At 70.7% G+C, this 57,399-nt stretch carries 49 protein-coding genes (2 of these 49 cut by a window edge); 29 read left to right on the top strand and 20 right to left on the bottom strand.

The features are described from left to right. Window positions 1–374 carry the start of a LysR family transcriptional regulator gene (locus tag ACSQ18_RS13675; protein ID WP_436038449.1) on the bottom strand. 505 nt of this gene lie to the left of the window's left edge, so 374 of the gene's 879 nt are visible here — the first part of the coding sequence; it begins with the start codon at window positions 372–374; its stop codon lies off the left edge, out of view. A gap of 171 nt (window positions 375–545) precedes the next feature. Here ACSQ18_RS13675 and ACSQ18_RS13670 point away from each other — a divergent pair, with 171 nt between their 5' ends. Beyond that, on the top strand, window positions 546–4,199 hold the full coding sequence (locus ACSQ18_RS13670) for a proline dehydrogenase family protein (protein WP_436038448.1): 3,654 nt from the start codon (window positions 546–548) through the stop codon (window positions 4,197–4,199). Window positions 4,200–4,291: 92 nt separating this feature from the next. Further along, window positions 4,292–5,296: a LacI family DNA-binding transcriptional regulator gene (locus ACSQ18_RS13665; RefSeq protein ID WP_301038300.1), complete on the top strand. Its 1,005-nt coding sequence runs from the start codon at window positions 4,292–4,294 to the stop codon at window positions 5,294–5,296. Between the two features lie 10 nt (window positions 5,297–5,306). Here the strand turns inward: ACSQ18_RS13665 and ACSQ18_RS13660 are convergent, their stop codons facing one another. Then, entirely contained in the window at window positions 5,307–6,557 is a 1,251-nt protein-coding gene (locus tag ACSQ18_RS13660; protein ID WP_436037966.1) for a family 1 glycosylhydrolase, read from the bottom strand. A gap of 67 nt (window positions 6,558–6,624) precedes the next feature. Further along, window positions 6,625–7,890: an ABC transporter substrate-binding protein gene (locus ACSQ18_RS13655; protein ID WP_436037964.1), complete on the bottom strand. Its 1,266-nt coding sequence runs from the start codon at window positions 7,888–7,890 to the stop codon at window positions 6,625–6,627. A gap of 178 nt (window positions 7,891–8,068) precedes the next feature. On the opposite strand from ACSQ18_RS13655, the gene ACSQ18_RS13650 reads away from it, so the two are divergent. The 4 genes from ACSQ18_RS13650 to ACSQ18_RS13635 are packed head-to-tail and all read left to right on the top strand — an operon-like array spanning window position 8,069 to window position 12,669. Beyond that, the gene (locus ACSQ18_RS13650) at window positions 8,069–9,019 is read left to right on the top strand and encodes a carbohydrate ABC transporter permease (RefSeq protein WP_436037963.1); all 951 of its coding nucleotides are present in this window, start codon (window positions 8,069–8,071) and stop codon (window positions 9,017–9,019) included. Then, entirely contained in the window at window positions 9,016–9,858 is an 843-nt protein-coding gene (locus ACSQ18_RS13645) for a carbohydrate ABC transporter permease (protein ID WP_144806406.1), read from the top strand. Before ACSQ18_RS13650 ends, ACSQ18_RS13645 begins: the two co-directional genes overlap by 4 nt. A 29-nt stretch (window positions 9,859–9,887) precedes the next feature. Then, a complete protein-coding gene (gene arfA, locus ACSQ18_RS13640) occupies window positions 9,888–11,399 on the top strand; it encodes an arabinosylfuranosidase ArfA (protein WP_436037961.1) in 1,512 nt (503 codons plus the stop codon). A 28-nt stretch (window positions 11,400–11,427) separates the two neighbouring features. Further along, entirely contained in the window at window positions 11,428–12,669 is a 1,242-nt protein-coding gene (locus ACSQ18_RS13635; protein WP_436037960.1) for an FAD-binding protein, read from the top strand. Between the two features lie 181 nt (window positions 12,670–12,850). Here the strand turns inward: ACSQ18_RS13635 and ACSQ18_RS13630 are convergent, their stop codons facing one another. After that, complete coding sequence (locus ACSQ18_RS13630) at window positions 12,851–13,594, bottom strand: hypothetical protein (protein ID WP_436037959.1); 744 nt, start codon at window positions 13,592–13,594, stop codon at window positions 12,851–12,853. 116 nt (window positions 13,595–13,710) lie between these two features. On the opposite strand from ACSQ18_RS13630, the gene ACSQ18_RS13625 reads away from it, so the two are divergent. The 8 genes from ACSQ18_RS13625 to ACSQ18_RS13590 all read left to right on the top strand — a co-directional run bounded on the left by ACSQ18_RS13625 (window position 13,711) and on the right by ACSQ18_RS13590 (window position 21,883). Then, window positions 13,711–14,145, top strand: coding sequence for a hypothetical protein (locus tag ACSQ18_RS13625; RefSeq protein WP_436037958.1), 435 nt, complete (start codon window positions 13,711–13,713; stop codon window positions 14,143–14,145). Further along, entirely contained in the window at window positions 14,145–14,372 is a 228-nt protein-coding gene (locus ACSQ18_RS13620; RefSeq protein WP_436037957.1) for a helix-turn-helix transcriptional regulator, read from the top strand. Before ACSQ18_RS13625 ends, ACSQ18_RS13620 begins: the two co-directional genes overlap by 1 nt. Then, window positions 14,369–15,394: an NAD(P)-dependent alcohol dehydrogenase gene (locus tag ACSQ18_RS13615; RefSeq protein ID WP_436037956.1), complete on the top strand. Its 1,026-nt coding sequence runs from the start codon at window positions 14,369–14,371 to the stop codon at window positions 15,392–15,394. The genes ACSQ18_RS13620 and ACSQ18_RS13615 overlap by 4 nt, the downstream gene beginning before the upstream one ends. Before the next feature lie 142 nt (window positions 15,395–15,536). Beyond that, window positions 15,537–16,418, top strand: coding sequence for a dimethylargininase (ddaH, locus tag ACSQ18_RS13610; protein WP_436037955.1), 882 nt, complete (start codon window positions 15,537–15,539; stop codon window positions 16,416–16,418). Continuing rightward, window positions 16,415–17,635 carry an ornithine--oxo-acid transaminase gene (gene rocD / locus ACSQ18_RS13605; protein WP_436037954.1) on the top strand — a complete coding sequence of 407 codons (1,221 nt, stop codon included), beginning with the start codon at window positions 16,415–16,417 and terminating at the stop codon, window positions 17,633–17,635. The genes ddaH and rocD overlap by 4 nt, the downstream gene beginning before the upstream one ends. A 638-nt stretch (window positions 17,636–18,273) precedes the next feature. Beyond that, on the top strand, window positions 18,274–20,115 hold the full coding sequence (locus tag ACSQ18_RS13600; protein WP_436037953.1) for a circularly permuted type 2 ATP-grasp protein: 1,842 nt from the start codon (window positions 18,274–18,276) through the stop codon (window positions 20,113–20,115). Beyond that, window positions 20,109–21,041 (top strand): alpha-E domain-containing protein, encoded by a 933-nt coding sequence (locus tag ACSQ18_RS13595; protein WP_144806397.1) that lies wholly within the window; start codon window positions 20,109–20,111, stop codon window positions 21,039–21,041. Before ACSQ18_RS13600 ends, ACSQ18_RS13595 begins: the two co-directional genes overlap by 7 nt. Further along, the gene (locus tag ACSQ18_RS13590) at window positions 21,038–21,883 is read left to right on the top strand and encodes a transglutaminase-like domain-containing protein (RefSeq protein WP_144806396.1); all 846 of its coding nucleotides are present in this window, start codon (window positions 21,038–21,040) and stop codon (window positions 21,881–21,883) included. The genes ACSQ18_RS13595 and ACSQ18_RS13590 overlap by 4 nt, the downstream gene beginning before the upstream one ends. 298 nt (window positions 21,884–22,181) lie before the next feature. Here ACSQ18_RS13590 and ACSQ18_RS13585 read toward each other — a convergent pair whose 3' ends face one another. From ACSQ18_RS13585 to ACSQ18_RS13570, 4 genes are all read right to left on the bottom strand, one after another. Then, entirely contained in the window at window positions 22,182–22,340 is a 159-nt protein-coding gene (locus ACSQ18_RS13585) for a hypothetical protein (protein WP_436037952.1), read from the bottom strand. 62 nt (window positions 22,341–22,402) lie between these two features. Beyond that, window positions 22,403–22,909 carry a MaoC family dehydratase gene (locus tag ACSQ18_RS13580; protein WP_436037951.1) on the bottom strand — a complete coding sequence of 169 codons (507 nt, stop codon included), beginning with the start codon at window positions 22,907–22,909 and terminating at the stop codon, window positions 22,403–22,405. After that, on the bottom strand, window positions 22,906–24,903 hold the full coding sequence (locus tag ACSQ18_RS13575; protein WP_436037950.1) for an acetyl/propionyl/methylcrotonyl-CoA carboxylase subunit alpha: 1,998 nt from the start codon (window positions 24,901–24,903) through the stop codon (window positions 22,906–22,908). The genes ACSQ18_RS13580 and ACSQ18_RS13575 overlap by 4 nt, the downstream gene beginning before the upstream one ends. Window positions 24,904–24,907: 4 nt before the next feature. Further along, window positions 24,908–26,470, bottom strand: a complete 1,563-nt coding sequence (locus tag ACSQ18_RS13570; RefSeq protein ID WP_436037949.1) for a carboxyl transferase domain-containing protein — start codon at window positions 26,468–26,470, stop codon at window positions 24,908–24,910. A 765-nt stretch (window positions 26,471–27,235) separates the two neighbouring features. On the opposite strand from ACSQ18_RS13570, the gene ACSQ18_RS13565 reads away from it, so the two are divergent. From ACSQ18_RS13565 to ACSQ18_RS13550, 4 genes are all read left to right on the top strand, one after another. Then, on the top strand, window positions 27,236–27,700 hold the full coding sequence (locus ACSQ18_RS13565; RefSeq protein WP_436037948.1) for a hypothetical protein: 465 nt from the start codon (window positions 27,236–27,238) through the stop codon (window positions 27,698–27,700). Window positions 27,701–27,945: 245 nt separating this feature from the next. Continuing rightward, window positions 27,946–28,797: a peptidoglycan-binding domain-containing protein gene (locus ACSQ18_RS13560; RefSeq protein WP_436037947.1), complete on the top strand. Its 852-nt coding sequence runs from the start codon at window positions 27,946–27,948 to the stop codon at window positions 28,795–28,797. Then, window positions 28,788–29,420 (top strand): ABC transporter ATP-binding protein, encoded by a 633-nt coding sequence (locus tag ACSQ18_RS13555; RefSeq protein WP_436037946.1) that lies wholly within the window; start codon window positions 28,788–28,790, stop codon window positions 29,418–29,420. The genes ACSQ18_RS13560 and ACSQ18_RS13555 overlap by 10 nt, the downstream gene beginning before the upstream one ends. Before the next feature lie 23 nt (window positions 29,421–29,443). Then, a complete protein-coding gene (locus ACSQ18_RS13550) occupies window positions 29,444–30,433 on the top strand; it encodes a hypothetical protein (protein WP_436037945.1) in 990 nt (329 codons plus the stop codon). A 22-nt stretch (window positions 30,434–30,455) separates the two neighbouring features. On the opposite strand, the gene ACSQ18_RS13545 is transcribed toward ACSQ18_RS13550, so the two are convergent. The 4 genes from ACSQ18_RS13545 to ACSQ18_RS13530 all read right to left on the bottom strand — a co-directional run bounded on the left by ACSQ18_RS13545 (window position 30,456) and on the right by ACSQ18_RS13530 (window position 35,196). Further along, window positions 30,456–31,502, bottom strand: a complete 1,047-nt coding sequence (locus tag ACSQ18_RS13545; RefSeq protein ID WP_436037944.1) for an NAD(P)H-dependent flavin oxidoreductase — start codon at window positions 31,500–31,502, stop codon at window positions 30,456–30,458. Between the two features lie 234 nt (window positions 31,503–31,736). Further along, window positions 31,737–33,086 (bottom strand): MFS transporter, encoded by a 1,350-nt coding sequence (locus tag ACSQ18_RS13540; protein ID WP_436037943.1) that lies wholly within the window; start codon window positions 33,084–33,086, stop codon window positions 31,737–31,739. Next, entirely contained in the window at window positions 33,083–33,520 is a 438-nt protein-coding gene (locus ACSQ18_RS13535) for a MarR family winged helix-turn-helix transcriptional regulator (protein ID WP_436037942.1), read from the bottom strand. Before ACSQ18_RS13535 ends, ACSQ18_RS13540 begins: the two co-directional genes overlap by 4 nt. Window positions 33,521–33,609: 89 nt before the next feature. Then, window positions 33,610–35,196 (bottom strand): DHA2 family efflux MFS transporter permease subunit, encoded by a 1,587-nt coding sequence (locus ACSQ18_RS13530; protein ID WP_436037941.1) that lies wholly within the window; start codon window positions 35,194–35,196, stop codon window positions 33,610–33,612. Between the two features lie 68 nt (window positions 35,197–35,264). Here ACSQ18_RS13530 and ACSQ18_RS13525 point away from each other — a divergent pair, with 68 nt between their 5' ends. Genes ACSQ18_RS13525 through ACSQ18_RS13515 form a run of 3 tightly spaced genes read left to right on the top strand, consistent with a single transcriptional unit; the run spans window position 35,265 to window position 38,180 of the window. Next, entirely contained in the window at window positions 35,265–36,131 is an 867-nt protein-coding gene (locus ACSQ18_RS13525) for an alpha/beta hydrolase (RefSeq protein ID WP_436037940.1), read from the top strand. Between the two features lie 16 nt (window positions 36,132–36,147). Then, a complete protein-coding gene (locus tag ACSQ18_RS13520; protein ID WP_436037939.1) occupies window positions 36,148–37,197 on the top strand; it encodes a lipoyl protein ligase domain-containing protein in 1,050 nt (349 codons plus the stop codon). Continuing rightward, entirely contained in the window at window positions 37,176–38,180 is a 1,005-nt protein-coding gene (locus tag ACSQ18_RS13515; protein ID WP_436037938.1) for a DNA-methyltransferase, read from the top strand. The genes ACSQ18_RS13520 and ACSQ18_RS13515 overlap by 22 nt, the downstream gene beginning before the upstream one ends. A 29-nt stretch (window positions 38,181–38,209) precedes the next feature. On the opposite strand, the gene ACSQ18_RS13510 is transcribed toward ACSQ18_RS13515, so the two are convergent. From ACSQ18_RS13510 to galT, 3 genes are all read right to left on the bottom strand, one after another. Further along, window positions 38,210–39,046: an alpha/beta fold hydrolase gene (locus ACSQ18_RS13510; RefSeq protein ID WP_436037937.1), complete on the bottom strand. Its 837-nt coding sequence runs from the start codon at window positions 39,044–39,046 to the stop codon at window positions 38,210–38,212. Window positions 39,047–39,291: 245 nt separating this feature from the next. Then, window positions 39,292–40,455, bottom strand: coding sequence for a galactokinase (galK, locus tag ACSQ18_RS13505; protein ID WP_436037936.1), 1,164 nt, complete (start codon window positions 40,453–40,455; stop codon window positions 39,292–39,294). Beyond that, on the bottom strand, window positions 40,452–41,627 hold the full coding sequence (galT, locus tag ACSQ18_RS13500; RefSeq protein WP_436038447.1) for a galactose-1-phosphate uridylyltransferase: 1,176 nt from the start codon (window positions 41,625–41,627) through the stop codon (window positions 40,452–40,454). The genes galK and galT overlap by 4 nt, the downstream gene beginning before the upstream one ends. A 181-nt stretch (window positions 41,628–41,808) precedes the next feature. On the opposite strand from galT, the gene ACSQ18_RS13495 reads away from it, so the two are divergent. After that, window positions 41,809–42,786 carry a LacI family DNA-binding transcriptional regulator gene (locus ACSQ18_RS13495; RefSeq protein WP_436038446.1) on the top strand — a complete coding sequence of 326 codons (978 nt, stop codon included), beginning with the start codon at window positions 41,809–41,811 and terminating at the stop codon, window positions 42,784–42,786. A 55-nt stretch (window positions 42,787–42,841) separates the two neighbouring features. Here the strand turns inward: ACSQ18_RS13495 and galE are convergent, their stop codons facing one another. After that, window positions 42,842–43,819: a UDP-glucose 4-epimerase GalE gene (galE, locus tag ACSQ18_RS13490; protein WP_436037935.1), complete on the bottom strand. Its 978-nt coding sequence runs from the start codon at window positions 43,817–43,819 to the stop codon at window positions 42,842–42,844. After that, window positions 43,816–44,892 carry a LacI family DNA-binding transcriptional regulator gene (locus tag ACSQ18_RS13485; RefSeq protein WP_436037934.1) on the bottom strand — a complete coding sequence of 359 codons (1,077 nt, stop codon included), beginning with the start codon at window positions 44,890–44,892 and terminating at the stop codon, window positions 43,816–43,818. Before ACSQ18_RS13485 ends, galE begins: the two co-directional genes overlap by 4 nt. Before the next feature lie 145 nt (window positions 44,893–45,037). On the opposite strand from ACSQ18_RS13485, the gene ACSQ18_RS13480 reads away from it, so the two are divergent. The 5 genes from ACSQ18_RS13480 to arfA (ACSQ18_RS13460) all read left to right on the top strand — a co-directional run bounded on the left by ACSQ18_RS13480 (window position 45,038) and on the right by arfA (ACSQ18_RS13460) (window position 51,784). Continuing rightward, window positions 45,038–45,982: a carbohydrate ABC transporter permease gene (locus ACSQ18_RS13480; RefSeq protein WP_144806383.1), complete on the top strand. Its 945-nt coding sequence runs from the start codon at window positions 45,038–45,040 to the stop codon at window positions 45,980–45,982. Beyond that, window positions 45,979–46,947, top strand: a complete 969-nt coding sequence (locus ACSQ18_RS13475) for a carbohydrate ABC transporter permease (RefSeq protein WP_436037933.1) — start codon at window positions 45,979–45,981, stop codon at window positions 46,945–46,947. The genes ACSQ18_RS13480 and ACSQ18_RS13475 overlap by 4 nt, the downstream gene beginning before the upstream one ends. Before the next feature lie 67 nt (window positions 46,948–47,014). Beyond that, window positions 47,015–48,367 carry an ABC transporter substrate-binding protein gene (locus tag ACSQ18_RS13470; protein WP_436037932.1) on the top strand — a complete coding sequence of 451 codons (1,353 nt, stop codon included), beginning with the start codon at window positions 47,015–47,017 and terminating at the stop codon, window positions 48,365–48,367. Between the two features lie 86 nt (window positions 48,368–48,453). Further along, complete coding sequence (locus ACSQ18_RS13465; protein ID WP_436037931.1) at window positions 48,454–50,217, top strand: glycoside hydrolase family 35 protein; 1,764 nt, start codon at window positions 48,454–48,456, stop codon at window positions 50,215–50,217. A gap of 1 nt (window position 50,218) precedes the next feature. Beyond that, window positions 50,219–51,784: an arabinosylfuranosidase ArfA gene (arfA, locus tag ACSQ18_RS13460; RefSeq protein ID WP_436037930.1), complete on the top strand. Its 1,566-nt coding sequence runs from the start codon at window positions 50,219–50,221 to the stop codon at window positions 51,782–51,784. Between the two features lie 7 nt (window positions 51,785–51,791). Here the strand turns inward: arfA (ACSQ18_RS13460) and pgm are convergent, their stop codons facing one another. Together pgm and ACSQ18_RS13450 are read right to left on the bottom strand one after the other, a co-directional pair. Next, entirely contained in the window at window positions 51,792–53,432 is a 1,641-nt protein-coding gene (gene pgm, locus ACSQ18_RS13455; RefSeq protein ID WP_436037929.1) for a phosphoglucomutase (alpha-D-glucose-1,6-bisphosphate-dependent), read from the bottom strand. Between the two features lie 177 nt (window positions 53,433–53,609). Next, entirely contained in the window at window positions 53,610–54,530 is a 921-nt protein-coding gene (locus ACSQ18_RS13450; protein ID WP_436037928.1) for a LysR family transcriptional regulator, read from the bottom strand. 73 nt (window positions 54,531–54,603) lie between these two features. Here ACSQ18_RS13450 and ACSQ18_RS13445 point away from each other — a divergent pair, with 73 nt between their 5' ends. Together ACSQ18_RS13445 and pheA are read left to right on the top strand one after the other, a co-directional pair. After that, window positions 54,604–55,539 carry an EamA family transporter gene (locus ACSQ18_RS13445; RefSeq protein WP_436037927.1) on the top strand — a complete coding sequence of 312 codons (936 nt, stop codon included), beginning with the start codon at window positions 54,604–54,606 and terminating at the stop codon, window positions 55,537–55,539. Window positions 55,540–55,656: 117 nt separating this feature from the next. After that, window positions 55,657–56,610: a prephenate dehydratase gene (gene pheA, locus ACSQ18_RS13440; RefSeq protein WP_436037926.1), complete on the top strand. Its 954-nt coding sequence runs from the start codon at window positions 55,657–55,659 to the stop codon at window positions 56,608–56,610. Between the two features lie 28 nt (window positions 56,611–56,638). On the opposite strand, the gene ACSQ18_RS13435 is transcribed toward pheA, so the two are convergent. Beyond that, window positions 56,639–57,399: the 3' portion of an LLM class flavin-dependent oxidoreductase gene (locus ACSQ18_RS13435; protein ID WP_436037925.1), read on the bottom strand. The gene runs 304 nt beyond the window's last position; 761 of the gene's 1,065 nt are visible here — the last part of the coding sequence; its start codon lies beyond the right edge, outside the window; the stop codon is at window positions 56,639–56,641.

The following is a 57,399-nucleotide window of genomic DNA, read 5'->3' as shown; positions in this document are numbered from 1 at the left end:
GCGACCTCGACGCGCAGCTCCGGCGCGCGGTCGGCCAGCAGGGTGAGCGCGGTGGGGACGAGGGCGCGCGCGGCGGTCTGCAGCACGGCGATGCGCACGGGCGCAACGCCGGGACGCAGGGTCTCCAGTTCGCCGCGGATCTGCTCGTCTAGCGCGAGCGCGCGCGCCGCGTGGGCGGCGAGGGCCGCTCCCTGCTCGGTGAGGCGCACGCGCCGACCGTCAGGGACGAGGAGGGTGACGCCCGCGTCGCGCTCCAACTGGCTGAGCTGCTGCGAGACGGTGGACGGACTGTAGGCGAGCGCTTCGGCGACGGCGGCGAGGGTGCCGCGCAGTGCGAGTTCGTGGAGGAGTCGCAGGCGACGGAGCTCGAAGATCGCTCGCCCCTTTCATCGGTCTCATCGATCGGTATTGATCATAGATCATCGCTTTTCGTGAACGAAAGGATGCCGCACAGTGGAGCAATACGCCCATGAGGCTCGATTCGGGGGCACGCTGGACACATGGCGGAAGGAACGGGAATGCCGCACGACTCGACGCACGATGCGATGGCCGACACGACGGATGCCGTAGCCGGCGATCTCGTCGAGCGATCCATCACCCTCGCCCAGCGGTGGGTGACCGAATCGGCCGCCGCCGATGTCGATCCCGCGGCCGAACGCCTCGCCGGTGTGCTGAAAGACCCGAACGGGCTGCCGTTCACGATCGGCTTCGTCGACGGCGTCATGCGTCCCGAGAGCCTGACGGCCGCCGCGGCGAACCTCAGCCGCGTCGCCCCGCTCGTGCCGGGATTCCTCCCGTGGTACCTGCGCGGTGCGGTGCGCACGGGCGGGGCCGTGGCCCCCGTGCTGCCGACTCCCACCGTCCCGCTCGCGCGGAAGGCCCTGCGCGAGATGGTCGGGCACCTCGTGGTCGACGCACGTCCGGAGAAGCTCGGCCCGGCGATCGCGCGGCTCCGCGCATCCGGTGCGCGCCTCAATCTGAACCTCCTGGGCGAAGCCGTGCTCGGGGAGGACGAGGCGCGTCGGCGGCTCGACGGCATCCACGATCTCATCCGCCGCGACGACGTGGACTACGTGTCGGTCAAGGTGTCCGCGATCGCGAGCCACATCTCGATGTGGGCGTTCGACGAGGTGGTCGACGCGGTCGTCGACCGTCTCCTCCCGCTCTATCACACGGCGGCCGAGCAGCCCACCTTCATCAACCTCGACATGGAGGAGTACCGCGATCTCGACCTCACGATCGCCGTCTTCACCCGCATCCTCGACGACCCCCGGCTGACCGGACTCGAGGCGGGCATCGTGCTGCAGGCGTACCTGCCCGACGCCCTCCCCGCACTCGACCGGCTCACCGAGTGGGCCCAGGGGCGGGTCGCCGCGGGTGGTGCGCGCATCAAGGTGCGCCTCGTCAAGGGCGCCAACCTGGCGATGGAGCGGGTGGATGCCGTCATGCACGGCTGGCCCCTCGCGACCCACGCGTCGAAGCTCGACTCCGACGCGAGCTACCTCCGCTGCCTCGACGCAGCGCTGCGTCCCGAACGCACGGATGCCGTCCGCCTCGGCGTCGCCGGCCACAACCTCTTCGACATCGCCTACGCGTGGCTGCTCGCGGGCGAGCGGGGTGTGCGCGACGACATCGAGATGGAGATGCTCCTCGGGATGGCGCAGGGCCAGGTGCAGGCCGTGTCGCGCGAGGTGGGTCACGTCCTCCTCTACGTGCCGGTCGTGCGGCCCGACGAGTTCGACGTCGCCATCAGCTATCTCGTGCGGCGCCTGGAGGAGAACGCGTCGAGCGACAACTTCCTGTCGGCCGCGTTCGACCTCGCCGACGACCCCGAGATGTTCGCCCGCGAGCGCGACCGCTTCGTCGCCTCGGTGGAGCGCGCATCCGATCGGGCGCTGCCCGTCGGGCCGAATCGCACGCAGGATCGCGGCGCAGCAGATCGCGCGCGCGGGTCGGGCGCGGACTCTCCGGATGCCACGGGCGTCGACGCGGCGACCGTGCCTCTCTCCCGCCCCGCCGCCGATCCGGCCCTGACGCGCGCCGTGCTGTCGATCGGCGCCGACGACGACGCGTTCGTCGAGACCGCCGTTTTCTCGTCGCACGAGTCCGACGCGCGCATCGCCGGAGCGCCCGGGTTCCGAAACGCCCCCGACAGCGACCCGGCCCTTCCCGCCAACCGCGTGTGGGCGCGGGCGATCGTGGGCCGCGTGGCGGCGTCGACCACAGGTGAGGCGACCGTCGCCGCGGCCCGGATCGACGACGAGGTCGCCCTGGAGGCGGCTGTCGCGCGCGTGCGGGAGGTCGCCGCCGCGTGGGGTTCGACTCCCGCCGCCGAGCGCGGCGCCGTGCTGCAGGCGGCAGCCCGGGCACTGGAGGCGCGACGGGGCGATCTCATCGAGGTCGCCGGCGCCGAGACCGGGAAGGTGTTCGCCGAAGCCGACGTCGAGGTGAGCGAAGCGGTCGACTTCGCCGCGTACTACGCCGCGACGGCCCGCGAGCTCGACCGCGTAGCGGGAGCCGTCTTCGTGCCCGCAAGGCTGACCGTCGTCACGCCGCCGTGGAACTTCCCCGTGGCGATCCCCGCCGGGGGTGTGCTCGCCGCGCTCGCCGCCGGATCAGGTGTCGTCTTCAAGCCGGCCCCGCAAGCGCGCCGGTGCGCGGCGGTCGTCGCGGAGGCCCTGTGGGAGGCGCTGGAGGAATCCGGGATGCCGCGTGAGCTCGTGACGCTCGTCGACATCGACGAGGGCGCGCTCGGTCAGCGTCTCGTGTCGCACCCGGACGTCGACCGCGTCATCCTCACCGGGTCGTGGGACACTGCGGCGCTCTTCCGTTCGTGGCGGCCGGACCTCCCGCTCCTGGCCGAGACGAGCGGCAAGAACGCGATGATCGTGATGCCCTCGGCCGATCTCGACCTCGCCGCCGCCGACCTCGTCAAGAGCGCGTTCGGGCACGCGGGGCAGAAGTGCTCGGCGGCCTCGCTCGCGATCCTCGCCGGACCCGTCGCGCGCTCGCGCCGGTTCGCGCGTCAGCTGGTGGACGCGACGCGGTCGCTGCGGGTCGGGATGCCGACCGATCCGCTCAGCGAGGTGGGCCCCGTCGTGGAGAAGCCGCAGGGCAAGCTCGCCTGGGCGCTCACGGAACTGGAGGAGGGCGAGCGGTGGCTCGTCGCACCCGAGCAGGTCGACGAACCGTCGGCTGACGGGCGGCTGTGGCGCCCCGGCATCCGTGTGGGCGTGCAGCCGGGATCGCGCACGCACCTCGAGGAGTTTTTCGGGCCGATGCTGGGGGTCATGCACGCGCGGTCGCTCACGGAGGCGATCGAACTGCAGAACGCCGTCGCCTACGGCCTCACGGCGGGCCTCTACACGCAGGACCCCGACGACCTCGCGCTGTGGCTCGACGAGGTCGAGGCCGGCAATCTCTACGTCAACCGCGGCATCACGGGAGCGATCGTTCAGCGGCAGCCGTTCGGCGGCTGGAAGCGGTCGTCGGTGGGAGCGGGGGCCAAGGCCGGCGGGCCCAACTATCTCGTCGGTCTCGGCTCGTGGCGCGCATCGGCGGGGGCGGCGCAGTCGTCGACCCTGCACCTGCGGGGGCTCGACAGCCGCATCACGGCCGTCATCGAGGCCGCGCAGCCGACGCTCGACTACGACGCGTTCGAGTGGCTGCGGCGCGGCGCGCTGTCCGACGCCGTCGCGTGGGATCGCGAGTTCGGCCGCGTGAAAGACGTCTCGGGCCTGAAGGTGGAACGCAACCTCTTCCGGTACCGGCCGGTGCCGGTGTCGATCCGCGCGACCGGCGATGCCGCCTGGGAGGCGGTGCTGCGGGTCGTGGTCGCCGGTGTGCGCGCGGGCGCCGCCTTCACGCTGAGCGCCCCCGTCGGCATCCCGGCGCCTGTGCGTCACGCTCTCGGCGAGGTCGACGTGCCGGTGTTCGTGGAGACGGATGCCGAATGGATCGCGCGGCTGCGTGCCGGCGATGCGCAGCGCGTGCGGATCGTCGGCGGCGAGGACGCGGTCGCCGCGGCGCGCGCAGCCCTGGCGGCGGCGACCGAGGGCGATCCCGACGTGGCCGTCTACGGCGACGAGGTGACCACCGCGGGGCGCATCGAACTGCTGCCGTTCCTGCACGAGCAGGCGATCGCGATCACGGCGCACCGCTTCGGCAACCCCGACCGGTGGAGCGAAGCGGTCATCTGACGCGAGCAATTCGCGTGCACCTCGACGGCACAACGTTGTAATGTGAGGGCCAGCGCTCCATGACAGAGCTCGGCACGCGAGGAAGAGGTGTGATGGCGGCGACCCTGCACGACGTCGCCCGCCTGGCGGGCGTGTCGATCAAGACCGTATCCAACGTCGTCAACGAGCTTCCCAACGTGCGGCCCCAGACGCGGCAGCGCGTGCAGGAGGCCATCGAGCAGCTCGACTATCAGCCCAACCTCTCGGCGCGGAACCTCCGCTCCGGTCGGAGCGGCGTCATCGGCCTCGTCGTGCCCGAGCTCAGTCTCAGCTACTTCGCCCAGCTCGCCGACGCCGTCATCGCGCGCGCGGAGCATCACGGCGTCATCGTCCAGATCGAGCAGACCGGCGGCGATCGCGACCGCGAGCTCGCCGTGCTCACGAGCCCTCGCACCCGCAACGCCGACGGGCTCATCTTCAGTCCGCTCGGCATGGGGCAGGACGATGCCGAGCGGCTGGCCGTCCCGTACCCGCTCGTGCTCCTGGGCGAGCGGATCTTCGGTGGGCCCGTCGATCACGTGACGATGCGCAACGTCGAGGCCGCGCACGCCGCCACCCGCACGCTCTTGGAGGCGGGCCGCCGGCGCATCGCGCTCGTCGGTGCGCACCCGGGTGAGGTCATGGGTTCCGCAGCGCTCCGCCTCGACGGATACCGCACGGCGCTCGAGGAGGCCGGCGTTGCCTACGACCCGTCGCTGGTCGAGACCGCGGGGCTCTGGCACCAGGCCGAAGGCGCGGAAGCCGTGCGGCGGCTCCTGGCATCGGGCGCCGACTTCGACGCGGTGTTCGCCATGAACGACGCCCTCGCCCTCGGCGTGCTGCGGGTGCTCCAGCAGGAGCGGGTCCGCATCCCCGAGGAGGTCGCCGTCGTCGGCTTCGACAACATCGACGAGGGGCAGTACGCGATGCCCAGCCTGACGACCGTCGACCCGGGGCGGAAGGAGATCGCCCGTCAGGCGGTCGACCTGCTCGTCGAGCGGATCGCGCGGCGCGGTGACGCGATCCCGCCCCGCGAGGTGCTGGTCGACTTCGAGGTGCTCCGGCGCGAGTCCGCCTAGCGCGCGTCGCCTAGCCCGCGTCCGGTGCGGCGAGCCGGCGGAAGGCGTCGGCGACGGGGGTGTGCACACGGTGCAGGATGCCGTCGGCATCCTCCTCCAGTGCCCACAGCCCCATGCGGAGCAGGTGATCGCGGCGGGGACCGTCCGAGTGGCGGTAGGTCCACTCGTACATGTCGGTGATGCACCACCACGTGTAGCCGACCACGTCGACGCCCTCGCGGCGGAGGTCCTCGACGGCGGCGACCGAGTCGTGGAGCCAGTCGATGCGCTCCTGGACGGTACCGGTGTAGCCCGTCTCGGTGAGGAAGACCGGGCGGCCGTAGCGCGCCGCGAAGGTCGACAGCACCTCCTTGAGTCCCTCGGTGCCGGCGTTGCGCCTCGGACGCAGCTCGCCCGGTCCGCCGCCGAGCACGACGCCGTCCTCGAACAGCTCCGTCGAGTGCTGCGGGTAGTAGTTGACGCCGACGACGTCGGGTTGGGCGGTGTGCGTGCGCGCCCACTCCAGGTCGTCGTCGGAGAATCCGTGCGCCCGCAGGTACGGGGTGAGCGGGTGCGCGTCGTCGACGCGTCCCATCACGAGGTCCTGCACGATGTACGCGCGGTGGCGGAGGTGCTCGACGGTCTCGGGGTGCGCGGACAGTGCGCCGTCGAACCGGAAGGATGCCTCGACGTGCACGAAGTCGGCATCCGGGTCGGCCTCGGCGATGGCGTGCTGCGTGAGCACGATGCCGCGGCTGATCGCCTTCAGCACCGTCACGAACCCGTCGTCGCCCGACAGGTACGGGGGCCAGTGGGCGAACTCGCCGCAGTACATGACGTTCAGCAGCGGTTCGTTCGCCGGCGTGTAGTGGCGGATGCGGCCGCGGTAACGCTCCGCGACGGCGCGCGCGTACTTGGCCACCCGCTCCGGGTAATCGGCGGCGGCGAACTCGCCCTCCAGCCAGAGGGGCGTGCCGTAGTGGATGAGGTCGGCGACCAGATCGATGCGGTGCGCGTCGAACCAGTCGATGACCTGGTCCAGCCACTCCCAGTCCCACTCGCCGGGGGCGGGATTGACCCGGTACCACGGGATGCCCCAGCGCAGCAGCGTGGCACCCGACTCCTCGCACAGTTCGAGGTCGCGCTCCCAGAAGGTGTAGTGCTGCATGAGCTCGTACTCGTCGAGCGCTCGGCGTCCCGGCTCCTGCTGGGGCACGAACGTGTCCTCGACGCCGAGGGCGAAGTGCAGGCGACCGTCGCGGTACCAGGGCTGTGCGGGCATGGTGGTCCTTCTTCTCATGCGACGTGGCGGCCCCCGTGCGGGCGCCGCCACGTCGTTTCGGATGATGTTATTCGGCGAGGGTGGCCGTCATCGCCGTCTGCGCGGCGGTGAGCAGCTCCGAGGGGTCGCCGCCCGCGAGCGCCTTCTGCGTCGCGGTGTCGAGCTCGGTGAGCACGTCGGTGGAGGGGATGACGCCCGGGAGGAGCGCGACGCCCAGCGACGACTGCTCGGTGAGCGCCGACACCACGGCGTTCTCGGACACGTCGGATGCCGCGACGTCGGTGGTGAGCGGAGGCCACCCCGACCCGAGCGACCACGTGACCATGTTCTCCTTCTGGTAGAACCACGTGAGGAACGTGCCGATGGCGGCCTTCTCGGCATCCGATGCCTGCGACGTGACGGTCAGGTCGACCGCGAGGGCGGAGGCCTTCGCGCCGGCCGGTCCGGCGGGGATCGGAGCGATCCCGTACTCGATGCCGGCGCCCTCCGAGACGCTCGCCATCCAGGGGCCGGCGAGGGTCATCGCCGCCTTACCCGAGCTGAACAGGCCGTCGGTGTCGACGCCCGAGAGCCCGGCGGGGGAGATCTTGTCGTTGCGGACCGCGTCGGCCCAGTACGACAGGGTCGCGACGTTCTCGGGGGAGTCGACCACGACCTCTCCGTCGGCGGTGACGACATCGCCGCCGCCACTCTTGAACAGCGACATCCAGACGCCGTTTCCGACGGTGGCGTGATCGGCGAGGGCGAGTCCGTACTGTTCGGGGGTACCGTCGCCGTCGTCGTCGACCGTCAGCTCCTTGGCCGCGGCGACCCACTCGTCCCACGTCGTCGGCACCGCGACGCCGGCGGCATCGAACAGCGCCTTGTTGTAGAACATCGCGAGGGGCGTGAAGCTCAGCGGGGCACCGTAGCGCTCGCCGTCGACGATGCCGGTGGCGACGGCCTGCTCGTTGAGGGTGGAGGCGCCGCTGTCGGCGGCGTCGTACCAGTCGTCGAGGGGGAGCAGCGCACCCTGCGAGGCATAGACGGGGATGTTCTCGGGGGGAAGGGCGAGCAGCTGCGGCCCTGTCTTCGACGTGAGCGCCGGGAGAACGGTGTCGAGGATCGTCGCCCACGGCTTGGTCGAGGGGGTGATGACCACGCCGTCCTGCGACGCGTTGAACTCGGCGACCAGGTCGTCGAGCACTTTGCCGTCGGCCTCGGTGTACCCGTGCCAGAAGTCGATCTCGACGGGCTGTCCGTCGGCGGGGGCAGGGTCGGACGTGCCGCTGCACCCGGCGAGTGCGACGACGGACGCCACGCCCAGTGCGGTGATTGCGAGGAACTTTCTCATCAGCGGGAGCTTCCTTTCGACATCGATGTCGACTGTAGGTTCGGGTCTCGATACAACGATGTAGGTAAACGTTGCAATCACATGGTGCGCGACGACCGCGCCGGTGTCAAGTACCGACTTGACAGCCGTGGGCTCGCCTTCCTACCTTGTGACTACAACGTTGTACTTTGGAGGACTGATGGCAACGAGCGCCACGCCGGCCGTCGCACGATACGTGCCCCCTTCGCCGCTCGGCGGTCGAGGCCCGCTGTCGGCCCGAATGCGCCGACGGCTCACGATCCTGGTGTTCCTGATCCCGGCGGTCACGATCCTGTCCGCCTTCGTGTTCTGGCCGATGATCAGCGCGCTGCTGATGTCGTTCACCAACGCCAACGGGTTCCGGACGCCGGAGTTCATCGGGCTGGCGAACTACCTCGCCGTCTTCACCGACGAACAGGTGCTCCGCTCCATGGGCAACACCGTGCTCTACGCCGCGCTGTTCACGCCGACCGTCGTGATCACCGCCCTGCTGCTCGCGCTCGCCCTCAACCACCCGCGGCTGCCGCTGCGGGGGATGTTCCGCACGCTGCTGTTCGTCCCCTTCATCGTCTCGCTCGCCGTCGCCGCCTTCGCGTGGCAGTACCTGCTCGACCCGCAGATCGGCCTCGCCAACTACTGGCTGCGCGGTCTCGGGCTACAGATCGGCAATGTGTTCCAGGACCCGGCGCTCGCGATGCCCGCCGTCGCCCTCATCGCGGTGTGGAAGACCTTCCCCTTCTACATGATCGTCTTCCTCGCCGGCCTCCAGGACATCCCGCCGTCGCTCTACGAAGCGGCACGCGTCGACGGGGCGACCGCCTGGGCGCGCTTCCGGCACATCACCGTGCCGCTGCTGGGCAACACGACGGGGTTCGTCGTCGTGATCGCGACGATCGCGGCCCTCCAGGCGTTCGACCAGATCTACGTGCTCACCGGGGGAGGCCCGTACCGCAGCACGCAGACGGTCGTGATGCAGATCTATCAGTCCGGCTTCAAGGACCTCGACCTCGGCTTCGCCGCCGCGCTGTCCTACGTACTGCTGGTGGCGACCCTCATCCTCGGCCTCGTGCAGTTCTGGTTGAGCAGCCGCCGGGCGGAGGCCGCCGTATGAGCGCCCTGTCGCCCGTGCTGAGTCGACGCGTCGGCCCCGCCGTCCTGTTCGTCATCGTCGTCGTCGCGACCCTCGTCACGCTCCTGCCGATCGCGATCGTGGTCTTCACCGCGTTCAAGCCCGTGGCGGAGGTGAACGCGTTCCCGCCGACGCTCCTGCCCGACGCCTGGACGTTCGACAACTTCACCCGGATCTTCCGCGACCTCCCGTTCGCTCAGCTGATCGTCAACAGCTTCGTGTTCGCCGGCGGGGTGACGCTGTTCTCCCTGACCTTCGACGCGCTCGCGGCGTACGTGCTGGCCCGCATGGACTTCCGCGGCAGTCGGGTGCTCCTGTTCGCACTGATCGGGAGCCTGATGATCCCGTTCCAGGCGACACTCATCCCCGTCTACCAGCTCGTCGCCGACCTCGGCTGGATCAACTCCTACGCGGGCCTCATCGCGCCGCGCGCGGCCGACGCCTTCGGCATCTTCTTCCTGCGCCAATTCTTCCTCTCGCTGCCGAGGGATCTCGACAGCGCGGCGCGCGTGGACGGGGCGTCGGAACTGCGGATCTTCCGCAGCATCGTCCTGCCCAACGCCGTGCCCGCGCTCGTGACCCTCGGCGTCTACAACTTCGTCAACAACTGGAACGACCTGCTGTGGCCGCTCGTGATGACCACCGACCCCGCGATGGGGACGATCACCTCCGGACTGACGGCTCTCACCGGCCCCGGCGGCATCATCCCGTTCGGGGTCATGATGGCCGGCTCCCTCATCGCGCTGCTGCCGCTGGCGATCCTCTTCCTCTTCCTCCAGCGCCGGTTCGTCGCGAGCGTCGCGACCTCCGGGCTGAAGTAGCACCGACCCCCTCGATCAGAAAGTCCGCCATGCCCTCCGCACGACTCCTCCTCGACCCGCGGTTCACCGTCGGGCCCGTCCGCCGCAAGCTGTTCGGCGGGTTCGTCGAGCACCTCGGACGCCACATCTACGACGGCATCTACGAACCGGGTCACCCGGCAGCGGATGCCGAGGGGTTCCGCACCGACGTCATCGCCCTCGTGCGCGAACTCGGGGTCGACACCATCCGCTATCCGGGCGGCAACTTCGTGTCGGGATTCCGGTGGGAGGACTCGGTAGGGCCGCGGGAGGAGCGGCCGCGCCGCGTCGACCTCGCGTGGCACTCGACGGAGACGAACGAGATCGGGCTGCACGAGTTCGCGTCGTGGCTCGACAAGGTGGGCAGCGATCTCATGCTCGCCGTCAACCTCGGCACACGTGGCACGCAGGAGGCGATCGACCTCCTCGAGTACGCGAACCTGCGCGCCGGGACGGCGCTCAGCGACCAGCGGGCCACGCACGGTCGCGCGGAGCCGTTCGACGTGCGCATGTGGTGTCTGGGTAACGAGATGGACGGTTCGTGGCAGATCGGCCACCGGTCGGCCGACGACTACGGAAAGCTGGCGTCTCGCACCGCGAAGGCCATGCGCCAGCTCGATCCCGGCATCCAGCTCGTCGTGTGCGGGTCATCGAGCGCTCACATGCCGACCTTCGGGGAGTGGGAACGGGTCGTGCTCACCCACACCTACGACGACGTCGACCTCATCTCCTGCCACGCGTACTACGAGGAGCGCGGCGGCGACCTGGCGAGCTTTCTCGCGTCGTCGGTCGACATGGATGCCTTCATCGACGCCGTCGTCGCGACCGCCGACCACGTGGGCGCCGTCCGCGGGTCGAAGAAGCGCATCGACCTCTCGTTCGACGAGTGGAACGTCTGGTACATCGACCGGTTCGAGGGCGTCGACAAGATCGAGGGCATCGACAACTGGCCGGTTGCGCCGCGGCTCCTCGAGGACGTCTACTCGGTCGCGGATGCCGTCGTCTTCGGCAGCTTGCTCATCTCGCTCCTCAAGCACGCCGACCGCGTGGCATCCGCGTCGCTCGCGCAGCTCGTCAACGTGATCGCCCCGATCATGACGGAGCCGGGCGGCCCCGCCTGGCGTCAGACGACCTTCTTCCCGTTCTCCCTCACGTCCCGCCTCGCCCGCGGCAACGCGCTGCGGGTCGGCGTGGAGGTTCCGACCTACGAGACGACGGCGTACGGCGAGGTGCCCCTCGTGGATGCCGTCGCGACCCACGACGCCGACAGCGGCCGCAGCGCCGTGTTCCTCGTGAATCGGAGCCAGACGGAGGAGGTCACCGTGACCGTCGACGTGTCGGCGCTCGGCGAGGTGGGCGTTCTCGAATCGCACACGCTCCACGACGACGACACCGGTGCGGCGAACACGCTGAGCGATCCCGAGCGGGTGCGACCGCGGGAGAACGCGTCGGCATCCGTCGCGGCCGGCACGCTCACGGTGACCCTTCCTCCCGTATCGTGGACGGCGCTCGCCCTGGGATGATCCGGGGGCCGGGCCCGAGGAGGACACGGTGAGCGATCCGGGAACGAACTGGGCGGGCAACGTCGCCTACCGCGCAGAGCGCCTCGTGCGGCCGACGACCGTCGAGGAGATCGCCGGGATCGTCACGGCCAGCGCGAGCGTGCGAGTCGTCGGGAGTCGCCACTCCTTCTCGGACATCGCCGACACGACGGGCACGATGATCTCGCTCGCCGACCTCGGCGGCGAACCGGAGCTCGACGCGGCACGCGGCGTCGTGCGCGTGCCGGGAGGCTGGCGTTACGGCGACCTCGCGCCCTGGCTGCAGGAGCGCGGGCGGGCGCTGTCGAACCTCGCGTCGCTGCCGCACATCTCCATCGCGGGCGCTGTCGCGACAGGGACGCACGGCAGCGGCGAGCGGCTCGGATCGCTGGCCACGCAGGTGCGGGCGGTCGAGTCGATCGACGGCACCGGCGCGCCCGTGCGCGTCGAGCGCGGCGACCCCGACTTCGCCGGGTCGGTCGTCTCCCTCGGCGCCCTCGGTGTCGTGACCGCCGTCGAGCTCGACACGGAACCGGCGTACGAGCTGTCGCAGACGGTCTACGAGGGGGCTCACTGGGACGACGTGCTGGCCCGATTCGACGAGGTGCAGCGCGGCGGCGACAGCGTCAGCCTGTTCACGACGTGGCGCGACCGCGACCTCGTCGATCAGATCTGGGTGAAGTGCCGCCGCGATGCTCCCGACCTCTCGGTCGTCGGCGCGCGCCCGGCCGACGGCCCGCGGCATCCGCTGCCGGGGATCGATCCCGCCCCGTGCACGCCGCAGCAGGGGAGCCGCGGCCCGTGGTTCGAGCGCGTGCCGCATTTCCGCATGGCGTTCACACCGTCGGCCGGCGAGGAGCTGCAGACGGAGTACCTCGTTCCCCGCTCGGACGCCGTCGCGGCGATCGACGCGGTGCGCGCGCTGACGCCCGTGATCGCCCCGCTCCTGCAGGTGTGCGAGGTGCGGACGATGGCCGGCGACGACCTGTGGCTGAGCCCCGCTTCCGGAACGGATGCCGTCGGCATCCACTTCACGTGGCGGCTCGACGTCGCGGGGGTGTCCGCGCTCCTCCCGACGATCGAGGCGGCGCTGCCCGCCACGATGCGACCGCACTGGGGCAAGCTCTTCGCGTTGTCGGGGGCCGACCTCGCTGCGCGCTACCCGCACTGGGACGATGCCGTCGCGCTCCGCGAGCGCCGCGACCCCGACCGCCGCTTCCACAACGCGGCGATGGCGCGGTTCGGGCTCTGACGAAGGAGAAACAACTTTTCTTTCTGGTGCCTCTTCGAGGTGCCGCGTCACGATGAAAAGGACGCTTCTGGGGAGCGTCCAGCGGAGGCCTGTTCCAGCTCGGCGGAGCCGAAGGCCGACGTGACACCCACGGGGGGAGTGTCGCTCTGGGGTCGAGCCCGTCGACCCCAGAGCTCTCACATCACGGGATCGCCCGGTCGCGGCCGTCCGGCTCGACAGGCACCATGAACTCGTTCACGAGCGCCCGCACCGACAGGGCGAACAGCGTCCAGCGCCCGTCACCGACCTCCGGCATCTCGTCGTCCGCGGTCGGCGCATAGGTCCGATGAGGGATGCCTTCCAGCGATCGCACCGCGAAGCCCTCACCGAGTGCGGCCACCGCCTCGGTGAAGTCCTCGATCGTGAGCGGCGACTTCATCCGGAGGCCATAGGCGGCCATCACCGACGCGTAGAACTCCGCGAAGGCGGCGATCGACTCCCGGTGCCGCTCGCGACTGGCATCCGTCAGTTCCGGCCAGCTCTGCGCCGTCGTGCGCAAGGCGAGCGCGATGAGGAACGACTGGGCGTCGCGGGCGTCGTCGGGGTCGTTCGCGTCGCGGGAGATGCTCCGCAGGTGCGCTTCGGCGGCCGCCCGGATGACGTCGTCGCCCGGAGCGCCGGAGGCGACGAGAGCCTCGACGGCTCCGCTGGCGTAGTCGGCGGGTGAGCTCAGCCGCAGCCGCACCATCGCCACGGCCAGATCGCGCTGATAGTCGGTCTGGTCGGCCCACAGCCGGTAGGCGGCGCCGGTCGTCAGGCCCGCGCGACGCAGCACGTCCTGGATGCGGATGTGCTGCACGCCCGCGGTGACGCCGCGCTCGAGCAGCATCTGCATCCCCACGCGCAGCAATAGCGCACGGGTCTCCTCGCCAGTACGACGCCCCATGGGGAAAGCATTCCAGATCCGGTGCGGCCCGCGGGTGAAGTAAAGAATTCTTGACATCGCTTCGCCGCCGTGTCTACACTCCGTGTAAAGAATCTTTGACAACCTCGGAGGGCATCATGGGCTACGGAGAACGCAACGTCTGGAGCGGGCTCGTGCTCAGCGTCATCGTCGTCTCGATCTATCTCGCGCTCGTCCTCCCGCAGCTGGCGGAGCGGCCCGTCGCCGACGTCGCCTGGCAGTGGCCGATGGTGTGGTGCATCGTCGGCGGGATCCTGGCGACGATCGCCGCCAGCATCCTGTGGGGAATCGTCGCAGGCATCCGCGATCCGGGCGAGGAGCACCGCTCCGACGTGCGCGACCGCGACATCGAGCGCATGGGCGACCGCGTCGGTCAGGCGTTCGGCGCGATCGGCGGCATCGCCGGAATCGCGCTCGCGATGGTCGACGCGGAGCCCTTCTGGATCGGCAACGCGATCTTCGCCGGCTTCTTCCTCTCCGCCACACTCGGCAGCATCGCCCGACTCGTCGCCTACCGTCGGGGGCTCGTCTGATGGTCCGCCCCACGCGCGTCACCAACGTCATCCGGCCGCTGCGCGAGGGCGCCGGGCTCACGCAGGCCGACCTCGCCGGGCGCATCGGCGTCACCCGGCAGACCCTCATCGCGATCGAACAGGGTCGCTACTCGCCCACCCTCGAACTCGCCTTCCAGATCGCGCACGTGCTCGGCGTGCGCCTCGACGACGTCTTCCACTACCCCGACTCCACGGAGGAATCATGAACACGGATGCCGTGCGCTCCACACCCACCCCGTCCACCCCGTCGCCGACGACGATGACCGTCTGGCGTCAGTCCCGCTACGGCGGTCCCGATGTGCTCGCGGAGACGCTCGTCGACCGGCCCGTCCCCTCGCCGGATGAGGTGGTGGTCGAGGTGGCAGCGAGCTCGCTCAACTCCGCCGACATCCGCATCCTCCGCGGCGACCCCCTGCTCGTCCGGCTCGCGTTCGGCCTGCGCCGCCCGCGCACACCGGTTCCCGGTCGCGACGTGGCCGGCACGGTCGTCGCGATCGGTGACGCCGTCACCTCCCGTCGCGTCGGTGACCGCGTCGTCGGGGAGATCTCCGGCGGCGGACTGGGGGAGTGCGTCGCGGCATCCGCCGACCGTTTCGCGTCCGTGCCCGACGGGCTCGACCTCGCGACCGCCGCGACACTGCCGCTCGCCGGCGGCACGGCCTGGCAGGCGCTCGACCTCGGCGGCGTCGGCGAGGGGTCGCGGGTGCTCGTGGTCGGCGCCGGTGGCGGTGTGGGCACCTTCGCCGTCCGGCTCGCGGTGCTCCGCGGGGCTGACGTCGACGCCCTGTGCAGCGCTGCCGCTCTCGATGTCGTCGCCGAACTCGGTGCCACGCGCGTGCGGGACCGTCGGGCCACCGATCTCGCCGACGAGACACCCGACTCCTACGACGCCGTCATCGACATCGCCGGCTCCGCGCCGCTGCGGGTGCTCCGGCGGCTCGTGCGTCCGGGTGGCGCCGTCGTGCTCGTCTCCGGGGGCACCAACCGGGTGTTCGGCCCGCTCGGCCGCATCCTCCGCGCCGCCGTGCTCTCGATCGGCGCGCGACGGCGGCTGCGGTCGCTCGTGGCGGTGGCCAAGCCCGAGATCACCGCACAGCTCGTCGCACTCGCCGCGAGCGGCGACCTGCAGCCTCCCGTCGAGCGCACCTTCCGCCGCGCCGACGCGCGGGCCGCGCTGGCGCACGTCGACACGGGCCGCACGGTGGGGAAGATCGTCGTCACCGCCTGACCCGGAGGGCCGTCTGGCAGAATGGGCCACGGCGTGCCCGCCACGACCTTTCCCCGCGCTCCGGGTGCTCGATCCGGAGGTGCGGGTCGAAGGGCCGCCGGGCCTCTGGACAGCGTCCGCCGCGATCGTCCCGAGGAGAGAGATGTCCCCGACGCCCCCGCTGCCTGAGACGGCCACGGCCGCTCCCGCCCGCATCGCCCAGCACCGCCGCTACCTCATGTGCCGGCCCGAGTACTTCACCGTCAGCTACCGGATCAATCCGTGGATGGAGCCGGCGAACCCCACCGACACGGCGAAGGCCGTCGAGCAGTGGCAGGCGCTGTACGACACGTACGTCTCGCTCGGGCACGAGGTCGAACTCATCGACCCGGTGCCGGGCCTGCCCGACATGGTCTACACCGCCAACGGCGGCTTCCTCATCGACGGTCGCGCGCTCGGCGTGAAGTTCCGCGTGGACGAGCGCCGTGGCGAGGAACGCCCCTTCATGGACTGGTTCGCCGCGCACGGCTTCGAGGTGATCGAGCCCGTCGAGGTGCAGGAGGGCGAGGGGGACTTCCTCCTCGTCGGCGACACGATCCTCGCCGGCACCGGCTTCCGCTCCGTCGGCGACAGCCACCGCGAGCTCGGAGAGGTCTTCGGGCGCGAGGTCGTCTCGCTCCGCCTCACCGACCCGCGGTTCTACCACCTCGACACGGCGATCACGGTGCTCGACCCCGTCGAGGGCCCCGGCGGCGTCGACCGCGCCAATATCGCCTACCTGCCGTCGGCGTTCGACGAGGCATCCCGTGCCGTGCTGGAGGAGCGCTACCCGGATGCCATCCGCGTCTCGGAAGCGGACGGCGCGGTCTTCGGGCTCAACGCGGCATCCGACGGCCTCCACGTCTTCGTCTCGCCGCGCGCCACGGGCTTCGCCGAACAGCTGCGCGAACGCGGCTACGTCCCGGTCGCCGTCGACCTCTCCGAGCTGCTGCTCGGCGGCGGCGGCATCAAGTGCTGCACGCTCGAACTGCGAGGAAACCGATGACCAGCCCCCTGCTCGACGCGACCACCGCTCACCTCATCGAGTCGGAGGAGCAGCACGTCGCCCACAACTACCACCCGCTCCCCGTCGTCGTCGCCCGCGGCGAAGGCGCGTGGGTCACCGACGTCGAGGGCAAGCGCTACCTCGACCTCCTCTCGGCGTACTCGGCCCTGAACTTCGGCCACCGGCATCCGGCGCTCGTCGCTGCCGCGACCGAGCAGCTCGGCCGGATCACCCTCACCAGTCGCGCGTTCCACAACGACCAGCTCGCCGGGTTCGCCGACGCCCTGGCGTCGCTGTGCGGCAAAGACCTCGTGCTCCCGATGAACACCGGTGCCGAAGCCGTCGAGACCGGAATCAAGGTGGCGCGGGCGTGGGCGTACCGCGTGAAGGGCGTGCCCGCGGATGCCGCGACCGTCGTCGTCGCCGACGGCAACTTCCACGGTCGCACGACCACGATCGTCGGCTTCAGCGACGACCCGCAGGCCAGGAACGACTTCGGCCCGTTCGCTCCCGGTTTCGTCTCGGTGGCCTACGGCGACGCCGCCGCGATCGAAGCCGCGATCACGCCGCATACCGCCGCGGTGCTCATCGAGCCCATTCAGGGCGAGGGCGGCGTCATCATCCCGCCCGACGGGTACCTCCGCGCGGTGCGCGAGATCTGCGACCGGCACAACGTGCTGTTCATCGCCGACGAGATCCAGTCCGGCCTCGCCCGCGTCGGCACGACGTTCGCGTGCGACCGGGAGGGTGTCGTCCCCGACATGTACCTGCTCGGCAAAGCGCTCGGCGGCGGCATCGTGCCGCTGTCGGCGGTCGTCGCCGACGCCGACGTGCTCGGTGTCATCCGGCCGGGCGAGCACGGCTCCACGTTCGGCGGTAACCCGCTCGCGTGCGCCGTGGGCCGCCAGGTCGTCGACATGCTGGCATCCGGCGAGTTCCAGACCCGCGCGCAGGCGCTCGGCGAGCACCTCGAGCAGAAGCTCGCGGGCCTCGTCGGACACGGCGTGACGGCCGTCCGCGTCGCGGGGCTGTGGGCCGGCGTCGACATCGACCCGGCGGTGGGCACGGGGCGCGAGGTCGCCGAACGGCTTCTCGCGCGTGGCGTGCTCGTGAAGGACACCCACGGTCAGACGGTGCGCATCGCGCCGCCGCTGGTCATCCGCGCCACCGAGATCGACTGGGCCGTCGAGCAGCTGAGGTTCGTTCTCGCCGCCTGACGGCATCCTGTGCATGTCCCACTTTTGGTGATGCATGTCCCACTCTTGGTCGGTTTGGGGGTGCCTGAACAGCCGATTTTGGGACATGCGCTGCCCGATCTGGGACATGCGCCGACCGAACTGGGGCATGGCCGACCCGGACTGGGGCAGAGTCGGCACATCCGCCACTTTCGGTGTCCGCGTCGCCCCTTTTGGTGGGTTCAGGGACCGGGGTGGCGATGCATGTCCCACTTTTGGTCGGTTCAGGGATGCCGGAACAGCCGAATCTGGGACATGCGCTGCCCGATCTGGGACATGCGCCGACCGAACTGGGACATGGCCGACCCGGACTGGGGCAGAGTCGCCACATCCGCCGCTTTCGGTGTCCGTGTCGCCCTTTCGGTGGGTTCAGGGACCAGGGTGGCGATGCATGTCCCACTTTTGGTCGGTTCAGGGATGCCGGAACAGCCGAATCTGGGACATGCGCTGCCCAATGTGGGACATGCGCTGCCCGGTTTGGGACATGGCCCGCCCGAACTGGGACATGCGCTGCCCAAATTGGGACATGGCCCGCCCGAACCGGGACATGGCCCCCGCCCGCTCCGGCCCACTCCGGCTGTGACACACCTCCGAAACACGGGCCGGGCTAGGCTCGTGACATGGGTGACCTGTTCGACGGATACGGCTCCACGCTGGCGCCTCGAAAGACCGCGTCGGGGGTGCCCGCGTTCGACGAGATGTTCGGGCAGCCGACGCATCCCGGCGCCGCCGCGGAATCGCGCACGGCCTATCGGGAGCTCTACCAGGCGCTCGCGCAGATGACCCAGGAGGAGTTGCGCGGGCGCACCGATTCGCTCGCCAGCTCCTATCTCGCACAGGGCGTCACGTTCGACTTCGCCGGTGAAGAGCGTCCGTTCCCGCTGGATGCCGTGCCTCGCGTCATCGAGTTCGACGAGTGGTCGCGCATCGAGAAGGGTGTCCAGCAGCGGGTGCGAGCGCTCGAAGCGTTCCTCGACGACGCCTACGGCCACCAGCACTGCGTGCGCGACGGGGTACTCCCCGCCGCCCTCATCGCATCGTCGCAGTACTTCTACCGCCAGGCCGCCGGCATCCATTCCGCCAACGGCGTGCGCATCCAGGTGTCGGGCATCGATCTCATCCGCGACGAGCACGGCGAGATGCGGGTGCTCGAGGACAACGTGCGGGTGCCCTCCGGCGTCAGCTACGTCATCTCCAACCGACGCGTTATGGCGCAGACGCTCCCGGAGCTGTTCGTGTCGATGCGGGTGCGTCCCGTCGGGGAGTACCCCAACAAGCTGCTCCAGGCGCTGCAGGCATCGGCGCCTCCCGGCATCGACGACCCCAACGTCGTCGTGCTGACACCGGGTGTCTACAACTCCGCCTACTTCGAGCACACGCTCCTCGCGCGGCTCATGGGCGTCGAACTGGTCGAGGGCCGTGACCTGCAGTGCATGGGCGGCAAGGTGTTCATGCGCACGACGCGCGGACCCAAGCGTGTCGACGTCATCTACCGCCGTGTCGACGACGACTTCCTCGACCCGCTGCAGTTCCGTGCCGACTCGATGCTCGGCGCCCCGGGGCTCATGCTCGCCGCGCGGCTCGGGAACGTCACGATCGCCAACGCCGTCGGCAACGGCGTCGCCGACGACAAGCTCCTGTACACCTACGTCCCCGACCTCATCCGGTACTACCTCGCCGAGGAGCCCATCCTCAAGAACGTCGACACGTGGCGGCTGGAGGACAAGGGCGCGCTCGAGGAGGTGCTCGACCGGCTCGACGAACTCGTCGTGAAGCCCGTCGACGGCTCCGGCGGCAAGGGGCTCGTCGTCGGACCCGACGCGAGCCCGGCGGAGCTCGAGAAGCTGCGCAAGAAGCTCCTGAAAGACCCGCGCGGCTGGATCGCACAGCCGGTCGTCATGCTCTCGACCATCCCGACGCTCGTCGAAGACGGGATGCGCCCCCGGCACGCCGACCTCCGCCCCTTCGCGGTCAACAACGGCGACGAGGTGTGGGTGCTGCCGGGCGGCCTCACCCGCGTCGCGCTCCCCGAGGGGCAGCTGGTCGTCAACTCGAGCCAGGGCGGCGGCTCGAAGGACACGTGGATCGTCGGCGGCGACGCCCCGCGCAGCTCGGAGTACGGCGCAGGCCAGAACCTCGCCAGTCTCGTCGCCGAGCAGGCATCCGTGACCGAGGCGATCTCGATCATCTACGACCCGCAGGTCGAGCCCGACCATTCGCCGCAGGACCGCCCCGCTACCACCGGCGAGCAGCAGGAACAGCAGCAGCAACAACAGCAAGGCCGGGATGCCGGCGTTTCGTCTCCTCGCTCCGCTCGTCGCTCAACGACCGGCGCGACCGGGGATGCCGGCGTTTCGTCTCCTCGCTCCGCTCGTCGCTCAACGACCGAGGCGACTGAACGAGCGGATTCCCCGGTCGTTGAGCGAGCGCAGCGAGACGAAACGGAGGTGGCGCCGTGCTGAGCCGCATCGCCGAGTCGCTGTTCTGGATCGGGCGCTACATCGAGCGCTCCGACGGGACTGCCCGCATTCTCGACGTGCACCTGCAGCTGCTGCTCGAGGACCCGTGGATCGACGAGGACACCGCCTGCCGTTCCCTCATGGGCGTCATGGGCTCCGTCCCGCCCGTCGACCTCGACCGGGTCACCCGCAGCGACGTGCTCACCCGCCTCGCCGTCGACCGGCAGAACCCGTCGAGCATCGCCTACGCGCTCCAGGCCGCCCGCGAGAACGCGCGGCGGGCGCGCGAGATCGTCTCGACCGAACTGTGGGAGACCCTCAACACCACCTACTCGCGGATGCCGCGACGCCTCAACGACGAGAAGGTGCACGAGTTCTTCCAGTGGGTGAGGGAACGCGCGGCGCTCGCCGTCGGCATCTCCGATTCCTCGACGAGCCGTGACGAGGCGTGGCAGTTCTTCACGCTGGGCCGCTCCATCGAGCGCACCGACATGACCGCACGGCTGCTCGCCACGCGGTCGCTCACCGAGGCATCCGGTCCGTCGTGGACGACGATCCTGCGCTCCTGCGGGGCGTACGAGGCGTACCTGCGCACGTATCGAGGGATGCCGAGTGCCCGCAACGCCGCGGAGTTCCTCCTGCTCGACCGCCTGTTCCCGCGCTCGATCATCCACTCGATCCAGCGGGCGGAGGACTGCATGCGCGCGATCGACCCGGTCGCCGATCGCGTCGGCCACTCCAACACGGTGCTGCGTGCGCTCGGTCGCATCCGCAACGACCTGGAGTACCGGCCGATCGCCGAGATCATCGACGAGCTGCCGGCGCACATGGAGCAGGTGCAGAAGGTGACGCGCGAGGCATCCGAAGCCATCCGCGGCCGGTTCTTCCCGACGCACGCCGAGCCGAGCTGGATCGGAGAGACCTCATGAAGCGCCTGCGGATCGAACACGCCACCGGGTTCACCTATCAGGGCGACGTCGGGGCGTCGTACAACGAGGCCCGGATGCTGCCCAGTTCCACCGACAGCCAGTTCGTGTTGAGTTCGCAGCTCGACATCGAGCCGTCGACGAGCATCAACCAGTACGTCGACTACTTCGGAACGCGCGTGGCGGCGTTCGACGTGCTCGCCGGTCACGCCGCGCTCGGCATCACGGCGCGCTCGCTCGTGGAAGTGCGTCCGCGGCCCCTGGAGCCCAGCGACATGACCTGGGACCAGCTGGGCCGAGAGGCCGAGCGCCAGATCGCGACGGTCGAGATGCTCGGGCAGACTGCTCGCACGACGCCACATCCCGAGGTGGCCGACATCGCCCGTTCGATCGCCGACCAGCACGAGCGCCCCGCGGAGGCGGCACTGGCGATCGCGCAGGCCATCGGCGACGCCGTGGAGTACATGCAGGGGATCACGGGTGTGCACTCGACTGCCGCCGACGCCTGGGTGGAGCGCAAGGGCGTGTGTCAGGACATCACGCACATCACCCTCGGCGCGCTGCGGCACGTCGGCATCCCCGCTCGATACGTGTCCGGCTACCTGCACCCGCAGGCGAACCCCGAGATCGGCGTGCCGGTCGCGGGCGAGTCGCACGCGTGGGTGGAGTGGTTCGCCGGTGAATGGCAGGGCTTCGACCCGACGAACGGCGTCGAGATCGGCGACCGGCACGTGCTCGTCGGACGAGGCCGCGACTACAACGACGTCCCGCCGCTGCGGGGTGTGTACGCGGGGCCGTTCAAGAGCGACCTCCACGTGAAGGTCACGATCACCCGCGAGGCCTGACGCGTCGGCGTTTCGTCTCGCTGCGCTCGCTCAACGACCGGTGGGTGCGTTTCCCGGTCGTTGAGCGAGGGAGCGGAGCGACCGAGACGAAACGGCGTTCCCTTCCGGTGGGTGCGCTTTCCCGGGCGTTGAGCGAGGGAGCGGAGCGACCGAGACGAAACGGTCTTCCTTTCCGGTCCGGGTCGGCGTTTCGTCTCGCTGCGCTCGCTCAACGACCGGGTCCGGCGTTTCGTCTCGCTGCGCTCGCTCAACGACCGGGTCGGCGTTTCGTCTCGCTGCGCTCGCTCGACGACCGCGGTCAGGCGGGCGCGTCGTTGGGGTCGAGGGCTTTGAGGGTGTCCTGCTCGACGGGGTTGTCGGCCTCCAGCTCGTCCTCGGTCGTCTCGTCGCCGCCCACCGGGGCATCCGGCTCGGGCTGCTCGTTGTCGGTGGGGGTGTCGTGCGTGTCGTTGCTCATCCCGCCACGGTAGGCGCGGAGCGGCCGGACGGCACGGCCCTTGACAGGGATGCCGGGGCGGGTCAGGCGGTGGGTGACATCCGCATGAGTGTCGACCGCGTCGCCTCGGCCACGATCTCACCGCGCTGATTGCGGGCCGTGTGGGCGAACTCCACGATCCCCTGCCCGGGACGCGACGACGACGCCCGGCGCGACAGCACCCGCGTCTCCGCGTAGAGCGTGTCGCCCACGCGGACGGGCGCGGGGAAGCGGACGTCGCGGAACCCGAGGTTCGCGACGATCGTCCCCTGCGTGAGCTGTGCGACCGACAGGCCGACGAGCGTCGAGAGCGTGAACATGCTGTTGACGAGCCGCTCGCCGAACTCCGTGCCCTCGGCCCAGGCGGCGTCGAGGTGCAGCGCCTGGGTGTTCATCGTCAGCGTGGTGAACAGCACGTTGTCGGCCTCGGTGACGGTGCGGCCGGGCCGGTGCGCATAGACGACGCCCTCCTCGAGCTCGTCGAAGTACAGCCCGCGCTGCTCGACTCGCCGTTCCTCGTGGTGCTCGTGCGCCTCGCCGGTGCCGGTCATGTGTCGCCTCCTGTGGACTCGTCCGCGTCGACCGTCGCCACGACCGCCCCGCGGGTCACCTGATCGCCGACGGCGACCGAGATCCTCACGATGCCCGCGACGGTCGACCGGAGCACGTGCTCCATCTTCATCGCCTCGATCGAGACGACGGGGTCGCCGGGTTCCACCCGGTCGCCGTCGGCGGCGCTCACGAGCACGACCGTGCCCGGCATGGGCGACACGAGCTGCGGGGAGCGACTCTCGTCGGCGCCGCCGCGCGTCACGGTCGCCTCCGCGACGCGGAAGGTCGCCCCGTCGACGTGCAGCCACCCGGGGACCGAGCGCACGCGCCGCCCGGCGTCGTCGATCACGACGGATGCCGTCCCGTCGGCGTGTGCGGACACCGACGCCGGGTGCACGTCGCCGCCGTCGACCTGCACCCGCGCGGCGGACAGCTCGCCCCACACGGCGATGTCGGCCGTGCGCGATCCGGCGGTGAGCCGGTAGCGGCGCGGAGCGGGTGCGCCCAGACGCCAGCCGTCGCGCCGCTGCCACGGGGTGCCGTCGGCGTCGCCGGCCTCTGCCGCCGCCAGCACCAACGCCGCCTCGGCGCACACCCGGTCGTCGGCCGCGGCGAACGGCATCCCGTCGAACGTCCGGGCGATGAGGTCGGTGTCGAGGTCGCCCGCGACCACCCGCGGCTCCTCCAACAGCAGACGCAGATACTCCAGGTTCGTCTCGAAGCCGAGCACGGCGGTGTCGGCGAGGGCGCGCACGAGCCGCCGCCGGGCGGTCTCGCGGTCGGGTGCCCACGCGATGACCTTCGCGATCATGGGGTCGTAGTCGACGGCGACATCCAGGCCGTCGGCGAGACCGGAGTCCACGCGGATGCCGTCGCCGGCGGGGTGGACGACCCGCTCCACCCGCCCGCCGGTGGGGAGGAAGCCCTCGCGCGGGTCTTCCGCATAGACGCGGGCCTCGATGCTGTGCCCCGTCAGGGCGATGTCGTCCTGGTGGAGCGGTAGCGGCATCCCGGCCGCGATGCGCACCTGCAGTTCGACCAGGTCGAGTCCCGTGACCTCTTCCGTGACGGGGTGCTCCACCTGGAGTCGCGTGTTCATCTCCATGAAGAAGAACTCGTCGGGGGCGTCGGCCGAGACGATGAACTCGACGGTGCCCGCCCCGACGTACTCCACGCTGCGTGCCGTCTCGCATGCCGCTTCGCCGAGCCGCCGTCGCAGCTCCTCCCCGTCGGGAAGTCCCGACAGGAGCGGGGAGGGCGCCTCCTCGATCACCTTCTGGTGGCGCCGCTGCAGCGAGCACTCGCGTTCGCCGAGGTGCACGACCGAGCCGTGGGTATCGGCGAGCACCTGCACCTCGATGTGGCGGGGCGAGGACACGTACCGCTCCAGGAAGAGCGTGTCGTCGCCGAAACCCGCCGCCGCTTCCCGCCGCGCCGCCGCCAGCGCGGGCCGGAGGCCGTCGGCATCCGTCACGACGTGCATGCCCTTCCCGCCGCCGCCGGCCGAGGGCTTCACGAGCACGGGGAATCCGATGTCGGCCGCCGCTGCGACGAGTTCGTCGTCGCTGAGGCCCGGGCGCGCGATCCCCGGAACGACGGGCACTCCGCGCGCCGCGACCGTCTGCTTCGCGGAGATCTTGTCCCCCATGACCGCGATCGCCTCGGCGCCCGGCCCGATGAAGACGATCCCCGCCGCGGCGCACGCCCGCGCGAATGCCGCGTTCTCGGCAAGGAAGCCGAAGCCCGGATGGATCGCCTGGGCGCCGGTGCGCCGGGCCGCGTCCAGCACGCGCTCGATGCTGAGGTAGCTCTCGGCCGCAGCGGCCGGTCCGAGACGCACGGCCTCGTCGGCGAGCTGCACGTGGAGGGCACCGGCATCCGCGTCGCTGTAGACCGCGACCGAGCGCAGGCCGAGCCGGCGGAGCGTGCGGATGACGCGCACGGCGATCTCGCCGCGATTGGCGACGAGGACGGTGTCGAAGGGGAAGGTCATGCGATCACATCCGGAAGACGCCGTAGCCGGGTTCGGGGAGCGGGGTGCGGGTGACGACATCGAGGGCGAGCCCCAGCACATCGCGGGTCTGCGCGGGCTCGATGACCCCGTCGTCCCACAGGCGCGAGGTGGAGTAGTAGGGGTTACCCTGGTGCTCGTACTGCTCGCGGAGCGGCGCTTCGAACTCTGCCTGTTCTTCGGCCGACCACGTGCCGCCGGATGCCTCGATCTGGTCGCGACGCACGGTCGACAGCACGGACGCGGCCTGCGGTCCGCCCATCACCGACACGCGCGCGCCGGGCCAGAGCCACAGGAACCGCGGCGAGTACGCGCGCCCGCACATCGAGTACGTGCCCGCGCCGAACGAGCCGCCCACGACGACCGTCAGCTTCGGCACCCGGGCGCACGCGACCGCGTTCACCATCTTCGCGCCGTGCTTCGCGATGCCGCCGGCCTCGTACTCCCGGCCGACCATGAACCCGGTGATGTTCTGGAGGAACAGCAACGGGATGCCGCGCTGGTCGCACAGCTGGATGAAGTGCGCACCCTTCATCGCCGACTCCGAGAAGAGCACGCCGTTGTTGGCGAGGATGCCGACGAGGTGGCCGTGGAGGCGGGCGAACCCGGTCACGAGCGTCTCGCCGTACTCGCGCTTGAACTCGTCGAAACGCCCGCCGTCGACCAGCCGGACGATGATCTCGCGCGCGTCGTAGGGCGTCGTGAGGTCGACGGGGACGACGTCGTAGAGCGAGTCGGAGGGCAGAGCGGGCGGTTCGGTGGGGAGGGGCGCGGAGACGGGCGGCGCGGGTGCGGGCAGGGTCGCGACGATGCCGCGGACGATCTCGAGCGCGTGCGCGTCGTCGTCGGCGAGATGGTCGGTGACGCCGGAGATCCGCGAGTGGGTGTCGCCGCCGCCGAGGTCCTCCGCCGAGACGATCTCGCCCGTGGCGGCCTTCACGAGGGGCGGGCCGCCGAGGAAGATCGTGCCTTGGGAGCGCACGATGACCGTCTGGTCGCTCATAGCGGGGACGTAGGCGCCGCCGGCGGTGGACGAGCCGAGCACAGCCGCGATCTGTGCGATACCGTCACGCGACATCCGCGCCTGGTTGTAGAAGATGCGCCCGAAGTGGTCGCGGTCGGGGAACACCTCGTCCTGGAGGGGCAGGAAGGCGCCGCCCGAGTCGACCAGCATGATGCAGGGCAGCCGGTTCTCCGCGGCGATCTCCTGCGCACGCAAGTGCTTCTTGACCGTCAGCGGGTGGTAGGTGCCGCCTTTGACGGTGGCGTCGTTGGCGATGACCATGACGTGCCGCCCGTGCACGAGGCCGATGCCCGCCACGACGCCGGCGGCCGGCCACCCGTCGATGTCGGAGGCAGCGAGCGGCGCGATCTCCAGGAAGGGGCTGCCGCGGTCGAGCAGGGCGTCGATGCGGTCGCGGACGAGGAGCTTGCCCCGCTCGACGTGCCGGGTGCGGGAGCTCTCGGGTCCGCCCCGCGCGGCGCGGTCCAGACGGCCACGCAGGTCGTCGACCAGCGCACGGTACCCGGAGGGGGTCGTCGTCGACACGGCATCCTCGCTTCGGTTATCGACGGATAACTCAAATCAGGTTAGCGGTCATTAACCGATGTTGTCGAGGGTGCCGGTGTGCTCCAGTCGGGCGGAGCAGCCACAGGCAAAGCGCACCGGCAGATCGATGACATGCGTAGAAGTGAGTCGTGACGTCCGCGACGCTGCGGTCGGTGGAGTCCGAGGCCAGGAAACTCGCCGCCACGGCGGCTCCTCGCGGGTGCGCCCACGTCGCGAGACCCGGTCCGCGACAACCCGTCCCGGCGAGATCGTGGCGAATCTCGCCGCGGTTCACCGGGCTCGTCCCGATAGCGTGCGACGATCTGCCTCCTCGTGAGGCGCATGGACGGAGGAGAACGTGAAACGACGGCTACGCATAGTTGCGATGGGGTCATCACTGACGATGATCCTGGTAACGGGAGGAGTGGCCCTCGCCGGACCGGCTTCAGCGCTGGGATCCGACAACAATCAGTGCATCGTGCTGGAGTCGGTGTACGGCACCAGCACCACTGACAGAGCGAAGACGACTACGCCCGGCGTGCGTTACTGCGGGAACGCTCGAGTTCGTGCTTCGTACGCCGCCTACTCGAGTGGGCCGATCTACTGGACGTCGTGGGTCTCGTCGTCTACCACTGCCATCGCCAACCCGACGCAGAGCGTGCGCAACGCGGAGCATGATGTCGTCGATCCCGCACCGTTCTTTGCGGGCTTGTTCCCCTTCCGCACATGACGTCGACGCGGAGAAGAATGTCGTGTCTTCTGTCCGTGCTGTCGCTCGCAAGCTTGGGGATCGCGGGATGTGCGGGAGATCCTGCGCCGGAGCCGTCCGAGACGCCCCGCTTCGAGCTGTCCGTCGAGCAGGCGGCCGCCCTGGAGGACGGGACGGTGACACGCGACGAATACGATGCCGCTTTTCGTCGGTATGAGAGCTGCATCACGGAAGCGGGGTTCGCCCTCGTGGAGGTTCGCGAGGAATATCAGGTGATTCGGTACTCAGTGCCGAACGAGGCGGTAGTGAGCGGCGTGGATGACGACTGCTACAACGGCGAGTTCGTCCTGGTCGACAGTCAATGGCAGGTCAGTGTCGAGGATGTCGGCGAGGTAGCGTCGCTTCTCGCGGGGTGCCTTATAGAGGCCGGCCTGGATTCGAGTGGCACCAAGGCGGAGAAAGAACAGCGCTTGGAGTCTGCGGGGATCTCCATCGACGCCTGCCTCGACTCGCAGCGATGAAGACGGATAGCACTCCATCGGACGGCGGACGAGTTCGGTCGCTGTTGCCTCTGCTGATTTGGCTCGTCCCCTTTGTGGCGCTCGCGGCCTGGGCGTATGTGCCGGGCTGGGTCGAGCAGAGGTCACTCGAATCACTCACGCCCCGTACCGTGGTCGCTGGAGAACGCTCGAGCGACTACCGCACGAGTGTCGTGGCCACAGTGAGGTCCTCCCCGGAGGTGGACGTCCGCTCGAGCGCCGCAGGGGTGGTGACACGAGTGTTCGTGGAGGTGGGCGATACGCCCTCGTCGGGTGACCGGCTGATCTCGGTAAACGGCCAGGTCGTCCTCGCCCAGGTGGGCGGTGAGCCCCTCTTCCGCGAGTTGCGACTGGGCGACACGGGGCGAGACGTGGCGCAGCTCAACGCCTTCTTGGCGCGCACGGACTTCGACACGAACGCACGTTCGGAGACCTTCTCTTCCGAGACCGAGGCGGCCGTTCGATCCCTTCAAGGGAAGATCGGTGTGCCCAGAGACGGGATCTTTCGCATCGATTACGTCGCCTACGTCCCGGCGGACATGGTGGGCGTTACTCGAGTCCTGGTGAGTGTCGGAGCCGCGGTGACTTCCGGCGAGTCGATCGTTCGAGGCTCGTCGCCGCTCGTCTCGGTGAGCATCGCACCTAGTGAGTCGTCGCAGACGCTTGCTCCGCTCGATGACCTGCCGCGGGAGCTGTTGGTCGGTGCCACTGCCGTGCCGGTGGCGGGGACGGAACTGGATGCCTCGGAAGTGCGCGCGTTCGAGTCGGCCTTGCGCGACAGCGGTCTTCCCCTGGAGCCGTCTGACGACCCGCAGGTGAGTGTGGCGCGAGGCCTCTATCTGCGCGCAGCGTCTCCCGTCACCTCGGCAACGGTCCCGGGGTCCGCGCTGCTGGTCGGCCACGATCTCGCATGCCTTGTGCTCGCCGATGGCGATGCACTCGATGTGGTGCCGCTCGAAGAGGCACCGCGCGCGTCGACGGAGATCGGTCAGGTGCTCGTGGAGTCCGAGTTCGTCGGGGCGGATGTCGTGAGCGACGCTTCGGCGCTCGCCGACGACGTGAAGGCGCAATGCGAGTAATTGCTCACGGGATCACCAAGTCCTTCTCCCGCACCCGCGTGCTGGACGACGTCTCCATCGAGTTCGAGAGCGGATGCATAAACGTGCTCGTCGCGCCCTCCGGTTCCGGCAAGACAACGCTCCTGTCAATTCTGGCGGGTCTCGAACGCCCCGACGGCGGCTCTGTCGCCCACGAAGTCGGTGGCCACCCGATGCCCGTCGATCCGGGCAATGTCGCCTGGGTGACCCAGGGGAACAACGTCCTCGCGGGACGCTCCGTGCTCGACAACGTGCTTCTCGGACCTCTCGCGAGCGGCGTTCCCTTCGACGCGGCGACCAAGCGCGCGCTCGATGTGCTCGATCACGTCGGACTGCGCCGTCGCGCCATCGAACGAGCGCGGGCGCTTTCGGGCGGTGAGCTGCAGCGCTTGTGCTTGGCCAGAGCTCTCGCGTCTCCGCGCCGAGCGATCTTTGCGGACGAACCGACCGCTCATTTGGATGAAGGGAACACGTCGGCGTTCGCTGCGGCGCTTCGCGGGGTGGACTCCTCGACGACGATCCTCATCGCGACTCATGATCCCGTGCTGGTCGACGTCGCCGATAGGGTCTTCGACCTCCGAGCGAAGAGGTGGGTCGGGCAGTGACGGGTTGGCGCCCGAGGTATCTGGTGCGAGAAGCCGTCTCGAACGTGCTTCTCCCCGGGCGGGGGGTGTGGTTCATCGCCGCGACTCTCCTTGCCGGTACCCTCGTCGCGGGCCACGGTGCCGGCACGTGGCTGGATCTGCAAGGCGACCTGGAGACGCAGATCTCGGAAGGAAGAAGCACCGTCGACATGGTGCTGCCCGACGGTGGTCAGATCCGCCGCCAATCCTGTGAGGCGCTTGCGTCGATGGAAGGGGTCGCTCGCGCCGGCGCGATCGTCGAGCTCGGTCGCCGGGCGTACCCCCAACTCGGCGAGAGCATTCGCACCGTGGCGGTGAGCCGCAGTCTCCTGCCCGAGTTGACGACAGCGCGCGCTGCAGTCGGGAGTGCGCTATGGACCGGAGTCGGCTCCCTTCGCCTGCTGGTGCCCAAGGGTGAGCCCCTTCACGCCGCATCGGGGCCAATGTACGAGAGCGCTTTCGGACTCTCGTCAGCGGTGGCCATCCCTTTGGAGCCTCTCGCTTCGACGGTCACCTCATGCGCGGTGCAACTGGAGCGCTACGCGGATGTGAAGCTGATGATTCCTCGGTTGATCGCTGCCGTCTCCGTCACTGGCGGAGACGTCGCAGCCAGCGCGCGGCTCACCGCCCCCTTTGATCTGATCGGCCAGTATCTGGGCCGACTGGACAGATACTTGTTCGTCGTGGGCGGCATGCTGGGCGGTCTCGTGGCGGCCGGTCGTTACGCCCTCAGGGGGAGTGAGCTCGCCGCGTACCGTTTCGCGGGTGCGACTCGCGCGGATCTCGCCGTGATCCTGTCGCTGGAGCAGGCCCTCATGGCGGGATTCTTCGTGATCGGAGGGCTTGGCGTCTGCGCCGTCCTTCCCATCGGGGACGCACGACTCGTCATAGGCGCCTGGGCGGTCCTGGGTGGGCTGGCGTGGTGGAGCTCCGCGAACGTGGGAGCCCTCCGGGTGGTCTTCGCCAATCCGATGACTCTGGCCAAGGACCGTTGACCGATGTTGTCGAGGGTGCCGGTCACCGCGAGGGGACGCCGGCGGCCAGCTCCCTGAAGAGCACCGCCGCCTCGTCGCTCCCCGCGAGCGCGGCGGACTGACCCGACCACAACGACTGCAGGTCTCCGAGGCCGCGACGGTTCGCCTCCGCGCGCAACGGACCGACGACCCAGCTCTGCGCGGGGAACGGTGCGATCGCCCCGCTCTCGGCCGTGTCGACCAGGCGATTGCGCACCCCGCGTGCCCACCGCCCGGTCGCCGCGCGCGTGAGCACGGTTCCGTCGGCGCCGACGTTCGCAAGTGCCGCCCGGTGCGCAGGGCTGGCCGCCGACTCGCGCGTGCGCAGGAACGCCGTCCCCACCTGCACGCCCGTCGCCCCCAGCGCCCACGCCGCCGCGACGCCACGCCGGTCGGCGATCCCGCCCGCGGCGATCACCGGGATGCCGACGGCATCCGCAACCTGGGGAACGAGCGCCATCGTCCCGACGAGAGAATCCTGTGCGGGCCGGAGGAAGCTCACGCGATGCCCACCCGCCTCGAATCCGCTCGCCACGACCGCGTCGGCGCCGGCCCGCTCGACGGCCACCGCTTCGGACACGGTCGTCGCCGCACCGATGACCCGGACGCCACGCTCGCGGAAGGCCTCGATCCAGGCGGGTGACGGCATCCCGAACACGAAGCTGACGGCTGCCGGACGCGCGGCGAGCACCGCCTCGAGCTGCTCGTCGACGTCGACGAGGAAGCGCTCGGGCTCTTCGGTCGGCAGCGGGAGGCCGAGCTCCGCGTACAGCGGGGCCACCGTGGCGACGGCCGCGGTCGTGTCGACCTCGCCGGGCCGCACCTCGGTGCCCACCGGCATCCACAGGTTCAGGGCGAACGGTCGGTCGGTCGCGGCCCGCAGCTGCGCCGCCGTGTCGGCGATCCGCTCGGCGTCGTAGCCGTACAGGCCGTACGACCCGAGCCCGCCGCCCTCGCTGACCACCGCCGTCAGGGCGACCGACGACATGCCGCCGAAGGGGCCGAGGACGATCGGAGTGTCGATGCCCAGCAACGCGGGGAGGGAAGTCATACCTCCAGCCTGGCCCACGGCAGCCGCCCGCGGGGCTTTCGGGGCGCCGGGGCAGCCGGGGCGCCAGGTTCCGCGTCGCCGGGTTCCGCGTACAGGGGAAAGAGGCCTTGTGCGGCGCCCCGGGCGGCCGCGGTACGGATTCCCCCTGTTGGCGGCACGAGATAACGGGTCGCCGCCCGGGGTGCTCCGGCCTGGGCCGGATCGGTCGCCGCCGGGCACTCCCTCCGGGGCGGGTCAGGCGCCGCGCGCGCCGCGTGCGCCTTCGCCCGGCAGGGCGATCGGCGTCGTGGCCGCCACCTCGTCGCTGAACTCCTCGGGAGTGACGATCCGGATCGGGCGCGTCTCGTCGAGCGTGAGGGCGAACCGGCGGGAGCCGTGGCGGTGGAGGCGTCCCGACAGCAGCAACCAGCCGAAGCCGATGCCGAACGCGACGAACGCGGCGACGGCACCGAGCAGGATGGCCGCCCGCGGACCGAACTGCGCCGCCACCCAGCCGACGATGGGCGCCCCGACCGGTGTGCCGCCCATCAGGATCGCCATGTAGAGCGCGAGCACGCGGCCGCGCAGCGTGGGGTCGGTCGTGGTCTGCACGTAGCCGTTCGCGGTGGTGAGCGTGGTCACCACCGCGAAGCCCGTGAACATCAGCGTGGCCGCGTAGAGCCAGTAGGTCGGCATGAAGGCCGACACGAGCGCGGCGACGGCGAACAGCCCGGTGCCGACGATCACGTAGCGGATCTGCGCGCGATCGCGACGGGCGGCCAGCAGGGCGCCGGCGAGCGAACCGATCGCGAGGATCGAGCTGAGGAGGCCGTAGCCGTCGGCCTCCTGGCCGAACTCCAGTGCCATCGTGGAGGCGAAGATGGGGAAGTTCATCCCGAACGCGCCCAGCAGGAACACCATCCCGAACGCGACCATGAGGTCGGGTCGGCGTGCGACGTAGCGGAAGCCGTCGGCCAGGCGTGCAGCCCTCGAGGCCTTCGCACGCGGGATGAGCTCGTCGACCCGGATCATCCCGAGGGCGACGATCATCGCGAGGAACGTCACCGCGTTGACGAGGAACACCCAGCCGGTGCCGACCGCGACGATGACGATCCCGGCGACCGCCGGTCCGATCATGCGCGCGCCGTTGAAGGATGCCGCGTTGAGCGCGACGGCGTTCGACGCGTTCTCGCGGGCGACGAGGTCGGAGACGAACGCCTGGCGTGCGGGGTTGTCGAAGGCCGCGACGACGCCGAGGGCCAGCGCGAACGCGTACATGAGGGGGAGCGTCATCACCCCCAGGAGGATGAGTACACCGATGGCCGCGCCGAGGAGGAGCAGGACGCTCTGCGTGACCATCAGCAGGCGGCGACGGTCGAAGCGGTCGGCGACGAGGCCGGTCACGCCGACGAGCAGCAGGGGCGGCGCGAACTGCAACGCCATCGTGACGCCCATCGCGCCGGCGTCGTTGTCGGTGAGTTCGGTGAGCACCACCCAGCTGAGCGCGGTGGCCTGCATCCACGCGCCGACGTTCGAGACGAGCGCGCCGATGAACCAGACGCGGTAGTTGAAGACCGAGAAGGAGCGGAACATCGCAGAGCTCATCGCGACGCCACCTCCCGCATGATGGCCGCCGCGTGGGCGAGGACGTCGCGCTCGGCGGGGTCGAGAGCCTCGAGCGCGTGCTCGAGCCAGGAGTCGCGGCGGCGCACCGTCTCCTCGACGACGGCGAGTCCGGCATCCGTCAGGCTGATGTTCACCTTGCGGCGGTCGTCCTCGTCGGCCGTGCGGGTGAGGTAGCCCGACTCCTCGAGGAAGTTCACGGTGCGGTTCATCGACGGCGCGGAGACGCGCTCGCGGTCGGCGAGCTCGCTGAGCGTGTGCGGCCCGTGGACCTTGAGCGCGGCGAGGACGGCGAACTGGCCGTCGCTCATCGTGTCGACGGCGCGCTCCGAGCGCAGACGTCGGGCCAACCGGAAGGTGGCCATGCGGAAATCGGAGGCGAGAGGGGTGTCGGGGGTGGGGTCTGTGGTGCTCATTCAGTTACTTAGCCTAGCTCATTAGTTTTGCTAAGTAAATCGACCGCGACCGGTCCCCGCGATCAGGCGGCGGTCCGCGCCGGCCCGGATCAGGCGTCGGCGGTGTCGCGCTCCCGGCGCCGGCCGAGGCCCGCCGTCGCGAACAGGCCGACCGCCACGAAGCCCGCCGCCGTGAAGGCCGCCCACCGGGTGCCCTCCGAGAACGCCTCTCGGGCCGCCTCCGCCGCAGGGGCCGTCGAGGGGTCGGCATCCAGTCCGGCGATCGCCCCGCCGGCACTGTCGACGACCGCCGCCACGACGCGATCCCGCTCCGCCGCGGAAACGCCCTGGTCGTCCAGTGCCGCTCCGAGCACGCCCGCCGTCGTCGTGAACAGCACGGTGCCGAGGATCGCGATGCCCAGCGCCGAGCCCACCTGTCGCGCCGTCGACTGCGTTCCCGAACCCTGGCCCGACTGTGTCACCGGCACGTCCTGCAGGATCACGCCCGTCAGCTGCGCCGTGGCGAGCCCCACCCCGATGCCGTAGACGAACAGTCCGGGAAGCAGCAGACCCCACGCCGTGTCGGGTCCGATGACGGCCGCGACGGCGGCGATGCCGACGATTTCGGCGATGAGTCCCGCCCGCACGACGAGAACGGGCGACACCCGTCCGCTGAGACCGCCCGCGATGCCGCTCGCGACGAACGATCCGCCGGCGAGTGCGAGGAGCACGAGGCCCGTCTGGAGCGCGTCGAAGCCGAGCACGAACTGGAGCCAGAGGGGCAGCGCGAGGATGAGGCCGAACTCGCCGAGGGCCACCACGAGGGCGGCGAGGTTGCCGGTGCGGAACGTGCCGATGCGGAACAGCGAGAGGTCCAGCAGCGCCGACCGGCCGTGTCGGCGTCGCGACACCGTCCACGCGAGGAAGCCCGCGAGGGCGAGCGCCGAGACGGCGAACGCGATCGGCACGGGGGAGAGCGCCCACGGCCAGGTCCAGTCGCCCACGGTGGGGGCGGTGTCGGTGAGCCACCAGCCGTACGTGCGGCCCTCGATGAGCCCGAAGACCAGGGTGCCGAACAGCACGACCGACAGTGCCGACCCGACGAGGTCGACGCGGCCGTACCCCGGCTCGCGCGACTCCGCGACCGCCCACAGCACGCCCGCGATGATCAGGATGCCGAGGGGCACGTTGATGCCGAACGCCCAGCGCCACGAGAACGCCGTCGTGAGCCACCCGCCCAGCAACGGCCCCACCGCGGCCATGCCGCCGATCGTCGAGCCCCATACGGCGAACGCGATGCCGCGCTCGCGGCCGCGGAAGGTCGCATTGAGGAGCGAGAGCGTCGTGGGCAGCATCATGGCCCCGCCGACGCCCTGCACGAGACGCGCGGCGATGAGGAGCCCGCCGGTCGGTGCGAGCGCGGCGAACACGGAGGATGCCGCGAAGATCACGACGCCGATCAGCAGCATGCGGCGTCGGCCGAATCGGTCGCCCAGACTTCCGAAGAGGAGGAGGAGTGAGGCGAAGACGAGGGTGTAGGCCTCCTGCACCCACTGGACCTCGGTGGACGAGATGCCGAGGTCGTCGACCACGGCCGGAATCGCGACGTTGACGATGGTCGAGTCGACGATGATGAGCGCCACGGCGAGGCTGATGAAGACGAGTCCGAACCAGCGCCGAGAGGAGATGTCCGCCATGGATCGCTAGCTTATCTAGCGAAAATCCGAAACGGAAGGGGTGCACGCAGGGTCGTAGACTCGGCCGCATGCCCGAACTCGCCGAAGAGCGGACCTATACCGACGCCCACGGCATCCGCATCGTCTACGACGTCCGACCCGCCGACGGCACGCCGCGCGGGGTCGTGCAGCTGCTGCACGGCGTGGGGGAGCACGCCGGACGCTACGGCGCGCTCATCGCCGCGCTCGCCGGCGCCGGCTTCACCGTCTACGCCGACGACCATCGCGGCCACGGTCGCACGGGACTCGCGCAGCACGGCGGCGACCGCACCAGACTCGGCCGTCTCGGCAAAGGCGGGATGCCGGCCACCCTCGCGGCCTGCCGACAGCTCACCGACATCATCCGCGACGAGAACCCCGGGCTGCCGCTCATCCTCCTCGGGCACTCGTGGGGATCGTTCCTCGCGCAGATGCTCGTGAACGACCGACCCGAGGCCTACGACGCGCTCGTGCTGTCGGGGTCGGCGCTGCGCTGGCCGGGCACCCTCAACTCGGGCGACCTCAACGCGCCGTGGAAGGACCGCGAAGCCTCCGGCACCGAGTGGCTCTCCAGCGACCTCACCGTCGGCGCCGCCTTCCTGGCCGACCCGCTCACCACCTCCGAACCGCTCCTGAAGCTCTTCGGCGTGCTCGACGCCGCTCGCCTGTTCGGACGGCCCCGCCGCGACCTCGGCCACGACCTGCCCGTGCTTCTCATGGTCGGGCAGGACGACACGGTCGGCGGTCCGCGCAGCGTCCACAAACTCGCCGACGCCTACCGCACCCGCTCGGGCCTCACCGACGTGACGACCCTCGTCTACCCGGGCGCCCGGCACGAGATCTTCAACGAGACGATGCAGGCCGACGTGCGCGCCGACCTCCTCGCCTGGCTCGACGCCCGCTTCGCGCGGCGCTGACTCGTAGGCTGGGACCATGCACGGTGAGTACAAGGTTCCGGGCGGCAAGCTCGTCGTCGTCGACCTCGAGGTCGAGAACGGTCGCATCACGGACTTCCACCTCGCGGGGGACTTCTTCCTCGAGCCCGACGACGCGCTCCTCGACATCGACGCGGCTGTCACCGGACTCCCCGTCGAAGCCGACGTCGCCACGATCGCCGCTGCTGTGCGCGCCGCGCTCCCCGACGGTGCGCAGCTCCTCGGCTTCACCCCCGAGTCGGTCGGCACGGCCGTACGCCGCGCCCTCGTCACGGCGGCGGGGTGGCGCGACTTCGAGTGGGAGGTCGTGCACGAGAAGGCCGTCTCGCCCCGCATGAACCTCGCCCTCGACGAGGTGCTCACGACGCGCGTCGGCGACGGCCGACGCCGGCCCACGCTCCGCATCTGGGAATGGGACGAATCCGCCGTCGTCATCGGCTCCTTCCAGTCACTGCGCAACGAGGTCGACCCCGAGGGAGCCGCCCGTCACGGCTTCGACGTCGTCCGGCGCATCTCCGGCGGAGGCGCCATGCTGATGGCCGCCGGGTCGATCGTCACCTATTCGCTGTACGTCCCGGCATCCCTCGTGTCGGGGATGACCTTCGCCGACTCGTACGCGTTCCTCGACGACTGGGTGCTGCAGGCACTTCGTTCGCTCGGCATCGACGCCGTGTACCAGCCGCTCAACGACATCGCCTCGCCGCAGGGCAAGATCGGCGGCGCCGCGCAGAAACGCCTCGCCAACGGCGGCGTGCTGCACCATGCGACGCTCTCGTACGACATGGACGGCCAGGTGCTCACCGAGGTGCTGCGCATCGGCCGCGAGAAGCTCAGCGACAAGGGCACCGTGTCGGCGGCCAAGCGCGTCGACCCGCTCCGCAGCCAGACGGGCCTGCCGCGAGAGGCGATCATCGAGCGGTTCATCGAGACCTTCACGAAGCTGTACGCCGCCGAACCGGGAACGATCTCGGCCGAGGAGTACGCCGAGGCCGAAGCGCTCGTGGCATCCAAATTCGCCACCGACGCGTGGCTGCGCCGCGTTCCGTGAGCGCCGCGGAGCCGCTGCCGGCCCCTCCGGTCGCTGCCGGGGCGGTGGAGATCCACCACGGCGACAACCTGACGGTCGCGCGGGGCCTGCCGGACGGCTCCTTCACCCTCGTGTACCTCGATCCGCCCTTCAATACGGGCCGCACGCAGGGCAAGGCGGTCGAAAGTGCCGTGCGTGGCGCGCGCGAGGCGTCGGTAACTCCTCCAGATCGGGAGGCCGAGTCGGCGGCGACCGCGGAAATCCGGGCCGCTGCGGCGGGCGACCCCGCGGATCGATGGAGTTCGCCACCGTCCGCCGCGACGCGGGCCCCGGTGAAGGCCGGATTCCGCGGGGCGAACTACGCGCGGCTGCGCGGCGACCTGCGGGCCTACGACGACCGGTTCGACGACTACTGGGAGTTCCTCGAGCCGCGACTGCGCGAAGCGTGGCGCCTTCTCGCCGACGACGGCACCCTGTACCTCCACCTCGACTACCGCGAGGCGCACTACGCGAAGGTGCTGCTCGACGCGCTCTTCGGCCGGGAGTGCTTCCTCAACGAGCTCATCTGGGCGTACGACTACGGCGCGAAGAGCCGTCGCCGCTGGCCCACCAAGCACGACACGATCCTCGTGTACGTGAAAGATCCAGCGCGGTACTGGTTCGACTCGGATGCCGTCGACCGCGAGCCCTACATGGCCCCCGGCCTCGTGACCCCCGAGAAGGCCGCGCGCGGCAAGCTCCCCACCGATGTGTGGTGGCACACGATCGTCCCCACGGGCGGACGCGAGAAGACCGGCTACCCCACGCAGAAGCCCGAAGGCATCCTGCGCCGGATCGTGCAGGCGTCGAGCCGTCCGGGCGATCGCGTACTCGACCTCTTCGCCGGGAGCGGGACCACCGGTGCCGTCGCCTCCGCGCTCGGACGCGACGCGGTGCTCGTCGACAGCAACCCCGAGGCGATCGCCGTCATGCGTCGACGCCTCCCCGCGGCCACCGTCCGCTGACGGGAGCCGGTGACCGAGCCGTCGCCGCCTCAGTCGTCGAGGAACTCCAGGAGCGCCGCGTTGACCTCGGCGCCGTGCGTCCACAGCAGCCCGTGCGGGGCGCCCTCGATCTCCACGTAGGTCGCGTCGGGGAGGAGCTCGCGGAACCTCCGCGCCGTCTTGTCGATCGGCAGGATGTTGTCGGCCGTGCCGTGGAGGATGAGGGTCGGCACCGTGACGGCGGGGATGTCGGCGCGGAAGTCGGTCGGCCACGTGAGGGGCGCGGCGGCGATCGCCGTGTTGCCGGCGCGGCGCGCGGTGGCGACCGACGCGTCGAGAGCTTCCTGCGAGATGCGGTCGCCGAGGGTGTCGTCGAGGTTGTAGAAGTCGCGGAAGAAGCCCGTGAGGAACGCGTGGCGGTCATCGCGCACCGACTGCGCGATGCCGTCGAAGAACTCCTGAGGGCCGGCGCCGTCGGGGTTGTCGTCGGTGATGAGCAGGAACGGCTCGAGCGAACCGAGGAACGCGGCCTTCGCGATGCGTCCTGCGCCGTAGCGCGAAAGGTAGCGCGCGATCTCACCGGTGCCCATCGAGAACCCGACGAGGATGGCGTCGGTCAGGTCGAGGTCTTCGATCAGCGCGTGGAGGTCGGCTGCGAACGTGTCGTAGTCATAGCCGGAACCGGCCTTCGAAGACGCACCGAATCCGCGCCGGTCGTACGCGATCACGCGGTACCCGGCATCCAGGAGTGCCGCCTGCTGCTTGCCCCATGACTCCCCGTCCAGCGGGAAGCCGTGGATCAGCACGACCGGCTGCCCCTCGCCCTGGTCGGTGTAGAAGATCTCGACGTCGGTCGAGTTCTCGGTGCCCACGGTGATGTACGCCACGATGGCTCCTTCCGGCCGCGGACGGATGCCGCCGCCTGCGGTCGACGTTACGGCGCGGTCGCCGTGGCATCCACCCCTTGACGCACGCCACATCGGATGTTCACGCGCGCGTCCCGCGAAGGTGGCGCAGGCGGTGGCCTCGCGCCCGCGAAGGTGGCGCAGACGGCGGCCTCCGTCGCGCGGAAGCAGCCGATTGCGCCACTTTCACGCGCGCGGCACCCCGCCGACGCCGGCCCGGCGCCGGGTCAGGCGTCGCGGCGGGCGCCCTCGGACGGGCGCACCGTGAAGATGTGCGGGGCGGCGAAGCCGGCGGCGGCGAAGGCCCGCTCCACGGCGACACCGACCTCGGCGACGCGCGCCTGGTCGACGAGCGCGATAGCCGCGCCCCCGAAGCCTCCGCCGGTCATACGCGCGCCGACGGCGCCGGCAGCCCGGGCGGTGTCGACGGCGAGATCGAGCTCGGGCACCGAGATCTCGAAGTCGTCGCGCATCGAGGCGTGCGACGCATCGAGCAGGTGGCCGATCGCCCGCGGGCCTTCGCGGCGGAGCGTCTCGACCGTGTCGAGCACGCGCTGGTCCTCGGTCACGACGTGGCGCACTCGTCGGAACGTCACGTCGTCCATGAGCTCTTCCGCGCGGGCCAGGTCGGCCGGCGCCAGGTCGCGCAGCGCCGCGACGCCCATGATCTCGGCCCCGCGTTCGCACGCGGCGCGGCGCTCGCCGTAGCCGCCGGTGGAGTGCGCGTGCTTCACACCGGTGTCGATCACGACGAGCTCCAGCTCGGCCGCGGCGAAGCCCAGGTCGACGACGTCGGCCTCGAGGGAGCGGCAGTCGAGGAAGATCGCCGCATCGGCGCGGCCGAGCATGGATGCCATCTGGTCCATGATCCCGGTGGGCGCCCCGACCGCGTCGTTCTCGGCGAGGCGACCGGCCTGCGCGAGTGCGACCCGGTCGCGCCCGAGCTGCCACACGTCGTTCAGCGCGGATGCCGTGGCGCCCTCGATCGCGGCGGACGACGACAGCCCTGCGCCGACCGGGACGTCGGAGGCGAAGGCGAGATCGACCCCGGAGACCGCGTCGACATCGGCATCCCGCAGCAGCGCCCAGGCGACCCCCAGGGGGTACCGCGCCCACTCGACGATCTCATCGCGGCGAGCGGGGAAGAGGGTGTCGAGATCGGCGAGGGCCACTTCGACGGGCACCGGGTCGAACGTCGACACGACACGGATGCGGGCGTCGTCGCGCAGCCCGAGCGCGACCGAGGTGCGGTGGTCGATCGCGAAGGGGAAGACGAAGCCGTCGTTGTAGTCGGTGTGCTCGCCGATGAGGTTGACGCGACCGGGCGAGGACCACACGCCGTGCGGGGCGGCGCCGGTGAGGTCGTGGAACAGGGCGGTGGCGGTGGTCACAGGACGACTCCTTCGATGGCGGCGCGGAGGCGCTCGGCGGCGGTCTCGGGCGGGACGTCGCCGATCCAGGCGCCCATGGCCGACTCCGAGCCGGCGAGGAACTTGAGCTTGTCGGCGGCGCGGCGCGGGCTCGTCAACTGCAGGTGGAGGCGCACGGTGTCGCGTCCGACGTGCACGGGGGCCTGGTGCCACGCCGCAATGTACGGCGTGGGGGAGTCGTAGAGCGCATCGACACCGCGCAGGAGGCGCAGATAGAGCGGCGCGAGCTCGTCGCGTTCGGCCTCGTCGAGAGCCGCGAAGTCGGGCACCTGACGGTGGGGGAGCAGGTGCACCTCGATCGGCCAGCGTGCGGCGAACGGGACGAACGCGGTCCAGTGCTCGCCCCGCAGCACCACCCGCGGACCCTCCTGCTCGAACTCGAGGATGCGCTGGAACAGGTCGGGAGCGGTGCGGTCGATCGAGTCGAGCAGTCGCGTCGTGCGGGGCGTGATGTACGGGTAGGAGTAGATCTGCCCGTGCGGGTGGTGGAGCGTGACACCGATCGCCTCGCCGCGGTTCTCGAACGGGAACACCTGCTGCACGCCGGGAAGGGCGGACAGGGCTGCGGTGCGGTCGGCCCACGCCTCGATGACGGTGCGCGCGCGGGTGACGGTCTGCGTGCCGAACGAGCCGGCGTGGTCGGGCGAGAAGCACACGACCTCGCACCGGCCGACGCTCGTGCGGGTGCGGCCGAGGCCGAGGTGGCTGAGGTCGTCGAGGTCGCGGGGGGCGTCGGCGGCGACGGGGAGATCGCCGACGGCATCCGCGAGGGCCGGCCCGAACGACGGCGACTTGTTCTCGAACACGGCGACGTCGTAGCGCGAGGGGATCTCGGACGGGTTCGTCGGCGTCTGCGGCGCGAGGGGGTCGAGCTCGGCGGGGGGAAGGAAGGCGCGGTCCTGGCGCGCGGCCGCGACCGAGACCCAGTCGCCGGTGAGCACGTCTTGCCGCATGGTGGCGGTCTCGGGGCGGGGGCCGAGGTCGCGGGTGTCGACACCGCGCTCGTCGCCGAGCGTCGTGTCGGGGTCGTCGAAGTAGATCAGCTCGCGACCGTCGGCGAGGCGCGTGGACCGCTTCACGACGCCCGCGCCGAGGGGTTCGGGGCGGACGGGCACGGTCGGGAACTCAGGCATGTTCACGATAACACGGTAGCGCGGGGGCGTGTTATCGTCAACACGACGCGGATCGAAGGAGTTACCCACGGTCGACGGCGGGCACCGCGTCGGCGCGACGCTCGCGAACCGCGTATGCGGCGAGCCGGCACAGCGAGTAACAGGGGCGAAGAACGGGGCGGACATGGAGCGACGAGTGTCGATGGGCGACGTCGCGGCGGCGGCCGGCGTCTCGGCCCAGACCGTGTCCCGCGTCGTCAACGCCAGCCCCCGCGTCGACCCCGCCACGCGGGCCCGGGTGGAGGATGCCATGGCGCTCCTCGGCTACCAGGTCAACCGGGCCGCGCGGGCTCTGCGCACGGGGCGCTCTCACACGATCGGCGTCGTCGTGGCGACTCTCGCCTCCGTCGGTAACTCCCGCATGCTGGAGGCGGTCGCGGCATCCGCTGCCCGCCGGGGCTTCGCGCTCACCGTCGTCACCCTCGCCGGCTCCGACGGTGTGGCCGACGCGTTCGCGCAGCTCCACGAGCAGGGTGTCGACGGGGCGATCGTGCTCAACGAGGCGACGGCGATTGCGGGCGACGCGCCCGTGCCCGCGGGGCTGCGGATCGTCGCCGTCGACGCGCCGCGCCCGCTCGAGTCCGACGACGCCGCCACGCCGTTCCCGACGGTGCAGTCCGACCACGCCGGCGGCGCGGCTGCCGCCACGGCGCACCTCCTCGGACGAGGGCACGCGACCGTCTTCCACCTCGCGGGGCCGACGACGTCGTTCGCGGCCGGCGAGCGCGAGCGCGGCTGGCGGGAGACGCTCGCCGCCTCCGGAGCTCCGGCTCCCGATCCGCTGCGGGGCGACTGGACGGCGGCCTCCGGCTTCGCCGCCGGCGTGCGGCTGGCCGCTCTCCCCGGGGTGACGGCGGTCTTCGCCGCCAACGATCAGATGGCGCTGGGGCTCGTGCGCGCGCTGTCGGAGGCGGGGCGCACGGTGGGTGACGACGTGCACGTGGTCGGGTTCGACGACGTCGCGGATGCCGCAGACTTCCGCCCGCCGCTGACCACCGTCCGACAGGACTTCGACGCGCTGGGCGAAGCGGCCGTCACGTCGCTCGTCGCGGCGATCGGCGGCGCCGCGCCCGCGCACGTGACGCTCCCGGCGACGCTCGTTCAGCGCGCGTCGGCCTGACCGGGAGCGTGCGGCGGTCCGAGCCGACCGGAATCGCGTGCGGCGTGTGCCGGGCTCAGCCGGCGGCGCGGCGGGCTTCCCAGCCCGAACGCACCATCTCGTCGACCGTGTACCGGTTCTTCCAGTCGAGGTCGCGTGCGGCGAGCTCGCCGGTCGCGACGATGCGGTCGGGGTCGCCGGCCCGGCGCGGTCCGATCTCGGGCGTGAAGTCGATGCCGGTCACGCGGGCCATGGCATCCATGATCTCGCGCACCGACAGCCCGTTCTTCGAGCCGAGGTTGTAGGCGGGCTCGACCGGCTGCCCCGCGGCGAGGCGCTGCGCGGCGACGACGTGGGCGGCGGCGATGTCGCCGATGTGCACGTAGTCCCGGACGTTCGTGCCGTCGGGGGTGTCGTAGTCGTCGCCGAAGATCTTCGGCGTGCGTCCCTCGATGAGCGCCTCGTAGACGAGCGGGAACAGGTTGTGGGGGCTGACGTCGTACACCGAGGGGTCGCTCGATCCGACGACGTTGAAGTAGCGCAGCGACGTGTGGCGCAGCGGCGCGTCGGAGGATGCCGTGGCGACCGCCTGGTCGCGGATGAGCCACTCGCCGATGAGCTTGGACTCGCCGTACGGGGATGCCGGACGCTTCGGCAGGTCTTCCGTCACGAGCGGCACATCGGGGGTGCCGTAGACGGCGGCGCTGGAGGAGAAGACGAGGCGGCTCACGCCGGCCTCCTCCATCGCGGCGAGTACGACGCGGGTGCCCTCGACGTTCTGCTCGTAGGTGTGGAGCGGGCGCTGCACCGAGACGCCGGCGTACTTGTAGGCGGCGACGTGGATGACGCCGACCACCTCGTGGGCGCGCATCGTGTCGATCAGGAGCTGCGTGTCGAGGATCGAGCCGCGCACGTACGGCACGCCCTCCGGGACGAAGGTCGCCCGCCCGCTCGACTCGTTGTCGAGGACGACGGGCGACATGTCCGCCGCCGTCAGCGCGCGGACGATGTGGGCGCCGATGTATCCGGCACCTCCGGTGACGAGCCAGCTCATGAGTTCTCCTGGTGAATCGGGGGCGGTACGGGACGCGGACCGGTGTAGGGACCGGTGGACTGGCGCACGACGAGCTCGGTGGCGACGGTGCGCACGCCGGGGGCCAGGTCGCGGCCCTGGATCTCGTCGATGATGAGCGAGACGGCCAGCGACCCGGCGTCTTCGAAGAACTGGTGGACGGTCGTCAGCGGCGGCCAGAAGTGCGCGGCTTCGTCCATGTCGTCGAAGCCGACGACGCTGACGTCGTCGGGAACGCGCACGCCGCGCTCGTGGAGCGCGCGCAGCACACCGAGCGCCATCTGGTCGTTGGAGGCGAACACGGCGGTCGCCTCGGCGAGATCGGCGAGGGCGAGCCCCGCGCGGTAGCCGGAGTCGGCCGACCAGTCGCCGAGGAACGGCTCGGGGACGGCGCGCTGCTCGTGCTCGAGGATCTCGCGCCACGTCTCGGTGCGCTCGCGCGCGGAGTTCGACTCCGACGGGCCGGCGACGTGCCACACCGTCGGGTGGCCGAGGTCGAGGAGATGGCGGACGGCGAGGCGCGCGCCGTTGATCTGGTCGGCGTTGATCGAGGGGCGGTCGGGGCGCGCGCCGGCTTCGACGATGATGCTCGGGATGCCGTCGGGGAACACGAGCGCGGACTTCGAGATGAGGTGCGATTCGATGATCACGATGATGCCGTCGACGGCATCCTGTCCGAGGCGTGACAGCGCCGACGAGACCTGACCCTCGCGCTCGCCCTCCTCGGTGCCGGGCTGCACCTGGATGAGCTCGACCGCGTAGTCGCGTCGCGCGGCCTCGGCGACGATGCCCGCGATCGTGCGGATGTTGCCGAGCGTGCCGAGGGTGAAAACGACGACGCCGATCGAGCCGAACGACCCGCGGCGGAGGGCGCGGGCGGCGACGTTCGGGCGGTAGCCGAGGTCTGCCATGGCCGCGAGCACCTTCTGCCGCGTGGGCTCGGCGACGTTGGGCGCGTTGTTGGCGACCCGCGACACGGTCTGTCCCGAAACGCCCGCCGCCTGCGCGACTTCGCGCAGGGAGACGGATCTCGGGTGATCGTTCGCGAGGGTCATCAAGGTCACTCTATGCCTTAGGTCGGACTCGGGGTTGACAGATGTTGACGTAAACATGCTACTCTCGCCCCGTCCGATGTTGACGTAAACATTTCGTCGACGCACGGATGCCACGACCACCCCGATGAAGAGGACGGAGACGCCGATGTCAACCATCGCTCCCGCCGCGCCCCCGCCGGCGCCCGCACGGAGTCGCGCCGCGCGCCCCTCGCGACGGCCCTCGACGACCCGGCAGTGGGCGGGCCTCGGCTTCGTCGCCCCGTTCCTCGTGGTCTTCGCGCTCACCTTCCTCGCGCCGGTCGTCTACTCGATCTTCCTGAGCCTGTTCCGCGACAAGCTCGTCGGCGGCAACGTGTTCGTCGGCTTCGACAACTACGTGCAGGCCTTCACGGACCCGAAGTTCCTCGAGGGTGCGCTGCGGGTCTCGCTGTTCCTGGCCGTGCAGGTGCCGATCATGCTCGTGCTGGCCCTCGTCGCCGCCCTCGCGATCGACTCCCGCCGGCTCGCCGGGTCGTCGCTGTTCCGCATCGGCCTCTTCCTCCCCTACGCGGTGCCCGGCGTCGTCGCGGTGCTCATGTGGGGGTTCATGTACTCCGAGAGGATGGGTCTGGCCGGCAACATCAACGACCTCCTCGGATTCGACCTCGTCACGCCCTTCACGCAGCAGTGGATCCTCGTGGCGATCGGCAACATCGTCACCTGGGAGTTCGTCGGCTACAACATGCTGATCTTCTACTCGGCCCTGCGCGCGGTGCCCACCGACATCTACGAGGCCGCCGCGCTCGACGGCGCCGGCCAGTTCCGCATCGTCTGGAGCATCAAGCTCCCGGCCCTGCGCGGCGCGATCGTCATCGCGACGATCTTCTCCATCATCGGCAGCTTCCAGCTCTTCAACGAGCCGAACATCCTGCGCCCGCTCGCCCAGAGCATCATCACGACCTACTTCACCCCGAACATGTACGCGTACAACCTGAGCTTCTTCGGCCAGCAGGTCAACTACGCGGCGACGGTGGCCATCGTCATGGGCGTCGTCACCGCCGTGATCGCCTACGTCGTGCAGCTGCGCGGCAACCGTCAGGAGCTGCGATGAGCGCCACAACCCCCACCGCCGACCTCGTGGCATCCCGGGATGCCGATAGCACCGGTCGTCCGCCGCGTCCTCCCCGCCGTGCGTCGCGCCGGTCGTTCGACCGCTCCGCGAACACGATCGAGCGCCCGCGTCGGTCGCTCCTGCTGACGATCCTGATGAGCGTCTTCCTGCTCTACTCGTTCCTGCCGCTCGCGTGGCTCATCATCAGCTCGACGAAGACGCAGGAATCGCTCATCGGCTCCTTCGGTCTCTGGTTCTCGGGACCGTTCGCGTTCTTCGACAACATCGTCGAGACCGTCACGTACGACGACGGCATCTTCGTGCGGTGGTTCGGCAACACGCTGCTCTACGTGATCGCCGGCGCCGGCGGCGCGACCATCCTCGCGACCCTCGCCGGCTACGGCCTGGCGAAGTTCACGTTCCCGGGCAAGAAGGCCATCTTCGCCGTCGTCCTGGGGGCCATCGCCGTCCCTGGCACCGCCCTGGCCGTTCCCACGTTCCTCATGTTCAGCCAGATGGGACTCACGAACACGATCTGGGCGATCATCATCCCCTCGCTCATCTCGCCGTTCGGGCTCTACCTCATCTGGGTGTACGCGGTCGACTCGGTGCCCACCGAGCTGCTCGAGGCCGCCCGTGTCGACGGCGCCGGCGAGATCCGCACCTTCTTCACGATCTCGATCAAGCTCCTCGCCCCCGGGATCGTCACCGTCGCGATGTTCGCCATCGTCGCGACGTGGAACAACTACTTCCTCCCGCTGATCATGCTCAACGACCCTGACCTGTTCCCGCTGACCATCGGTCTGCAGCTGTGGAACCAGCAGGCGACGGGCGTCGGATCCGATCCGATCTTCAACCTGGTGATCACCGGTGCTCTTCTCACGATCGTCCCGATCGTGATCGCGTTCCTCCTGCTGCAGCGGTTCTGGCAGTCGGGGCTGAGCGCGGGAAGCGTCAAGCAGTAGGGGACTGCCGACCTTCGAAATCCATCCTCCCCACGATCCGACTCCGAAGAAGCGGAAGGACACAGCAATGAGAAAGCGCACCCTGGTCCGCGGCATCGCCACCGGCGCCGCCGCCCTCCTGATCGGTGCGGGCCTCGCGGCCTGCGCCGGTGACACCGACACCGGCGACAACGCCGCCGATCCCGGCAGCGCCGACGCCATCGAGAAGGCCCTCGAGGAGGGCGGCGAGCTCACCTACTGGACGTGGACGCCCTCGGCCGAAGCCCAGGTCGCCGCGTTCGAGGACGCGTACCCGAACGTCAAGGTGACCGTCGTCAACACCGGCGGCGCGAACGACAACAACCTCAAGCTGCAGAACGCGATCGCCGCCGGCTCCGGCGCGCCCGACGTCGTGCAGGTCGAGTACCAGTCGCTCCCGCAGTTCATCCTCTCCGACTCGCTGCTGGACCTCTCCGCGTACGGCTTCGGCGACCTCGAAGACCTCTACACGCCGGGCCCGTGGGGCGCCGTCGCGCAGCAGGGCGGCATCTGGGGTCTCCCGCAGGACTCCGGCCCGATGGCGCTGTTCTACAACAAGCGCGTGTTCGACGAGTTCGGCCTCGAGGTTCCGACCACGTGGGACGAGTACATCGAGGCGGGCCGCAAGCTGCACGCCGCCGACTCCGACTACTACATCACCAACGACGCCGGCGCCGACGCGGGCTTCGGCACGTCGATGATCTGGCAGGCCGGCGGTCGCCCCTTCCAGGCCGACGGCGAGAAGGTCACCGTCAACCTCGCCGACGAGGGCACGCAGAAGTGGGCCACCACCTGGGACACGCTCGTGCAGGAGGGCCTCATGAGCCAGATCCCCGGCTGGACCGACGAGTGGTTCGCCGGTCTCGCCAACGGCACGATCGCGACGCTTCCCATCGGCGCCTGGATGCCGGGTGTGCTCGAGTCCGGTGCGGCCGACGGCGCCGGTGACTGGCGGGTCGCCCCCATGCCCACCTACGACGGCGGCGCCGCTGTCACGGCGGAGAACGGCGGCAGCTCGGAGGCGGTCACGAAGCAGTCGAAGAACCCGGCGCTGGCAGCCGGCTTCCTCAAGTGGCTGAACTCGTCGGAGGACTCCATCGACGTCTTCCTCGAGAGCGGCGGCTTCCCCGCGACGGTCGCCGACCTCACGTCGGACGAGTTCCTGAACTACGAGTCCGACTACTTCGGCGGTCAGAAGATCAACGAGGTGCTCGTGGACGCGGCCAACTCGGTGAGCACCGGTTGGCAGTACCTCCCGTGGCAGTCGTACGCGAACAGCATCTACGCCGACACCGTGGGCAAGGCGTACCTGAACAAGACGTCGATCGCCGACGGCCTCGCGGCCTGGCAGCAGCAGAACGTCGCCTACGGCAACGAGCAGGGCTTCACCGTCTCGGAGTGATCCACCGGTGACCTCGGGGCGGTCGGGTTCGACCCGGCCGCCCCTCCCTTGTCCGTGCCCTCCCATCCCTCCTGGAGACCACACCCATGACCGGCCGCACCTTCGAGATCGGCGAGCGCGACTTCCTGCTCGACGGCGCCCCGCACCGCGTGCTCTCGGGGGCCCTGCACTACTTCCGCGTGCACCCCGACCAGTGGCGTGACCGCATCCGCCTCGGCCGCATGATGGGCCTCAACACGATCGAGACCTACGTCGCGTGGAACGAGCACTCGCCGGAGCCCGGCGTGTTCGACACCGACGGGCGTCTCGATCTCGCCCGGTTCCTGCGCGAGGTGCACGAGGAGGGGATGCACGCGATCGTGCGTCCCGGTCCGTACATCTGCGCCGAGTTCGACGGCGGCGGACTGCCCGCGTGGCTGTTCGCCGGCGAGGGCGTCGGCATCCGGAGCCTCGAACCGCAGTACCTGGCGGCGGTCTCCGAGTACCTGCGGCGCGTCATGGAGATCGTCGCCCCGCTGCAGATCGACCGCGGCGGCCCCGTCGTCATGCTCCAGGTCGAGAACGAGTACGGCGCCTACGGCTCCGACCATGCGTATCTCCAGGCCCTCACCGATCTCTTCCGCGCGTGCGGTGCGACCGTGCCGCTGACGACGGTAGATCAGCCCGTCGCCGAGATGCTCGCCGCCGGCACCCTCCCCGAACTCCACGCCACCGGTTCGTTCGGCTCCCGTGTGCCCGAGCGGCTGGCGGCGCTGCGCGCGCAGCAGCCCACCGGACCGCTCATGTGCAGCGAGTTCTGGTGCGGCTGGTTCGACCACTGGGGCTCCCACCACCACGTCACCGACCCCTCGGCATCCGCGGGGGCTCTCGACGAACTGCTGTCGGCGGGTGCCTCGGTGAACATCTACATGCTCCACGGGGGCACCAACGCGGGCCTCACCAACGGCGCGAACGACAAGGGCGTCTACCAGCCCACCGTCACGAGCTACGACTACGACGCCCCCGTCGACGAGGCGGGACGACCGACCGAGAAGTTCTGGGCCTTCCGCGACGTGATCGCACGCCACTTCCCGGTGCCCGAGTTCCCCCGCACCGATCGTCGCCCGCTTCACGTTCCCGCTCCGGCGCCCCTGCGTCGTGTCGGAACGCTCGCCGAGGTCGCCCCGGCGACCTGGTCGTCGCACGACGACGTCCCCACGATGGATGCCGTCGGCATCTGGCGCGGCTTCGCCCGCTACCGGATCGAACTCGACGGCACCGACGCGCCCGCCGTCCTCTCGTTCGCAGAGGTGCGGGATCGTGCGTGGCTTTCGCTCGACGGGGAGCCGGTCGGCATCCTCGCGCGGGAGGCGCACGAGCGGTCGGTGACCCTGCCCTCGGGGCGCGGCCTGCTCGAAATCCTCGTCGAGGACGAGGGGCGCGTGAACTACGGCCCTCGGATCGGCGAGCCGAAGGGACTGATCGGCCGCGCGACGCTCGACGGCGCGCCGCTGCACGGCTGGGAGATCTCCGCCGTCCCGCTCGACGCGATCCCCGCCGCCCGCGGCAGCGTCGGCGACGGAACGGCCGTTGCGCCCTCGGTGGGAGCGACGGTCTGGCAGGCGACCCTCTCCCTCGACGCTCCCGCCGACCTCTCCCTCTCGACCGCAGGCCTCGGGAAGGGGCTCGTGTGGATCGGTGACACGTGCCTCGGCCGCTACTGGCGCAAGGGCCCCCAGGCATCCCTCTACATCCCGGAGCCCCTCACGCGGGCCGGGGACAATACGCTGACGGTGCTGGAACTGGAGACGCTCGACGTCGACGCCCTCCGCTTCCTCGACGACCTCGCCCTCGGACACACGGAGCACTGACGTGACCACCCCCGCCACCGGCCCGGCCACCGCCACCGGCGCCGTCGACCCCGCCCCGCTCGCCCTCGACCGCCGCGTATTCGGCGGCTTCGTGGAGCACCTCGGACGGCACGTGTACGACGGCATCCACGAACCCGGGCATCCGTCGGCCGACGAGGAGGGCTTCCGCGGCGACGTCATCGACCTCGTGCGGGAACTGGGGGTGTCCACCATCCGCTACCCCGGCGGCAACTTCGTCTCCGGCTACCGGTGGGAGGACGGCGTCGGCCCGCGCGAGGAGCGTCCGCGGCGTCTCGACCTCGCCTGGCACGTCACCGAGACCAATCAGGTGGGCCTCCACGAGTTCGCCTCCTGGCTCGACAAAGTCGGGTCGGAGCTCATGCTGGCCGTCAACCTCGGCACGCGGGGTACCGCGGAGGCCCTCGACCTGCTCGAGTACGCCAACGCCGAGGTCGACACGGCGTGGACCCGCGCTCGCGCCCGCAACGGCCGGTCCGAGCCGTTCGGCGTGCGGATGTGGTGCCTCGGCAACGAGATGGACGGCTGGTGGCAACTGGGCGCCCGCAGCGCCGACCAGTATGGTGCGCTCGCGGTGCAGACCGCCCGCGCGATGCGCCGCTTCGATCCGACGCTCGAGCTCGTCGTCTGCGGCTCCTCCGGCCGCACGATGCCGACCTTCGGTGCGTGGGAGCGGGTGGTGCTCGCCCACACGTTCGACGAGGTCGAGTTCATCTCCTGCCACGCGTACTACGAAGAGCGGGGCGGCGACGCGCAGGAGTTCCTGGCATCCGCCGTCGACATGCACCTCTTCATCGAGGAGGTCGTGCGCATCGCCGACGACATCGCCGCCGAACGGGGCAGCGACAAGCGGATCATGATCTCGTTCGACGAGTGGAACGTCTGGTACCAGTCGCGCTGGAACGCCGTCGAGGGCACGCAGCCGCGTGACGAGTGGCCGGTCGCGCCCCGCCTGCTCGAAGACGTGTACACGGTGCAGGATGCCGTTGTCGTCGGAGACCTCCTCATCACCCTGCTGCAGCACGCCGACCGGGTGAAGTCCGCGTCGCTCGCGCAGCTCGTGAACGTGATCGCGCCGATCATGACCGAGCCGGGCGGTCCCGCCTGGCGCCAGACGACGTTCTTCCCCTTCGCGCTCACGTCGCGCCTCGCGGGCGACCGCGTGCACCGTCTCGACGTGTCGGCGCCGACGTTCGCGAGCTCCCGCTTCGGCGAGGTCTCCACGGTCAACGCGGTCGCGACCGTCGGCGACGACGGCGTCACCGTGTTCGCCGTCAATCGGTCGCTGGACGGCGCTGTCGAGGTGGAGCTCGATCTCCGCGAGCTCGGTGCGGCCGGTGCGGGTTCCGCCGGTTCGGGTTCCACAGGCGCGGCCGGGTGGGCGGTGCGTGAGGCGCACCTTCTGCACGACGACGACCGCTACGCCGCCAACACGCTGGGCGATCCGGAGCGGGTCGCGCCGTGCGAGCTCGACAGCGCGCGTCTCGTCGACGGCGTGCTCACGCTCACCCTGCCCGCGGTCTCGTGGGCGGCGGTGCGGCTCGGCTGAACCGGGCTCAGCCGCCGAGGGCGGCCGCCACGACGGCGCGCGCCTCCTCCTGCACCTGCGCGAGATGCTCCGGACCCCGCAGCGACTCCGCGTAGAGCTTGTAGACGTCTTCCGTGCCTGACGGGCGCGCGGCGAACCACGCGTGCTCGGTCTGCACCTTCAGCCCACCGATCGCCGCCCCGTTGCCGGGAGCGTGCGACAGCTTCGCCACGATCTCCTCACCCGCCAGCGTCGTCGCCGTCACCGACTCTGGCGCGAGCCTGCCGAGGGCCGCCTTCTGCGCCGGCGTCGCGGGGGCGTCCACGCGCTGGTACGCCGACGAGCCGTACTCCGCCTCCAGCTCCGCATACCGCTGCGAGGGGGTCTTGCCCGTTACCGCCAGGATCTCGGATGCCAGCAGGCACAGCAGGATGCCGTCCTTGTCGGTGGTCCAGACCGAACCGTCGGTGCGCAGGAACGACGCGCCGGCCGACTCCTCGCCACCGAACGCCACCGACCCGTCGATGAGCCCCGGCACGAACCACTTGAAGCCGACGGGCACCTCCACGAGCTTCCGCCCCAGCGCGGCCACGACCTTGTCGATGATCATCGACGACACGAGCGTCTTGCCGACCGCGGCGTCGGCGCGCCACCCCGGTCGGTGCGCGTACAGGTAGTCGATCGCGACCGCGAGGTAGTGGTTCGGGTTCATGAGCCCCGCGTCGGGGGTCACGATGCCGTGGCGATCGGCATCCGCGTCGTTCCCCGTGAGGATGTCGTACTCGTGGCGGCGGGCGACGAGCGAGGCCATCGCCGACGGCGATGACGGGTCCATGCGGATCTTCTCGTCCCAGTCGAGCGTCATGAACCGCCACGTCGGGTCGACCTCGGGGTTCACGACCGTGAGGTCGAGGCCGTATCGCTCCCCGATGAGCGCCCAGTACTCGACCGACGCCCCTCCGAGCGGGTCGGCGCCGATCCGCACGCCCGCGCGCCGGATCGCCTCGACGTCGATGATGTTCGCGAGATCGGCGACGTAGCCCTCGCGGAAGTCGTACGAGCCGACGTGCTCGGCGGCGATGTCGGCGAACCGCACACGCTGCACGCCCTCGAGCCCCGCCGCGATCAGCTCGTTCGCCCGGTCGGCGATCCAGCCGGTCGCGTCGGTGTCGGCGGGGCCGCCGTGGGGCGGGTTGTACTTGAAGCCGCCGTCGCGCGGCGGGTTGTGCGACGGGGTGACGACGATGCCGTCGGCGCGGGAGGGGTCACCGGCATCCCGGCCCCGGTTGTAGGCGAGAATCGCGTGGCTGAGGGCGGGCGTCGGCACCCAGGAGTCGCGGGAGTCGACGCGGACGTCGACGCCGTTCGCCACGAGCACCTCGATCGCGGTGCGCTCGGCGGGGCGGGAGAGGCCGTGCGTGTCGCGGCCGAGGAACAGCGGACCCGCGATGCCCTGGCTCGCGCGATACTCGACGATCGCCTGCGTCGTGGCGAGGATGTGGTCCTCGTTGAAACTCGTCGACAGCGACGACCCGCGATGGCCGCTCGTGCCGAACGCGACCCGCTGCTCGGGCACCGCGGCATCCGGCTTTCGGTCGTAGTAGGCGGCGATGAGTTCGTCGATGTCGATGAGGTCGGATGCTTCGGCGGGATGTCCTGCGCGGCTCATGGTCCCAGTCTGCCCCTCCGGAGCCGTCGATGCGATGGCGAAGGGGCAGGTTGACGGCGGGCGACGGCGAGTCCGGGCCGGGGGTGACCGGCGTTCGCCGTTGCTAACTCCTTCAATCCGGGCGCCGAAGGGCCGAATTCGCCCCATTCCGGGCTCGCAGGCACCGAATCTCCGGAGTTAGCGACGGGAGAGGTCGGCGCCGCGTCGGGCGACTTCGTCGAGCACAGCACGCAGCGCGGGGGAATCGGCCTGTGTCCGGCGGTGCACGGCGAGTACGTCGCGCGTCGACGCCGGGCCGGCCGTGGGGATCGCGACGACGTCGTCGCCCAGGTCGCCGCGTCCGAGCCGCGGCACGAGCGCGACGGCGAGCCCCGCCCGGGCCAGCGCGAGGTGGTTCTCGAACTCCATCGACTCGTGCACGATGCGGGGCGCCCCGCTCACGCCGTCGAACAGGCGCCGCAGCCACTGCCGGCAGATGGTCGAATCGAACGTCGCGACCCAGGGCTCGTCCGCGAGGTCTTCCGGCCGGAGCACCTCGCGGTCGGCCAGGCGGTGTCCCCGGGGGAGGATCACGTCGGCGACGTCGGTGAACAGCGGCGTTTCGACCAGGTGGTCGGGCATCGCGAGCGCGACCCCGCCCCACCGGTGCACGATGCCGAGGTCGCGCTGGCCCGACGCGACGAGCGCGATCGTCTCCCAGGGTTCGCTCTCGCGCAGCGGCAGGCGGAGCTCCGGATGCCGTTGCCGCAGCTCCGACAGCACCGGGATCATCAGCCCGCGCACCACCGTGGAGAACGCGGCCAGCCGGATCTCGCCGACGAGGGCGTCGGGCCCGTCGGACAGCGACTGGATGTCGGCGCGGATGCGCTCGAGGTCCGCGAGCACGGGGGTCGAGGCGACGACGAGCCGCGTGGCGGCGGCGGTCAGCACGACGCCCCGGCCGGCGCGTTCGAGCAGGCCGACGCCCGTCTCGCGTTCGAGGCGCTTGACCTGTTGCGACACCGCCGAGGGGGTGTAGCCGAGCAGGGCCGCCGCGCGGGCGACGCTCCCCTCGGTCGCGATCGCGCGGAGCGAGACGACGGCATCCAGATCCATCATGAAGCGATGCTACCGAATACGGGCGAGGAACGTTCGCTTGTCCTTCACGGAACGACGGGGTCGAATGGATGCCGTGCCCCGCCGTGACATGCTCCTCGCCGCCCTCGTCGCCTCGCTGTGGGGCTTCAACTTCGTCGTCATCGCCTGGGGCATGAGCGGCATCCCGCCGCTGCTGTTCGTCGCGATCCGCTTCAGCGTCGTCGCGGCCGTCGCCCTCGTGATCCCGCGCCCGCAGACCGGCTGGAAGGTCGTCGTCGGCGTCGGCCTGTTCATGTGCCTGGGACAGTTCGGACTGCTCTACACCTCCATGGCCCTCGGGCTCCAACCCGGGCTCGCGGCGCTGCTGCTGCAGGCGCAGGTGGTCTTCACGATCGTCATCGCCGCCGTCGCGCTGCGCGAGCGCCCCACCGCGATGCAGGTGACCGGGGTCGTGCTGGGCTGCCTCGGGCTGGCGATCGTCGCGCTCGGCCGCGGGGGAGAGGCGCCGGCCGTGGCGGTGCTGCTCGCGCTGGCGGCGGCCCTGTCATGGGGGATCGGCAACGTCATTTCCCGACAGGCCGGCGACGTCCGGGGTGTCGGCCGGGGCGGCGCGCTGTCGCTGACGGTGTGGTCGGCGCTCGTGGTGCCGATCCCCGCGATCGCCCTCTCGCTCGTGATCGAGGGGCCGGCGGCGGTCGGAGCGGGGCTGGCATCCTTCGGCTGGACCGCGACCCTCTCCACCCTCTACACCGCGGTGCTCTGCACGGTCGTCGGCTACGCGATCTTCAACGGTCTGCTCGCGCGCAATCCGTCGGCGGCGGTCGTGCCGTGGGTGCTCCTCGCCCCGGTGGTCGCGATGGCGTCGGCGGCGGCGCTGCTGGGCCAGGTGCCGACGCCCGCCGAGACGCTCGGCGGGGCGATCCTCGTCGTCGGCGTGCTCGTGACCGGCATCCGGAGGCGGCGCGTGCGGGCGCCGAGGCCTGCTCGGCGGCCCCGCCGGCGCGAGGTCTCCGCCGCGGTCGGTGGCTAACTCCTCCAGGATCGAGCGCTCCCGGCGCGGAGCGCGCTATCGCGGTACGGGATGCGACGGATCGAAGGAGTTGGTCACACGACGGTGCGCATCCCTGCCCCCACTAGGCTTGCCCCCGTGACCGTCGACTCCGCCCCGCGCCGCACCTACAGCTACCTGGGCCCCGCGGGAACCTTCACGGAGGCGGCGCTGGCGCAGGTCGCCGAGGCGCGCGACCAGATCTGGCGGCCCGTCCGCAATGTCGGGGAGGCGCTCGCCGATGTCGTCGAGGGGCGCTCGGATGCCGCGATGATCGCGATCGAGAACTCCATCGACGGCGGGGTCTCCACGGCGCAGGACGCGCTGGCCACGACGCCCGGGCTCCGCATCGTCGGGGAGTACCTCGTGCGGGTCAACTTCGTGCTCGTCGCGCGTCCGGGCACGCGGCTCGAGGACGTCTCGCTCGTCGCCGCCCACCCCGTCGCGTACGCGCAGTGCCTCCGGTGGCTCACGGCGCATCTGCCCGAGCACGCGCACCTCCCCGCGGCGAGCAACGTCGCCTCGGCCGTCGGGATCATCGACGGTGTGAGCGAGGCGCAGGCCGCGATCGCTCCCCCCGGCATCCTGGAGCACTACGACCTCGAGCTGCTCGCCGAGGAGATCGGCGACAACACCAACGCGGTCACGCGTTTCGTGCTCGTGAGCCGCACCGTCGCGCCGCCCGCACCCACGGGGGCCGACAAGACGTCGCTCATCGCCGAGCTCCCCGACGACCACCCCGGCGCGCTCCTGGAGCTCCTCGAGCAGTTCTCGACCCGCGGCATCAACCTGTCGCTCATCGAGTCGCGGCCGATCGGCGACGAGCTCGGACGCTACCGATTCGTCATCGACGCCGACGGCCACATCGAGGACGAGCGGATGGCCGACGCCCTCCTCGGGCTGCGCCGCTTCAGCCCGAAGGTGACCTATCTGGGGTCGTATCCGCGGGCGGATCGCGCGATCGTCCGCTACCCCGACCGCTACTCCGACGACGTGTTCGTCGAGGCGCGCGACTGGCTGCGCGCCCTCATCTCGGGAGAGCCCGAGGCCTGACGCCGCCGAGCGAGCTCCGGCGTCCGGGTCAGCCGACGAGGAGTTCGAGCGTCTGCACGCGGCCGGGCGCGGCGTCGAGGGGCTCTGCGTCGTGCGGAGCCGCCACGGGCGAGACCATGACCTCGTCGACGCCGTACTGCCCGGCGAAGGATGCCAGTCGGCTCCGCACGTCGTCGCCGGCGCCGACGAACCACCGCGCGCGCAGGCCGTCGAGCATCGCCGTCGCGAGCCGGTCGTGGGCCTCGGACTCCGCCGCCTGCTCGACCGTCTCGAGGGCGACGAGCGGCCGCCCGCCGCGCAGCCGCGCCATCATGCGCGCCTGCGGCAGCATCCGTGCCTCGGCCTCTGCTTCGGTCGGCGCCGCCACGACGTTCGCGGTCACGAAGGTGCGGGGAGCGTCGAGGTGCTCGCTGGGCGTGAACTGGGTGCGGTAGAGGTCGAGGGCGCGTGCGAGACCCTCGCCCGAGAAGTGGTTCGCGAACACGTAGGGGAGGCCGAAGGCAGCCGCGAGGGCAGCGGAGTAGTCGCTCGATCCCAGCAGCCACACGTCGGGGGTGGAGGTCGCCGCAGGCGTCGCGTGCACCGCGTAGGGCTCGCCGGTCGCCGCTCCCGGACGGCTCACGAGACGCACCTGGGAGCCCTCGGGCGACACGAGCCCGAGGATGTCGCGGATGTGGTCGGGGAAGCGGTCGACGTCGCTCGTGGTTCCCGTCTTCCGCAGCAGCTGGGTGATGACGGGGTCGCTGCCGGGGGCACGGCCGATGCCGAGGTCGATGCGTCCGGGGGCGA

The sequence above is a fragment of the Microbacterium sp. LjRoot45 genome, from assembly GCF_964253325.1.
Taxonomy (GTDB): domain Bacteria; phylum Actinomycetota; class Actinomycetes; order Actinomycetales; family Microbacteriaceae; genus Microbacterium.
This window is presented reverse-complemented; position numbering and strand designations above follow the sequence as displayed.

Coding starts and splice junctions, on each gene's coding strand:
- ACSQ18_RS13650 (WP_436037963.1), top strand. CDS start 8,069: ATGGCAACGAGCGCCACGCCGGCCGTCGCACGATACGTGCCCCCTTCG.
- ACSQ18_RS13450 (WP_436037928.1), bottom strand. CDS start 54,530: ATGATGGATCTGGATGCCGTCGTCTCGCTCCGCGCGATCGCGACCGAG.
- ACSQ18_RS13465 (WP_436037931.1), top strand. CDS start 48,454: ATGACCGGCCGCACCTTCGAGATCGGCGAGCGCGACTTCCTGCTCGAC.
- ddaH (WP_436037955.1), top strand. CDS start 15,537: ATGTCCCCGACGCCCCCGCTGCCTGAGACGGCCACGGCCGCTCCCGCC.
- ACSQ18_RS13615 (WP_436037956.1), top strand. CDS start 14,369: ATGAACACGGATGCCGTGCGCTCCACACCCACCCCGTCCACCCCGTCG.
- ACSQ18_RS13600 (WP_436037953.1), top strand. CDS start 18,274: ATGGGTGACCTGTTCGACGGATACGGCTCCACGCTGGCGCCTCGAAAG.
- ACSQ18_RS13480 (WP_144806383.1), top strand. CDS start 45,038: ATGTCAACCATCGCTCCCGCCGCGCCCCCGCCGGCGCCCGCACGGAGT.
- ACSQ18_RS13575 (WP_436037950.1), bottom strand. CDS start 24,903: ATGACCTTCCCCTTCGACACCGTCCTCGTCGCCAATCGCGGCGAGATC.
- ACSQ18_RS13660 (WP_436037966.1), bottom strand. CDS start 6,557: ATGCCCGCACAGCCCTGGTACCGCGACGGTCGCCTGCACTTCGCCCTC.
- arfA (WP_436037961.1), top strand. CDS start 9,888: ATGCCCTCCGCACGACTCCTCCTCGACCCGCGGTTCACCGTCGGGCCC.
- ACSQ18_RS13525 (WP_436037940.1), top strand. CDS start 35,265: ATGCCCGAACTCGCCGAAGAGCGGACCTATACCGACGCCCACGGCATC.
- ACSQ18_RS13470 (WP_436037932.1), top strand. CDS start 47,015: ATGAGAAAGCGCACCCTGGTCCGCGGCATCGCCACCGGCGCCGCCGCC.
- ACSQ18_RS13665 (WP_301038300.1), top strand. CDS start 4,292: ATGGCGGCGACCCTGCACGACGTCGCCCGCCTGGCGGGCGTGTCGATC.
- ACSQ18_RS13580 (WP_436037951.1), bottom strand. CDS start 22,909: ATGACCGGCACCGGCGAGGCGCACGAGCACCACGAGGAACGGCGAGTC.
- ACSQ18_RS13485 (WP_436037934.1), bottom strand. CDS start 44,892: ATGACCCTCGCGAACGATCACCCGAGATCCGTCTCCCTGCGCGAAGTC.
- galT (WP_436038447.1), bottom strand. CDS start 41,627: ATGCCTGAGTTCCCGACCGTGCCCGTCCGCCCCGAACCCCTCGGCGCG.
- ACSQ18_RS13520 (WP_436037939.1), top strand. CDS start 36,148: ATGCACGGTGAGTACAAGGTTCCGGGCGGCAAGCTCGTCGTCGTCGAC.
- ACSQ18_RS13495 (WP_436038446.1), top strand. CDS start 41,809: ATGGGCGACGTCGCGGCGGCGGCCGGCGTCTCGGCCCAGACCGTGTCC.
- ACSQ18_RS13620 (WP_436037957.1), top strand. CDS start 14,145: ATGGTCCGCCCCACGCGCGTCACCAACGTCATCCGGCCGCTGCGCGAG.
- ACSQ18_RS13535 (WP_436037942.1), bottom strand. CDS start 33,520: ATGAGCACCACAGACCCCACCCCCGACACCCCTCTCGCCTCCGATTTC.
- ACSQ18_RS13670 (WP_436038448.1), top strand. CDS start 546: ATGGCCGACACGACGGATGCCGTAGCCGGCGATCTCGTCGAGCGATCC.
- ACSQ18_RS13530 (WP_436037941.1), bottom strand. CDS start 35,196: ATGGCGGACATCTCCTCTCGGCGCTGGTTCGGACTCGTCTTCATCAGC.
- ACSQ18_RS13555 (WP_436037946.1), top strand. CDS start 28,788: ATGCGAGTAATTGCTCACGGGATCACCAAGTCCTTCTCCCGCACCCGC.
- rocD (WP_436037954.1), top strand. CDS start 16,415: ATGACCAGCCCCCTGCTCGACGCGACCACCGCTCACCTCATCGAGTCG.
- ACSQ18_RS13590 (WP_144806396.1), top strand. CDS start 21,038: ATGAAGCGCCTGCGGATCGAACACGCCACCGGGTTCACCTATCAGGGC.
- ACSQ18_RS13585 (WP_436037952.1), bottom strand. CDS start 22,340: ATGAGCAACGACACGCACGACACCCCCACCGACAACGAGCAGCCCGAG.
- ACSQ18_RS13475 (WP_436037933.1), top strand. CDS start 45,979: ATGAGCGCCACAACCCCCACCGCCGACCTCGTGGCATCCCGGGATGCC.
- ACSQ18_RS13540 (WP_436037943.1), bottom strand. CDS start 33,086: ATGAGCTCTGCGATGTTCCGCTCCTTCTCGGTCTTCAACTACCGCGTC.
- ACSQ18_RS13545 (WP_436037944.1), bottom strand. CDS start 31,502: ATGACTTCCCTCCCCGCGTTGCTGGGCATCGACACTCCGATCGTCCTC.
- pgm (WP_436037929.1), bottom strand. CDS start 53,432: ATGAGCCGCGCAGGACATCCCGCCGAAGCATCCGACCTCATCGACATC.
- ACSQ18_RS13645 (WP_144806406.1), top strand. CDS start 9,016: ATGAGCGCCCTGTCGCCCGTGCTGAGTCGACGCGTCGGCCCCGCCGTC.
- ACSQ18_RS13625 (WP_436037958.1), top strand. CDS start 13,711: ATGGGCTACGGAGAACGCAACGTCTGGAGCGGGCTCGTGCTCAGCGTC.
- ACSQ18_RS13655 (WP_436037964.1), bottom strand. CDS start 7,890: ATGAGAAAGTTCCTCGCAATCACCGCACTGGGCGTGGCGTCCGTCGTC.
- galE (WP_436037935.1), bottom strand. CDS start 43,819: ATGAGCTGGCTCGTCACCGGAGGTGCCGGATACATCGGCGCCCACATC.
- ACSQ18_RS13630 (WP_436037959.1), bottom strand. CDS start 13,594: ATGGGGCGTCGTACTGGCGAGGAGACCCGTGCGCTATTGCTGCGCGTG.